This is a genomic window from Streptomyces sp. (assembly GCF_031181555.1).
Lineage (GTDB): Bacteria > Actinomycetota > Actinomycetes > Streptomycetales > Streptomycetaceae > Streptomyces > Streptomyces fimbriatus.
Genome location: NZ_JAPSKQ010000007.1, coordinates 1 through 55897, shown reverse-complemented (window position 1 = coordinate 55897; position 55897 = coordinate 1). Strand labels below are relative to the sequence as shown.

Annotated in this window: 57 protein-coding genes and 1 tRNA gene (1 of these 58 cut by a window edge); 31 read left to right on the top strand and 27 right to left on the bottom strand. The window is 72.3% G+C overall.

The features are described from left to right. Positions 1-225, bottom strand: partial view of an MFS transporter gene (locus tag RIM90_RS03040; protein WP_309058936.1) — the 5' end (the start) only. Its footprint begins 1881 nt before the window's first position; only the first 225 of its 2106 coding nucleotides appear in the window; the start codon lies at positions 223-225; its stop codon lies beyond the left edge, outside the window. Between the two features lie 160 nt (positions 226-385). Here RIM90_RS03040 and RIM90_RS03035 point away from each other — a divergent pair, with 160 nt between their 5' ends. Then, entirely contained in the window at positions 386-1573 is a 1188-nt protein-coding gene (locus RIM90_RS03035; RefSeq protein ID WP_309058935.1) for a peptidoglycan-binding protein, read from the top strand. A gap of 140 nt (positions 1574-1713) precedes the next feature. On the opposite strand, the gene RIM90_RS03030 is transcribed toward RIM90_RS03035, so the two are convergent. Beyond that, positions 1714-2382 carry an HAD-IA family hydrolase gene (locus RIM90_RS03030; RefSeq protein ID WP_309058934.1) on the bottom strand — a complete coding sequence of 223 codons (669 nt, stop codon included), beginning with the start codon at positions 2380-2382 and terminating at the stop codon, positions 1714-1716. Positions 2383-2627: 245 nt separating this feature from the next. After that, the gene (locus tag RIM90_RS03025) at positions 2628-3209 is read right to left on the bottom strand and encodes a TMEM165/GDT1 family protein (protein ID WP_309058933.1); all 582 of its coding nucleotides are present in this window, start codon (positions 3207-3209) and stop codon (positions 2628-2630) included. A gap of 399 nt (positions 3210-3608) precedes the next feature. Between RIM90_RS03025 and RIM90_RS03020 the strand changes: the two genes are divergently transcribed. The 4 genes from RIM90_RS03020 to RIM90_RS03005 all read left to right on the top strand — a co-directional run bounded on the left by RIM90_RS03020 (position 3609) and on the right by RIM90_RS03005 (position 7515). After that, entirely contained in the window at positions 3609-4253 is a 645-nt protein-coding gene (locus RIM90_RS03020) for an HNH endonuclease family protein (protein WP_309058932.1), read from the top strand. A gap of 67 nt (positions 4254-4320) precedes the next feature. After that, positions 4321-5967, top strand: a complete 1647-nt coding sequence (locus RIM90_RS03015; RefSeq protein WP_309058931.1) for an alkaline phosphatase D family protein — start codon at positions 4321-4323, stop codon at positions 5965-5967. 252 nt (positions 5968-6219) lie between these two features. Next, on the top strand, positions 6220-6672 hold the full coding sequence (locus tag RIM90_RS03010) for a DoxX family protein (protein ID WP_309058930.1): 453 nt from the start codon (positions 6220-6222) through the stop codon (positions 6670-6672). 240 nt (positions 6673-6912) lie between these two features. Next, positions 6913-7515 (top strand): VTT domain-containing protein, encoded by a 603-nt coding sequence (locus RIM90_RS03005; protein ID WP_309058929.1) that lies wholly within the window; start codon positions 6913-6915, stop codon positions 7513-7515. Between the two features lie 81 nt (positions 7516-7596). Here RIM90_RS03005 and RIM90_RS03000 read toward each other — a convergent pair whose 3' ends face one another. Then, positions 7597-7827, bottom strand: coding sequence for a DUF2277 domain-containing protein (locus RIM90_RS03000; protein WP_159532278.1), 231 nt, complete (start codon positions 7825-7827; stop codon positions 7597-7599). Between the two features lie 329 nt (positions 7828-8156). Here RIM90_RS03000 and RIM90_RS02995 point away from each other — a divergent pair, with 329 nt between their 5' ends. Next, on the top strand, positions 8157-8516 hold the full coding sequence (locus RIM90_RS02995; RefSeq protein WP_309058928.1) for a hypothetical protein: 360 nt from the start codon (positions 8157-8159) through the stop codon (positions 8514-8516). A gap of 126 nt (positions 8517-8642) precedes the next feature. On the opposite strand, the gene RIM90_RS02990 is transcribed toward RIM90_RS02995, so the two are convergent. Then, positions 8643-8714: transfer RNA gene (locus RIM90_RS02990), tRNA-Val, on the bottom strand. Between the two features lie 197 nt (positions 8715-8911). Here RIM90_RS02990 and RIM90_RS02985 point away from each other — a divergent pair. From RIM90_RS02985 to RIM90_RS02975, 3 genes are all read left to right on the top strand, one after another. Beyond that, a complete protein-coding gene (locus RIM90_RS02985) occupies positions 8912-9736 on the top strand; it encodes a DUF4097 family beta strand repeat-containing protein (protein WP_309058927.1) in 825 nt (274 codons plus the stop codon). A gap of 74 nt (positions 9737-9810) precedes the next feature. Beyond that, positions 9811-11247 (top strand): hypothetical protein, encoded by a 1437-nt coding sequence (locus RIM90_RS02980; protein ID WP_309058926.1) that lies wholly within the window; start codon positions 9811-9813, stop codon positions 11245-11247. Between the two features lie 27 nt (positions 11248-11274). After that, on the top strand, positions 11275-11496 hold the full coding sequence (locus RIM90_RS02975) for a zinc ribbon domain-containing protein (protein WP_309058925.1): 222 nt from the start codon (positions 11275-11277) through the stop codon (positions 11494-11496). A 24-nt stretch (positions 11497-11520) separates the two neighbouring features. Here the strand turns inward: RIM90_RS02975 and RIM90_RS02970 are convergent, their stop codons facing one another. Both RIM90_RS02970 and RIM90_RS02965 read right to left on the bottom strand, forming a co-directional pair. After that, a complete protein-coding gene (locus RIM90_RS02970) occupies positions 11521-12168 on the bottom strand; it encodes a response regulator transcription factor (RefSeq protein ID WP_309058924.1) in 648 nt (215 codons plus the stop codon). Beyond that, positions 12159-13301, bottom strand: coding sequence for a sensor histidine kinase (locus tag RIM90_RS02965; RefSeq protein WP_309058923.1), 1143 nt, complete (start codon positions 13299-13301; stop codon positions 12159-12161). Before RIM90_RS02965 ends, RIM90_RS02970 begins: the two co-directional genes overlap by 10 nt. 131 nt (positions 13302-13432) lie before the next feature. Here RIM90_RS02965 and RIM90_RS02960 point away from each other — a divergent pair, with 131 nt between their 5' ends. Continuing rightward, positions 13433-14227: a DedA family protein gene (locus RIM90_RS02960; RefSeq protein ID WP_309058922.1), complete on the top strand. Its 795-nt coding sequence runs from the start codon at positions 13433-13435 to the stop codon at positions 14225-14227. 64 nt (positions 14228-14291) lie between these two features. Here the strand turns inward: RIM90_RS02960 and RIM90_RS02955 are convergent, their stop codons facing one another. From RIM90_RS02955 to RIM90_RS02945, 3 genes are read right to left on the bottom strand one after another with little or no spacing between them, the layout of a single operon-like run. Then, positions 14292-15104 carry an HAD family hydrolase gene (locus RIM90_RS02955; RefSeq protein ID WP_309058921.1) on the bottom strand — a complete coding sequence of 271 codons (813 nt, stop codon included), beginning with the start codon at positions 15102-15104 and terminating at the stop codon, positions 14292-14294. Continuing rightward, positions 15104-17641 (bottom strand): phosphoribosyltransferase, encoded by a 2538-nt coding sequence (locus RIM90_RS02950; protein WP_309058920.1) that lies wholly within the window; start codon positions 17639-17641, stop codon positions 15104-15106. The genes RIM90_RS02955 and RIM90_RS02950 overlap by 1 nt, the downstream gene beginning before the upstream one ends. Positions 17642-17678: 37 nt before the next feature. Beyond that, positions 17679-18845 (bottom strand): HpcH/HpaI aldolase/citrate lyase family protein, encoded by a 1167-nt coding sequence (locus tag RIM90_RS02945; RefSeq protein WP_309058919.1) that lies wholly within the window; start codon positions 18843-18845, stop codon positions 17679-17681. A 177-nt stretch (positions 18846-19022) separates the two neighbouring features. Here RIM90_RS02945 and RIM90_RS02940 point away from each other — a divergent pair, with 177 nt between their 5' ends. Beyond that, complete coding sequence (locus RIM90_RS02940; RefSeq protein WP_309058918.1) at positions 19023-19973, top strand: TerD family protein; 951 nt, start codon at positions 19023-19025, stop codon at positions 19971-19973. A 63-nt stretch (positions 19974-20036) separates the two neighbouring features. On the opposite strand, the gene RIM90_RS02935 is transcribed toward RIM90_RS02940, so the two are convergent. From RIM90_RS02935 to RIM90_RS02910, 6 genes are all read right to left on the bottom strand, one after another. Next, on the bottom strand, positions 20037-20774 hold the full coding sequence (locus tag RIM90_RS02935) for a Tellurium resistance (protein ID WP_309058917.1): 738 nt from the start codon (positions 20772-20774) through the stop codon (positions 20037-20039). Positions 20775-20920: 146 nt separating this feature from the next. Continuing rightward, complete coding sequence (locus RIM90_RS02930) at positions 20921-22060, bottom strand: DUF475 domain-containing protein (protein WP_309058916.1); 1140 nt, start codon at positions 22058-22060, stop codon at positions 20921-20923. A gap of 50 nt (positions 22061-22110) precedes the next feature. After that, positions 22111-22686, bottom strand: coding sequence for a TerD family protein (locus RIM90_RS02925; protein ID WP_309058915.1), 576 nt, complete (start codon positions 22684-22686; stop codon positions 22111-22113). Positions 22687-22822: 136 nt separating this feature from the next. Continuing rightward, complete coding sequence (locus RIM90_RS02920) at positions 22823-23398, bottom strand: calcium homeostasis/redox stress adaptation protein (RefSeq protein WP_309058914.1); 576 nt, start codon at positions 23396-23398, stop codon at positions 22823-22825. 131 nt (positions 23399-23529) lie between these two features. Further along, positions 23530-23988: a peroxiredoxin gene (locus tag RIM90_RS02915; protein WP_309058960.1), complete on the bottom strand. Its 459-nt coding sequence runs from the start codon at positions 23986-23988 to the stop codon at positions 23530-23532. 112 nt (positions 23989-24100) lie between these two features. Further along, positions 24101-24538: a DUF3052 domain-containing protein gene (locus RIM90_RS02910; RefSeq protein ID WP_166461481.1), complete on the bottom strand. Its 438-nt coding sequence runs from the start codon at positions 24536-24538 to the stop codon at positions 24101-24103. Between the two features lie 461 nt (positions 24539-24999). Between RIM90_RS02910 and aceE the strand changes: the two genes are divergently transcribed. Then, positions 25000-27747 (top strand): pyruvate dehydrogenase (acetyl-transferring), homodimeric type, encoded by a 2748-nt coding sequence (gene aceE / locus RIM90_RS02905; RefSeq protein WP_309058913.1) that lies wholly within the window; start codon positions 25000-25002, stop codon positions 27745-27747. A gap of 76 nt (positions 27748-27823) precedes the next feature. After that, complete coding sequence (locus RIM90_RS02900) at positions 27824-28588, top strand: potassium channel family protein (RefSeq protein WP_309058912.1); 765 nt, start codon at positions 27824-27826, stop codon at positions 28586-28588. Positions 28589-28634: 46 nt separating this feature from the next. On the opposite strand, the gene RIM90_RS02895 is transcribed toward RIM90_RS02900, so the two are convergent. Both RIM90_RS02895 and RIM90_RS02890 read right to left on the bottom strand, forming a co-directional pair. After that, positions 28635-28937 (bottom strand): small hydrophobic protein, encoded by a 303-nt coding sequence (locus RIM90_RS02895; protein ID WP_309058911.1) that lies wholly within the window; start codon positions 28935-28937, stop codon positions 28635-28637. Positions 28938-29202: 265 nt separating this feature from the next. Further along, a complete protein-coding gene (locus RIM90_RS02890; protein ID WP_309058910.1) occupies positions 29203-30822 on the bottom strand; it encodes an MFS transporter in 1620 nt (539 codons plus the stop codon). Positions 30823-30933: 111 nt separating this feature from the next. On the opposite strand from RIM90_RS02890, the gene RIM90_RS02885 reads away from it, so the two are divergent. The 3 genes from RIM90_RS02885 (at position 30934) to RIM90_RS02875 (ending at position 33807) form a co-directional block, all read left to right on the top strand. Next, a complete protein-coding gene (locus RIM90_RS02885; RefSeq protein WP_309058909.1) occupies positions 30934-31623 on the top strand; it encodes a TetR family transcriptional regulator in 690 nt (229 codons plus the stop codon). Between the two features lie 54 nt (positions 31624-31677). Continuing rightward, positions 31678-32895 (top strand): alpha/beta hydrolase, encoded by a 1218-nt coding sequence (locus RIM90_RS02880; RefSeq protein ID WP_309058908.1) that lies wholly within the window; start codon positions 31678-31680, stop codon positions 32893-32895. Between the two features lie 66 nt (positions 32896-32961). Continuing rightward, the gene (locus RIM90_RS02875; RefSeq protein WP_309058907.1) at positions 32962-33807 is read left to right on the top strand and encodes a DUF4429 domain-containing protein; all 846 of its coding nucleotides are present in this window, start codon (positions 32962-32964) and stop codon (positions 33805-33807) included. Between the two features lie 12 nt (positions 33808-33819). Here RIM90_RS02875 and RIM90_RS02870 read toward each other — a convergent pair whose 3' ends face one another. Both RIM90_RS02870 and RIM90_RS02865 read right to left on the bottom strand, forming a co-directional pair. Continuing rightward, positions 33820-34836 (bottom strand): aldo/keto reductase, encoded by a 1017-nt coding sequence (locus tag RIM90_RS02870; RefSeq protein ID WP_309058906.1) that lies wholly within the window; start codon positions 34834-34836, stop codon positions 33820-33822. Beyond that, a complete protein-coding gene (locus RIM90_RS02865) occupies positions 34833-35300 on the bottom strand; it encodes a MerR family transcriptional regulator (protein WP_309058905.1) in 468 nt (155 codons plus the stop codon). The genes RIM90_RS02870 and RIM90_RS02865 overlap by 4 nt, the downstream gene beginning before the upstream one ends. A gap of 135 nt (positions 35301-35435) precedes the next feature. On the opposite strand from RIM90_RS02865, the gene RIM90_RS02860 reads away from it, so the two are divergent. Then, positions 35436-36251 (top strand): serine hydrolase domain-containing protein, encoded by an 816-nt coding sequence (locus RIM90_RS02860; RefSeq protein WP_309058904.1) that lies wholly within the window; start codon positions 35436-35438, stop codon positions 36249-36251. A gap of 198 nt (positions 36252-36449) precedes the next feature. On the opposite strand, the gene RIM90_RS02855 is transcribed toward RIM90_RS02860, so the two are convergent. Further along, entirely contained in the window at positions 36450-37121 is a 672-nt protein-coding gene (locus RIM90_RS02855) for a pirin family protein (RefSeq protein ID WP_309058959.1), read from the bottom strand. Positions 37122-37207: 86 nt separating this feature from the next. On the opposite strand from RIM90_RS02855, the gene fasR reads away from it, so the two are divergent. The 5 genes from fasR to fabF all read left to right on the top strand — a co-directional run bounded on the left by fasR (position 37208) and on the right by fabF (position 42177). After that, a complete protein-coding gene (fasR, locus tag RIM90_RS02850) occupies positions 37208-38413 on the top strand; it encodes a fatty acid biosynthesis transcriptional regulator FasR (protein ID WP_309058903.1) in 1206 nt (401 codons plus the stop codon). An 89-nt stretch (positions 38414-38502) separates the two neighbouring features. After that, complete coding sequence (locus tag RIM90_RS02845; protein WP_309058902.1) at positions 38503-39426, top strand: ACP S-malonyltransferase; 924 nt, start codon at positions 38503-38505, stop codon at positions 39424-39426. Between the two features lie 22 nt (positions 39427-39448). Next, on the top strand, positions 39449-40450 hold the full coding sequence (locus RIM90_RS02840; RefSeq protein WP_309058901.1) for a ketoacyl-ACP synthase III: 1002 nt from the start codon (positions 39449-39451) through the stop codon (positions 40448-40450). 102 nt (positions 40451-40552) lie between these two features. After that, positions 40553-40801, top strand: a complete 249-nt coding sequence (locus RIM90_RS02835; protein WP_004931691.1) for an acyl carrier protein — start codon at positions 40553-40555, stop codon at positions 40799-40801. Positions 40802-40905: 104 nt separating this feature from the next. Further along, complete coding sequence (gene fabF / locus RIM90_RS02830; protein ID WP_309058900.1) at positions 40906-42177, top strand: beta-ketoacyl-ACP synthase II; 1272 nt, start codon at positions 40906-40908, stop codon at positions 42175-42177. Positions 42178-42289: 112 nt separating this feature from the next. On the opposite strand, the gene RIM90_RS02825 is transcribed toward fabF, so the two are convergent. Beyond that, positions 42290-42784, bottom strand: coding sequence for a DUF3145 domain-containing protein (locus RIM90_RS02825; protein ID WP_184817429.1), 495 nt, complete (start codon positions 42782-42784; stop codon positions 42290-42292). Positions 42785-43043: 259 nt separating this feature from the next. Between RIM90_RS02825 and RIM90_RS02820 the strand changes: the two genes are divergently transcribed. From RIM90_RS02820 to RIM90_RS02810, 3 genes are all read left to right on the top strand, one after another. Further along, positions 43044-43943 (top strand): SGNH/GDSL hydrolase family protein, encoded by a 900-nt coding sequence (locus tag RIM90_RS02820; RefSeq protein ID WP_309058899.1) that lies wholly within the window; start codon positions 43044-43046, stop codon positions 43941-43943. Between the two features lie 34 nt (positions 43944-43977). After that, positions 43978-44949, top strand: a complete 972-nt coding sequence (locus RIM90_RS02815; RefSeq protein WP_309058898.1) for an aldose epimerase family protein — start codon at positions 43978-43980, stop codon at positions 44947-44949. A 317-nt stretch (positions 44950-45266) separates the two neighbouring features. Further along, a complete protein-coding gene (locus tag RIM90_RS02810; RefSeq protein WP_309058897.1) occupies positions 45267-46532 on the top strand; it encodes a pyroglutamyl peptidase in 1266 nt (421 codons plus the stop codon). Here the strand turns inward: RIM90_RS02810 and RIM90_RS02805 are convergent. Next, positions 46504-47118, bottom strand: coding sequence for a LysE family transporter (locus tag RIM90_RS02805; RefSeq protein ID WP_309058896.1), 615 nt, complete (start codon positions 47116-47118; stop codon positions 46504-46506). The two genes, RIM90_RS02810 and RIM90_RS02805, sit on opposite strands and share 29 nt — an antisense overlap. After that, on the bottom strand, positions 47115-47909 hold the full coding sequence (locus RIM90_RS02800) for an EI24 domain-containing protein (RefSeq protein WP_309058895.1): 795 nt from the start codon (positions 47907-47909) through the stop codon (positions 47115-47117). The genes RIM90_RS02805 and RIM90_RS02800 overlap by 4 nt, the downstream gene beginning before the upstream one ends. Before the next feature lie 65 nt (positions 47910-47974). On the opposite strand from RIM90_RS02800, the gene RIM90_RS02795 reads away from it, so the two are divergent. Continuing rightward, positions 47975-48580: a hypothetical protein gene (locus RIM90_RS02795; RefSeq protein ID WP_309058894.1), complete on the top strand. Its 606-nt coding sequence runs from the start codon at positions 47975-47977 to the stop codon at positions 48578-48580. Positions 48581-48658: 78 nt separating this feature from the next. Here RIM90_RS02795 and RIM90_RS02790 read toward each other — a convergent pair whose 3' ends face one another. Continuing rightward, positions 48659-49078, bottom strand: coding sequence for an organic hydroperoxide resistance protein (locus tag RIM90_RS02790; RefSeq protein ID WP_309058893.1), 420 nt, complete (start codon positions 49076-49078; stop codon positions 48659-48661). Positions 49079-49178: 100 nt separating this feature from the next. Then, on the bottom strand, positions 49179-50201 hold the full coding sequence (locus tag RIM90_RS02785; RefSeq protein ID WP_309058892.1) for an NADP-dependent oxidoreductase: 1023 nt from the start codon (positions 50199-50201) through the stop codon (positions 49179-49181). A gap of 103 nt (positions 50202-50304) precedes the next feature. Between RIM90_RS02785 and RIM90_RS02780 the strand changes: the two genes are divergently transcribed. Beyond that, a complete protein-coding gene (locus tag RIM90_RS02780) occupies positions 50305-50745 on the top strand; it encodes a MarR family transcriptional regulator (protein WP_309058891.1) in 441 nt (146 codons plus the stop codon). A 70-nt stretch (positions 50746-50815) separates the two neighbouring features. Here RIM90_RS02780 and RIM90_RS02775 read toward each other — a convergent pair whose 3' ends face one another. Further along, on the bottom strand, positions 50816-51616 hold the full coding sequence (locus RIM90_RS02775) for a hypothetical protein (protein ID WP_309058890.1): 801 nt from the start codon (positions 51614-51616) through the stop codon (positions 50816-50818). Positions 51617-51836: 220 nt separating this feature from the next. Between RIM90_RS02775 and RIM90_RS02770 the strand changes: the two genes are divergently transcribed. The 4 genes from RIM90_RS02770 to RIM90_RS02755 form a co-directional block, all read left to right on the top strand. Further along, entirely contained in the window at positions 51837-53000 is a 1164-nt protein-coding gene (locus tag RIM90_RS02770) for a mandelate racemase/muconate lactonizing enzyme family protein (protein ID WP_309058889.1), read from the top strand. Between the two features lie 37 nt (positions 53001-53037). Next, entirely contained in the window at positions 53038-54042 is a 1005-nt protein-coding gene (locus RIM90_RS02765) for an alcohol dehydrogenase catalytic domain-containing protein (protein ID WP_309058888.1), read from the top strand. Positions 54043-54215: 173 nt separating this feature from the next. Beyond that, positions 54216-55184: a hypothetical protein gene (locus RIM90_RS02760; RefSeq protein ID WP_309058887.1), complete on the top strand. Its 969-nt coding sequence runs from the start codon at positions 54216-54218 to the stop codon at positions 55182-55184. 139 nt (positions 55185-55323) lie between these two features. Then, positions 55324-55897, top strand: a 574-nt coding sequence (locus RIM90_RS02755; RefSeq protein ID WP_309058886.1) for a substrate-binding domain-containing protein, incomplete at its 3' end; no start/stop codon positions are given.

Here is a 55897-nt window from a genome sequence, read left to right as displayed (position 1 = left end):
GTGCTCCAGACCGCCCAGCTCGCTGACGATGGTGGGCAGCGCGGTGGCCACGATGGTCTGGTCGAGGGCGGCGAGCAGCAGACCGAGCAGCAGCGCGCCGATCGAGAAGAGGACGTTGCCGGACACCTGCTCCCGGGCGCCGGCGTCACGGGCCGGCGGTCCGGCGCCGGGCGAGGGCTGCGCGTTGCCCGCCTTCGGCGTCGTTCCGTGCGCGTCCCCGGCCATGAAGACCTCCCCAGGTTCTCGTTTTCACCCTCCATCGTGATCGGTATGACCCGTTATGGCCTGTTGAGTTCTGACGGAAGTCTGCATTCCGGGGGCGCACGGACCGAGCTGTGAAGAAGATCTGCATAATCTCTGGAGTTCGCGAGGGGAGGGACGACACGTGGAACAGCCGAACGGGAACCCGTGCCCGGAGTGCGGTGCGCCCAGACACAGGGACAACACGCCGTCCTGCACCTGCACCCTCCGCGCGTCCGACGCCCTCCGCGACGCCCGCACGGCTCAGGCGGCCGCGGCGGAGGACTTCGACCCGCTGCGCATACGGCCGTACGTCGAGCTGGACGGCAAAACGGCGGGGGGTGTGCCGGACGCGCCGGGCCGTGCGCCGGGCGGCGGACCGGAGGGCGCGCCGGACGGCGGGCGGGGAACCGGGAAGGCGCCGGGGGCGGGGGGTGCGCAGGGGGCGCAGGACGTCCCCCCGGAGTCCGGGACACCGCAGGCGGCCGACGCGACCGTGCCGTTGCGCGCCGTCGCCCCGGACGCCCCGGACACTCCCGGTGCGCCCGGCCCCCCTGACGCACCGGGCGCCGGGGCCCCCACGTCCGTCCTCCCCACGCCGCTCGCGCCGCCCGCCACCGAGCCGAGCGCCGCGGACCTGCACCTGTTCGAGACCGGGCCCCCGCACCCGTCCGGAGCCGCCCCGGCCGCGGACGACACCACCGGCCGGCCCGCCGCTCCGCCGCGCCGGCGGCGCCGTACCACCCTGCTCGCGATCACCGGGGCCGTCGTCGCCGTGGTGGGCGCGGCCGGGTGGGCGAGCGGGCTGTTCTCCTACGAGACGCCGTCCCGGGACGGCGCGCTGCCGGAGGACATCAGGGCGGGCGTGCCGGCCCCCTCGTCCGCCCCGCCGTCCGCGGCACCGGCGACGAGCGCGTCCGTCACCGCGCCGGCCTCCGCCTCCCCGTCGGCCTCGCCGTCCGCGAGCGCGAGCCCGTCGGCCTCTCCCTCGCCTTCGGCGTCCAGCGCCACGCCGAGCCCGTCGAAGCCGGCCGAACCGTCCGCGGCCCCGACGACCACCGCGCCCACCGGCTCTCCCGAGGAGCGGGACGAGGACGACCGCGACGCCACCGGACCCGTCCTGAGCCGCGGCGACCGGGGCCCGGAGGTCACCGAACTGCAGCTGCGCCTGCGCCAGTTGTACCTGTACAACGACGACATCAACGGCCAGTTCACCCACCGCGTGGAGGACGCCCTGCGCAACTACCAGTGGTCCCGCGGCCTCCAGGACGAGCTGAGCGTGTACGGCCCGAGGACCCGCGCCCAGCTGGAGTCGGAGACCCGGGAGCCGTAGGGCCTGCCCGGGGAGTCCCAGGGGCCCGGAGGCCCGGGGCCCGGTGCCGGCGGGTCCGGCGGGCCCCTGCGGGGTCACGCCCCGCGCGTCCGGGCTCCGTCACGCGGTTTCCCGTCACGGGGATCACACGGACACGGGGATCACGCGGATTCCGTCACGTGCAGTCGGATCGTGCCGTCGGCCCCGGCCTCCACGCGCACCTGGGTCAGGTCCCGTACGACCACGTCCGGCGCGTGGAAGCCGGCCCGCGGGCCGACGCCCACGACCCGCATCCCGGCGGCGCGGCCCGCGGCGATGCCGGCGCCGGAGTCCTCGAAGACCACGCAGTCGGCGGGGTCGACGCCCAGTTCCGCCGCGCCCTTCAGGAAGCCCTCGGGGTCCGGCTTGCTCGCGCCGACGGACTCCGCGGTCACCCGCACCGCGGGCAGGTCCAGCCCGGCGGCGGCCATCCGGGCGGTGGACAGGGCGACGTCGGCGGAGGTCACGAGCGCGTGCGGCAGCCCGTGCAGCGAGGCGAGGAACGCGCGGGCGCCCGGGATCTCGACGACGCCCTCGGTGTCCGCCGTCTCCTCGGCGAGCATGCGGGCGTTGTCCGCGTGGTTCTGCTTCATCGGCCGGTCCGGCAGCAGCAGCGCCATCGACGCGTACCCCTGGCGCCCGTGCACGACCTTCATGACCTCGTCCCCGTCGAGCCCGTGCCGCTCGGCCCAGCGGCGCCAGACGCGTTCGACCGAGGCGTCGGAGTTGACGAGGGTGCCGTCCATGTCCAGCAGGAGGGCGCGGGCGGTGAGTACGGCGGTGGCCGTCATCGGCAGCTCCAAGGCGCGGAGGAAGTGACTCGGGCGGGGATCCCGAGGGCTGTCGGGCGCGGGGCCCGAGAGGGCGCGGGGCCCGGAGGTACAAGGCGGCCCCGCCCGCCGGTCAGGGAAAACGGGCGGGAGCCACTTTGTTTCTCCACGGTACAAAACGAACCCGGCATCCCGCCACCGCCTCCGCCGACCGTTCACCGGGACTTCGGCTTCCCGCCGCCTCCGCCGGACCGCGCGGCGGACCGTCACCCGGTGACCGCCTCCCACAGGCTCCACACGCCGAGGCCCAGCATCAGCAGCGCCGCGATCTGCGTGATCAGCCGCAGCGGAACCCGCTTCATCAGCGCCTTTCCGCCGACGATGCCGAGCCCGGCCACCGCCCACAGCGCGAGCACCGCGCCCAGGCCGACGGAGAGCGGGTCGTCGTAGCGTGCGGCGAGGTTGGCCGTCATGATCTGGGTCAGATCGCCGAACTCGGCGACGAGGATGAGCATGAAGCCCGCCCCGGAGACCTTCCAGAAGCTCTGGTCCTCCGGCTTGCGGACCTCCTCCTCGCCCTCGTCCCTCTTGAACAGCAGCATCGCCGCGCCACCCAGGAAGAGCACACCGGTGAGCGCGTGCACGAGCTGCTGGGGCAGCAGCGTGAGCACGCTTCCGGCCGCCACCGCCAGCGCGACGTGCAGGGCGAAGGCGGCGGCGACGCCGGCGAAGACGTAGGAGGCCCGGTAACGGGTGCCGAGGACGAGGCCGGCGAGGGCGGTCTTGTCCGGCAGTTCGGCGAGGAAGACGACGCCGAAGACGACGGCCGTCACGGTCAGACTGATCAACGGTTCCTCAATCGGTCGGGGCTGCCCCACCGAGAGTGCTGTGCGATTCCGCGGGACACCTCGGCACGGCAGCGCACACGGCGCCCGTGCCGTACGGCACGGGCGTGCACTGCTTGCCGAAGGTCTCGCTGGCCGACCTCGCGCGAGGTCCGCCTCCGGGCGCCGGCTCAGGCGGGCTGAGCAGTGTGTCGACGGTCCGGCGAAGAGCTACTCCCCTTCTGCGCCGTCCATGGTACGCGAGGCCCCGCCGATCCCGGACGCGGAAGTTTCACAACTGAACCATAGACGTGTCATGAACGCGTCACTAACTTCTTACCGGACACACCCCTCCCCGCAACGCGGAGTGGTGAGCATGGCCCTGCTCGCGCTCCAACACCCCCATCGCACAAGGGAGTTCGCATGCCGAAGTTCTACGCGCGTCGACGGCTCAGCATAGTCGCGGCGCTCACCGGCCTCATAGCCTCCGCCGGCCTGTTCAACGGCCCGACCGCCTCCGCCGCCCTCCCCACCCCCGTCAGCGCCGCCACCGCCCGCAGCTACCTCGCCACCCTCCCCGTGCGCACCGAGAACCGCACCGGCTACAACCGGGACCTGTTCCCGCACTGGATCACCGTCAGCGGCACCTGCAACACCCGCGAGACCGTCCTCAAGCGCGACGGCTCCAACGTGCGGACCGACTCCTCCTGCGCCGCCACCAGCGGCAGCTGGTACTCCCCGTACGACGGCGCGACCTGGTCCGCCGCCTCCGACGTCGACATCGACCACCTCGTTCCGCTCGCCGAGGCCTGGGACTCCGGCGCCGGCTCCTGGACCACCTCGCGCCGGCAGGCCTTCGCCAACGACCTGACCCGCCCGCAGCTCCTCGCCGTCACGGACAACGTCAACCAGGCCAAGGGCGACCAGGACCCGGCCACCTGGATGCCCTCGCGCACGGCCTACCACTGCACCTACGTCCGCGCCTGGGTCCAGGTGAAGTACTACTACGGCCTGTCGGTCGACTCGGCCGAGAAGTCCGCCCTGCAGAGCCACCTCGCGAACTGCTGAGCGCCGGAATCCCCCCGCCGGCCTCCGTCGCTGCGTACCGTACGGGGCGACGGAGGAAGGGGTCACCATGACCGGACTGCGGCTCGGACCGCTGCTGAGGTACGTCGACGGTTCGTCCGCGACCGTCTGGGTCGAGACGAGCCGTCCGGGCACCGCCGAGGTGCGCTGCGCGGACGGGTCCGGCGGGACGGCCGGCACCTTCCGGGTCGCCGGGCACCACTACGCGCTCGTCCAGGTGACCGGCCTGACCCCGGGCACGGCCACGCCGTACGAGGTGTTCCTGGACGGCACCCGGGTGTGGCCGCCGGCCGAGGAGTCCTTCCCGTCCCTGCCGCCCTCCGTCATCCCCACCCCGGGCCCCGACGGCCGCGTGCGCATCGCCTTCGGCTCCTGCCGCTGGGCCTCACCGCCCACCGGGGAGCACGATCCCGTCGGCCCCGACGCCCTGGACACCCTGTCGGCGCGCATCGCCGCGGACCCGGACGGCGAACGGCCCGACGTCCTGCTCCTCCTGGGCGACCAGGTGTACGCCGACGAGACCTCCGACGCCACCCGCGCCTGGCTCGCCGCCCGCCGCGACCTGGACGACCCCCCGGGCAGCCAGGTGGCGGACTACGAGGAGTACACCCACCTCTACTACGAGTCCTGGCTCGACCCGCAGGTGCGCTGGCTGCTGTCCACCGTCCCCACCTGCATGGTCTTCGACGACCACGACGTGATCGACGACTGGAACACCTCCGCCTCCTGGGTGGAGGACATGCGCGCCACCTCGTGGTGGCGCGAGCGGGTCCTCAGCGGCCTGATGTCGTACTGGGTGTACCAGCACCTGGGCAACCTCTCCCCGGCGGAGCTGGCGGCGGACCCGCTGTACGCGGCCGTGCGGGAGAGCCCCGACGGCACGGAGGCGCTGCGCGCCTTCGCCGCCGGGGCCGAGGCGGACGCCGCCTCCGTGCGCTGGAGCTACCGGCGCGACTTCGGCCGGGTGCGGCTGCTGATGGTGGACAGCCGCGCGGCCCGCGTCCTGGCGGAGGGCGAGCGCTCCATGCTCGACCCGGGCGAGGCCGCCTGGCTGCGCGAACAGGTCTTCGACGAGCGCGGTTCCTACGACCACCTCCTGATCGGCACGTCCCTGCCCTGGCTGCTGCCGCACCTGGTGCACGACGTCGAGGGATGGAGCTCCGTGCTGTGCCGGGGCGACAAGGGCCCCCGCTGGGCGCGACTCGGGGAGAGGCTGCGGCGCGGGGCGGACCTGGAGCACTGGGCGGCGTTCCCGGAGTCCTTCGCCGATCTGGCGGAGCTGATCGCCGAGGCCGGTACGGGACCCGAGGCACCGGCGACGGTGTGCGTGCTCTCCGGTGACGTGCACCACGCCTATGTCGCCGAGCCGAGCTGGCCGGGGCGCGCCGGGCCCGACGCCCGCGTGGTGCAGCTGACCTGCTCCCCCGTCCACAACTCCATTCCCCTGTCGATAAGGCTCGGCTTCCGCTTCGGCTGGAGCGCCGCCGCCCGGCGGTTCGGCCGTGCCTTCGCGCGGCACGCCGGTCTCGCCCGGCCGCCGGTCACCTGGCGCAGGACGGGCGGGCCGTGGTTCGGCAACCAGCTCATGACGCTGACGACCCGGGGGCGTTCGGCGGTGCTGCGGCTGGAGCACACGCAGGAGGAGGAGGCCGGGGCGCGCCTCAGGACGGTGATGGAGACCCGGCTGAGCCGGTGAGCCCGCCGGGAAACCTGTGAGCCGCCTGTGCAAGGAGGTGTGTATTCGGTCACGTCGTTGAACATGACGGCGGGGTGGCGACCGTATTCACGTGCGGCGGCGGGCGCGCGAACGCCGCAGGCCGAGGCGAACCCATGGCCAAATGTTGAACTTGCAAGCAATAGTTAGGGACACCTAACGTGGGGGTCGACTCGGTTCCGTCCCCGGACCGGCCCCGCCCCGGGGTCGGCCTGACCGAAGGAGACCCCCCACATGACCGGACGCCTCAACAGCGCCCAGCCGTACGCCCTGGGCCTGTTCCGCATAGTCGTCGGCCTGCTGTTCGCCTGCCACGGCGCCGTCTCCCTGCTCGGCGCGCTCGGCGGCGTGGACGGCAACGGCGGCACCGTCGAGACGGGCGCCTGGCCCAACTGGTACGCGGCTCTGATCGAGCTCGTCTGCGGTGGTCTGGTCCTGCTCGGCCTCGGCACCCGTGCCGCCGCGTTCCTGTCGTCCGGCGCGATGGCGTACGCGTACTTCAAGGTCCACCAGCCCGAGGCCCTGTGGCCGATCGAGAACAACGGCGAGGGCGCGGCCCTGTACTGCTGGGCCATGTTCCTGCTGGTGTTCACCGGCTCCGGAGCGTTCGGCCTGGACCGGCTGTTCGCCAGGCGCTCGCCGGCGGAGGGCGAGCAGACGGCGGGCCAGGCCCCCGTGGCCGCCTGACCGGCGCCGGAGGGTGTCCTTCCCGGGCCCGGGAAGGACACCCTCCGCCACGTGCCGGAACGGTGGACTCCGGACACCTGCGGGACGACGGCGAACTCCCGGTGCCGCACGCATGAACCCCTCGTGACCCTTCCGTCACACATCACGCGTACGCTGTATGGCTGTCAACGGCCACTCCTGCCGCTCCCCCCGCGACATCGCGGCACGGTCTGGCCCACGGGGGAGCCACGGGGAGTTCGGGTGGAGAGTTTCGGGTCGCTGATCGGCAGCCCATGGATCTACGCGGTGGTGGCCCTCTCGGTACTGCTCGACGTGTTCCTGCCGGTCCTGCCCAGCGGGGTCCTGGTGATCACCGCGGCCACGGCGGCGGCCGCGGGCACGGCGGCCGACGTGCCCGACATCCTGGTGCTGACGCTCTGCGCCGCCACCGCCTCCGTCCTGGGCGACCTGGTCGCCTACCGCCTCGCCTGGCGCGGCGGCCCCCGCCTGGACCGGGCGATCGCCCGCTCCCGGCGGCTGACCCGCGCGCAGGAACGACTCGGCGCGGCGCTGGTCCGGGGCGGCGGCGCCCTCGTCGTCCTCGCCCGCTTCGCCCCGGCAGGCCGCTCGCTCGTCTCCCTCGGGGCCGGCGCCGCGCGCCACCGCGCCCGTGACTTCCTCCCCTGGTCGGCCCTGGCCGGCCTGTCCTGGGCCGCGTACAGCGTGGCCCTCGGCTACTTCGGCGCCCACTGGCTCGGCGCGACCTGGCTGGCGACGGCGGTGTCGGTGGGCGCGCTGTTCGGGGCGGGGGCGGGGGCGGCGTTCCTGGTGCGGAGGCGGCCCCGCCCCTCGGAGGCCTCGTAGGGATGGGGCCGTGGGCCCCGCAGGGCCGTGCGGCAGGCCCCTGTCCCCGCCTGCCCGCGGATCCGGCGCTCCACCGGTGCGCTACCCCGCCTGCCGGGCCGCGGCGCCCCGCACCTCCAGGCCGTCCAGCAGCTCGGCGGTGGCCTCGGCGATCGCGTCCACGGCCCGGTCGAAGACCTCGCGGTTGTGGGCGGCCGGTGCCCGGAAGCCGGACACCTTCCTCACGTACTGCAGGGCGGCGGCCCGGATGTCCTCCTCCGTGGCCTCCTCGGGCAGCGCGGGCGGACGCAGGGTCTTGATACTCCGGCACATGCCCCCAGTCTGACGCCCCGGGGCCGCGCCGGCCACGGAATCGTCGACTGCGACGGTCCCGACAGGCGGCCACCGTCCGGGGGCCGGCCGACGGGAGGAGTTCCCGGGGCGCACCGGCTCCCGTGATCGCCCGCGGGGTACGGGAGTTGACCCGCACCGTGCCGCAACGGCCCCGGCCTCGCCCGGCGTTGCGGTGGCCCGGGCCGCCCGGCCGGTCCGTGCGACCGGGTCCGGCCGTCGACCGGGGCGGCGGTTCCACGATCGGGTGAACTCCGGGGCGGGCCCCCGGCAACTCGCCCCCCGAAATCGAACAGGCGTATCATCGGGCCGTGGCTGCGACCTATGACTTTCCGAGTGACCTCCTCGCCGGTCAGGAGGAACTGCACCAGGTCCGGGCCGAGTTGTCGGCCCTGCTGAAGCGGCTCCCCTGGTCGGTCGAACCCCTCGACGGCTTCAGCGACGACAACGGCTGGCGCAAGGTCGAGCGTCCCGCCTCGCCCGGCTGGACCGATGACGAACAGGCCGAGGTGGAGAAGCTCCGGCGGCGGGAGCACGAGCTCGCGGTGTTCGTCAGCACCCACCGCTACTGGAACGAACTCACCGGCGCCGACCGGATGCACGCCCGCTCCCGGCTCAAGCACGTCGTGGGCGAGGGCGCTCCGCCGGAGCACACGGAGAAGTCCCCGTAGGACGCGCGGCGCGCAGGAGCCCGCGAAGGCGGGAGCACGGGAGAAGACGGGAAGACGAAAGGGCCTCCGGAACGTGTCCGGAGGCCCTGTGCGCCGATGCGGGCCGGCGTTCGCCGACGATCGCGGTGGGCGCGGACGGTTTCGAACCGCCGACATCCTGCTTGTAAGGCAGGCGCTCTACCCCTGAGCTACGCACCCGCGGCCCGGACTGCGCGCCCGGGTCGGGTGGACAGCCTACATGGCCCGGGGCAGGGTCCGGAAAACCTCCACCGGGGGTTATCCCCACCTCCGATCCGGTAGTGGCCCGGATCCCCCGCCGGGCCGCGGATCCGTACGGTCGAAGAGCGCTGGAGAACGCTGGAGAGCGCCACCGTCCGTCCCAGGGGGAGACCGTCATGACCCGTGCCACCGGCACCCACCGAACCACCGGTTCCGCGCACGCCGGCGGTCCCGGCCGCACCGCGCGGACGCGCGCCCTCGCCCTCGCCGGGGCGGCCGTGGCGCTCGTCGCCGGCCTGAGTGCCTGCGGGGCGTCGGCCGGGGACGACGACGATCCCGACCACCGGTCCTTCGACCTGCCCGGCAGCACCCTCACCATCGACTCCGACGACTCCGCCCTCGAGATCGTCGCCGCGGACGGGCACCCGTCGGGCGAGGTCCGGGTCACCCGGTGGTTCCAGGGCTCGGTCGCCTTCGGCAGGGACCCGGAGGTCACCTGGTCCATGGACGGCGACCGGCTGGTGCTGCGCATGGAGTGCACCGGCGTCGTCGCCGACTGCTCCGCCAAGCACCGCATCGAGGTGCCCCGCGGGGTCGCCGTCAAGGTCGAGGAGAAGGACGGCAGCGTGCGGGCACGGGGTTTCCGCGACGCGCTGAGCATCCGTACGACGGACGGCTCGGTCCGCGTCACGGACTCCACGGGCCCCCTTAAGCTGCGCACCGGTGACGGGTCCGTGCGCGCGGAGGTCGCCTCCCGCACGGTGCGCACCCACACCGGCGACGGCTCGGTCCGTCTCCGGTTCCAGGCCGTGCCCGACCTGGTGGAGTCCCGCAGCGGCGACGGTTCCCTGACCATCGACCTGCCCCGGGCCGCCTACCGCGTGGACACCGGAACCGGTGACGGCGCCGAGGACGTGTCCGTGCCCCGCGACGACTCCAGCTCCCACGTGGTGACCGCCCGCACCGGCGACGGCAAACTCACCGTCCGCACGGCGAACTGACCGGCCCGTGTGTTCGTCTCTTACCGGTGGGAGAATGACACCGGGCAGGGCGAACGACAGTACGGGAGAGGGATGTGACGGCGACACCAGCGCAGCCGTACTCGCCGTCGGTGCCGCGCGTGCCCCGCACGCGCCGTCTTCCGTCTCCCCTCCCACGGCCGCGCCCCCGCCGGGGGCGCGGAGCGCCCGGCCCGCTCCGGGACGCGCTCGCCCTCGCGGGGCTGCCGCTGGTCGCCGCGCTGGCGCTGCCCGCCGCCTTCGCCGGCGGCGGCACCCGGCGCTGGTTCGGCGGACGGGCCGAGAACCAGCGGGCCGAGGCCCAGGCCGCCAAGGACGCGGCGGCGGCCGCGTTCTACGAGCTCGACACCGCCCAGCGCGACCTGCGGATCTCCATCGAGACGATCACCGCCGTCGACGACTCCCCCGCCGCCCGCCGCGCCGTCGCCGATTTCGAGGCCCTCAGCCGGCGCATCGACGAGGCCAGCCACCGCTACATCAACGCCGTCGACGCCCACGACCTCGACCGCGACGACCTGGAGGCCTCGTCCGCCTCCCGCGCCCGCGCCGAGCTGACCACCGCCAAGGACGAGCTCGGGCGGGTCAAGCAGGAGCTGGACCGCTTCGCCGACGGGCTCGGCCCGCTCCTCGGCAAGGCCGAGACCCAGCTGGCCCGGCTGGCGCCCGCCGTCGAACGCGCCCGGCAGGCGCTGCTCGCCGCCTCGAACGCCCTCGACACCGCACGCGGGTCGGGACTGAGGGCCGACGACCTCGCCGCCCGGCTCGCCGCCCTCTCCCCGGAGCTGACCAAGCTGAACCAGGGCGCCGGGCAGCACGGCGTACCGCAGACCCTGGAGCGGGCCGAACGGGTCACCCGCGAGGCCGAGGCCGTCCGCGCCGAAGCCGAACGGCTGCCGGAACGGGCCGCCGAGATCGACCGCCGGCTGGTCTCCCTGCGCACCCGCGCCCAAGCCCTCACCACCCGCTCGGAGCAGGTCGAACCGGTGCTCAGCGAACTGCGCCGCCGCTTCACCGCCGCCTGCTGGCAGGACCTGCAACACGTCCCCGACCTGGCCACGGAGAACGTGCGCCAGGCCGAAGCCCGGCTCGCCGAGGCCAGGGCCGCCCGCGAGGAACAGCGGTGGGCGGACGCGACCGCCCTGCTGTCGACCGTGCGGGCGCTGCTGAACACGACCGACGAGGCCGTGTCCGCCGCCGGTGACCGTCTGCGGCGCCTGAACGCGGTGCAGAAGGACCCGGAGCAGGAGGTCGAACGCACCCGCTTCGCCATCCGCGACGCCCAGCGCCTGGCCATGGCCGGCCGCAACACCCCCGACCCGCGCCACGCCCGCCCCCTGGACGACGCCGTGGCCCGCCTGGAACGCGCCGTCGCGGGCCTGGAGGGCCGCCACCCCGACTACTGGCACTTCCTGACGGAGACGGAGGCGGTACGCGCGACGGTGAGCCGTGTGGTGGCGCTCATCCGGGAGGAACGGGGCGCAGCCGCCCACTGACCGTCACCGGCCGGTTAACCTGTGCCCATGCCTCGTTACGAGTACCGCTGCCGGACCTGCGGCGACACCTTCGAACTGAGCCGTCCCATGGCCGAGTCCTCCGCCCCCGCGACCTGCCCGGCGGGCCACGACGACACGGTGAAGCTCCTGTCCACGGTCGCGGTGGCCGGCACCGGCTCCGCCCCGGCCCCGGCTCCCCGCGCGAGCGGCGGTGGCGGCGGCTGCTGCGGCGGGGGCTGCTGCGGCTGACGCCCAAAGCCGCCGACCGGCAGGTCAGCTCCCCAGGTAGCGCAGCACCGCCAGCACTCTGCGGGAGTAGCCCTCACCTCCGCCTGCCAGCCCGAGCTTGTCGAAGATCGCGTTGGTGTGCTTCTCCACCGCGCTCTGCGAGATGTGCAGCCGCCGCGCGATGGCCGCGTTGGTGTGCCCCTGCGCCATCTCGGCCAGGACCGCGTGCTCCCGTGCGGTGAGGCGGGCGAGCGGGTCGGTGTGGGTCGTGCGGCCGAGCAGTTGCCGGACGACCTCCGGGTCGAAGGCGGCGCGTCCGCCGGCCACCCGCTCCAGGGCGTCCAGGAACTCGTCGACCTGGACGACACGGTCCTTGAGCAGATAGCCGACCCCTTCCGACTCGCCGGTCAGCAGCTCCGTCGCGTACCGCTTCTCCACGTACTGCGAGAGCACCAGCACCCCCACCTCCGGCCGGCGACGGCGGATCTCCAGGGCCGCGCGCAGCCCTTCGTCGGTGTGGGTGGGCGGCATCCGCACATCGGCGACCACCACGTCCGGCGGATCCTCGGCGACGGCCTTCAGCAGCAGTTCCGCGTTGCCGACGGCGGCGAGCACCTCGTGCCCCTCCTCCGCCAGCAGCCGCACCAGGCCCTCTCTCAGCAGGGTGGAGTCCTCGGCCAGGATCACGCGCATGGCAGCTCCGCGGTCACCAGGGTCGGTCCGCCCGGCGGACTGCGCACCTCCAGGCGTCCGTCGAGGGCCGCGACCCGCCGGGCCAGCCCGAACAGCCCGCTGCCCGACGCGTTCGCCCCGCCCCGGCCGTCGTCCTCCACGCTCACGTGCACCACTCCCTTCTCCGCTCCGACCGCGACGACTATCCGGGTCGGTGCCGCATGCTTCACCGCGTTGGTGACGGCCTCGCAGACGACGAAGTAGGCGACGGTCGCCACGGCCCGCCCGGGCTCCCCGGTGAGCCCGTACTCCACTCGTACCGGCACGGAGGCCCGCTCGGCGACCGTCTCCAGCGCCGCCCGCAGTCCCGCCTCGTCCAGGGAGGTGGGATAGATCCGCCACGCCACTTCGCGCAGGTCGTCCAGGGCCTGCCGGCTCTCCTCGTGGGCCTGGCGCAGCAGCCGGTCCGCGCGGTCGGGGTCCTCGCTGCGCAGGGCGCGGCCGAGCAGCATGCCGAGCGCGACCAGGCGTTGCTGCACCCCGTCGTGCAGGTCCCGCTCGATGCGGCGCCGTTCGTCGTTCACCGCGTCGACCACGGCCGCGCGGCTCGCGGACAGCTCGGCGATGCGCCGCTCCAGCGCGTGCTGGTGGCTGGGGCCGAGCAGCCGGAGGGCCAGCTTCCCCTCCAGTTCGGCCACGCCGACTATCCCCTGTACGGCGAGGAAGAGCAGGAAGAGTCCGCCGAGGGACGTGTAGACGATCACTGTGGTGTTCCGTACGTCGTCGACCAGCAGCCAGAGGTACGTCCAGGACGTGCCGTACCCGAGGCCGATCGCCACCGAGAGCATCACCACCGCGCCCAGGACACCCAGCGCCCAGCGGCAGGCGAGGTAGGCCAGGGCCTGGGTGTCCTCGTAGACGGGAGAGGTGTGCGCCCTCAGCCAGATCCGCAGCCGGGCGCGCTCCAGTTCCGTCAGTCCTCGCGCACCCGCGAGGACCGGTCGGAGCACGGCGCGACGACCGTGCGGCCAGGCCGCGACGGGCAGCAGGAGCAGACCGGCCAGGACTGCGCAGAGCAGCTCGACGACGGCGGTGGCGGCGCCCCACATCAGGCCCACCGCACACCGCACCACGCGCCGCACCGTGTCTCGCATGATCGCGAGGCTAGCCGGGCGCGGCACCGGCGCGCACTGCGGAAAACCGCAATTCCGGCTGCGGAAGCCCACAGCGCATCGTGCGGTTCTCCTCAGGGTCCCTTCAGCTCCGGTTTTCTAGCGTGGTCGGCATGACAGCCATCGCAGCGCACACGATCACGGCGGCCGCGGACGGGAGCGCCGGGCCGCAGTGGGTCAACGACCTCATGGACACCATGGGCGCCCCTGGGGCCGGCCTCGCCATCGCGCTGGAGAACCTCTTCCCACCCCTGCCCAGCGAGGTGATCCTGCCGCTGGCGGGGTTCGCCGCGAGCAGCGGGCGGATGAGTCTGCTCGCCGTGCTGCTGTGGACGACGGCGGGGTCGGTGATCGGCGCGCTCGCGCTGTACGGGGTGGGTGCGCTGCTCGGCCGGGACCGGACGGTGGCGATCGCGGGGCGGCTGCCGCTGGTGAAGGTCGCGGACATCGAGCGGACGGAGGCCTGGTTCCTGCGGCACGGGACCAAGGCGGTGTTCTTCGGCCGGATGATCCCGATCTTCCGCAGTCTCATATCGGTGCCGGCCGGTGTGGAGCGCATGCGGCTGCCGGTGTTCCTCGGTCTGACCACGCTGGGCAGCGCCATCTGGAACACCGCGTTCGTGCTGGCGGGCTATGTCCTGGGCGACAACTGGGAGCGGGTCACGACCGTCGTCTCGGCGTACTCGAAGGTGGTCCTCGGTGCGGCCGCGCTGGCGGTGCTGGTGTTCGTGGTCATGCGGCTGCGGCGGCCGGGGGCCGGGCGCCGGCGGCGCGACGGGCGGGGGAACACGGAGGGGACGCGTCCGGAGGAGGCACGGCCGTCGGACTTCTCCGAGGAGGACCACCCCACCCGCCGGCTCCGCGTCACGGACCCGTACGAGCTCACCGACCGGAGGCGGAGTCCCTGAGAGCGGATCGCCGACGGTGACGCCGCCCCGCCTCCCGGGCGGGGCGCACCGGGGTCTCCCTCGGTCAGTGGGCCGAGCGCACCGTCCGCAGGAACTCGCGCAGGATCCGCTCGCCGGCCAGGACGCCGCGTTCGGGCAGTGCCCTGATCGAGGGGGCCGTCCAGTCGGCGTCGGCCAGTTCGCCGTGGCCGGGGCGCCAGCCCTGGTCCGCGGCGAGGAGCAGATCGGCGTCCAGGAGGGAGTCGCCGGCGGCGAGGGTGAGGTCGGCGCCGGTGCGGCGGGCCACCTCGTGCATAGCCGCGCTCTTGGTGAGGGGCCCCGGCACAGCGTAGATCTTGCGGCCCTGCAGGGACACCGTCCAGCCGCGGTTCTCCGCCCACACCGCGAGCTCCTTCACCCACTCCTCGCGCAGCAGTTCCCGCTCGACGACGAGGTAGGCGAAGAGGTCCTCGGCGACGCGGTGCTTGCGCACCCAGACCGGGTCGGCGGTCCGCAGCAGATGCTCCTGCACCTCGGACAGCGGGGCGCACTCGTCGGCCAGGCGGGCGAGCACCCGCGCGTGCCAGTCCCGGTCGGACACGCCGTCGACCAGGAGGTGGCCGCCGTTGGCGCAGATCGCGTAGGTCGGCGCCGGGCCGGGGAGGTTGATGCGCTGGTACTGCTTGCGGGTGCGGGTCGTCGTGGGGACGAACACGGCCGTGTCACCGAGATCGGTGAGGAGTCCGGCCGCCGTCTCCGTCATGTAGGACAGGGGTCTGCTCTCGTGGACCTCCACGCACAGCAGCCGGGGCGCCCGAGCGTCCGGCATGGTCAGGGCCAGGGCGGCGGCGGAGTAGATGAGCGTGCGGTCGAGGTCACTGGCGACGAGGACGGGCATCAGAGCGTCACCGCCTTGCCGTCGGCGCCGGTCGCGCCCCGGGTGAACCGGGGGTGGATCAGTCCGACGCAGGTGTAGGGCAGGTCGGCGACCTCCTCGACGGGGACGCCCCGCTGCTCGGCGAGGAGGCGTACGTGGTCGAGGTCGCTGCCGGCTCCGGCCCGCGCCAGCACCTTCCAGGGCACGCGGCGCAGCAGCACCCGGGTGGTCTCGCCGACGCCGGGCTTGACGAGGTTCACGTCGTGGATGCCGTACTCCTCGCTGATGCGTTCGACCGCGGCCCAGCCCTCCCAGGTGGGGGTGCGGTCGGTGGCGAGCAGTTCCTTGGCCTGGGCGCAGGCCGCGTCCGCGACCTCCGGGAAGCGGTCGGAGACGGCGTCCAGGAAGGCCACGGAGACGTCCGCGTCGGCGAGTTCGCGGTAGAACTTGGCGCCGTGGAAGTCGTGCGGGCCGACCAGGTCGGCGCGGAGCACGGTGCGCGAGACCAGTCCGGAGACCGTCGAGTTGAGGCAGGCGGAGGGGATCAGGTAGTCCTCGCGGGTGCCGTAGGTGCGGACGCAGGAGCCGGGGTCGGCCAGGACCGCGATCTCCGGGTCGAAGCCGGTGATGCCCTCGGCCTTCTCGAACTCGGCGACCGCCTGGGCGAGTTCGCGGGTGATGGCGCCCTTGCCGGTCCAGCCGTCGACGAAGACGACGTCCCGGGGGTCGTGGTGGGCGGCCAGCCAGCGCAGCGCGTTGGTGTCGATGCCCCGGCCGCGGACGATGGAGACGGCGTAGTGGGGGAGGTCGAGGCCGTGCCGGTACCGGGCCCAGCGGCGCATCAGGATGCCGACGGGGGTGCCCGCGCGGGCCAGGGAGACGAGCACCGGGCGGGGGGACCGTTCGGTGAGCACCGTCTCGGTGACCACGCCCACCGCGTGGGCGAGGCGGGCCGCCGAGGCGTCCAGGGCCGCGCGGAACAGCTCCTGGTACTGCTCGCTCGGCTGGTACTCCACCGGCAGCGACTCCGCGTAGTGGGCGCCGCCGCTCTGGATGGCCTCCTCGCGCTCCTCGGTCGGCGCCTCCAGCGTCACGTCCGAGAGGTCCTGCAGCAGCCAGCCGACCTCCTCGGGCGGGTACGAGGAGAAGGCGGGGCCTCTGAGGGGCTCGGGCAGCATGGTGGCGGGCCTTTCGGGGGCGTCCGGTGCGACCGGTGCGTTCGAGGGGGCGGGTGCGTACGACGGTACGACCGCGAGGAGGACCTGAGGGGTGTGCGCGGCGAGCCGGGCGAGCAGGCCCCCGGGCGCGTGCAGTGCGGGGGTGTCGGCGGCCGAGTCGACGACGGCGACGACGGCGTCGAAGCCGGCACCGGCGACGTTGTAGGCGTAGCGCTCGCCGGGGCCGTCGGCGGGGTCGTCGTGGGCGGGGAAGACCAGCCGGGTGCGTATCGCGTAGCCGGGGTCGTCCACGGCGAGGACGGGCGAGCGGGTGGTGGTGGAGAAGCGCACCTCGGTGCCGGTCACCAGTTCCAGCTCACGGGCGAGACGGAGCGGCGCGTACATCAGCTCCTCGAAGCCGAGGACGAGCACCCGGCGGACACCGTCGGGCAGTGCCTCGGCGATCCGGGCGGCCATGGCGGGCAGGGCGCTCTCCAGGCGGGCGCGGTGGGCGGGCGTGAATCCGTGCCGTCCGCCGTCGGGCAGCCCGCGGGGCCACCCCAGCCCGACCCGCGTGATCCGCCCGGCCCCGGCGGCAGCGGCGGCGGACTCGGCCGCCCCCGCACCGGCACCGGACTCCGCCTCGTGCCGGGCCACCAGCTCCCGCCCCTTCTCCAGCACGCCCTCCGGCAGCCGGACCGTGCCCGAGGCGGTCGTCACCAGGTCGACGCGGGCGCCGATCCCACGGGCGAAGTCCTGCAGGCGGCCGGCGTCGGCGGGCGAGCGCACGTCGACCAGGGCGACCACGACGTAGCGGCGTCGCGGATAGCGGGCGTGCAGGTCACGGATGGTGTTCAGCACCGTGTTCCCGGTGGAGAACTCGTCGTCGACCAGGACCAGCGGGCCGTCCCCGGCCAGCAGCTCCGGGTCCTCCGGGAGCAGCAGGTGGGAGGTCGCGTGGGAGTGGGACTCCTCGAAGCCGCCGGCGGCGGCGACCCCGGGGACCGGGCGGCGGGTGGAGTGCAGGTAGGGGGCGAGGCCCAGGCCGTCGGCGACCGAGTGGCCGAGGCCGGTCGCGGTCTCCGCGTACCCGAGGACGACCGCCCGGCCCGCCTCGTCGCCCAGCAGTTCGCGCACCCGGCGACCGAGCGCGAAGCCGTGGCCGTACACGACGGACGGCGACTGGGGCACGTGCTTGCCGAGGACGTGGGACACCAGCAGGTGCGCCCGCTTCGGGTTGCGGCGCAGCGCCAGCCCCAGCAGCTCGGTGAGCCGGTCGTCCCCGACCAGCTCGACCCCGAGCCGCTGTGCGACCCAGCTCCCGGACCAGACGTCACCGCCGGTCCGTGCCGCTCCGTGGCGCACCGTTCGCCGCTCCCCCTCGTTCACTGCCTTCTCCATGGATTCCCTGCGGTCGGTCCGGTTCGTACGGTCGTGGTCACTCCGTCAGGCCCGCCGCGAGCAGTTCCACGAAGCCGATGTCCTCGTTCGCCACGCCGAAGACCTCGGCACGCAGCAGGATCCGCTCGGCCCAGGCGCGGTGCGGCTTCACCTCGTTCATCTTGTTGGTGTAGGCCGACCTCAGTACACCCCCACCGCCGCGTTCCGGCCGCAGGATGTCCTGGGCGTCGCTGAACTCCTCGTGGCTGACGACGGACAGCGCGTGCACCGGCAGCACGTGGGAGGGATGGATGCAGGTCTTGCCCAGCAGGCCGTTGGCCTGGTCGAGGGAGATCTCGCGCAGCAGACCGTCCATGGCGTGCTCGATCAGCGTCTCGCGCAGCGCCACGGCCTGCACCTCCAGGAAGGGGCTCTGCCGCAGCAGCGGCTTGAACATGCGCTCCTGGACCCGGAAGTACTCCCAGACCGGCCCGGTCACGGTGAATCCGGTGCCGTCGGCCCGGCCCAGCATGTTCACCACGTCGGCGATCACCGAGGCGACGACCTGGATGTCGTACGCCGTCATGTCGGGGCCCCTGCGCAGCCCGTAGGAGGAGCAGAAGTCGGTCACGCCGAGGCGCAGCGCGAGGACCCGGTCACGGAATTTGTCGACCGTGCGGTAGATGCCCTCCAGGGTCGCCACGCGCGACTCGCGGTAGAGCAGGTCGGGCGACTCCAGCACCGGCATGGCGAAGAGCCGGTGGCCGCTGCCGGCCTCGGCGGTGGTCAGCGCCTCCAGGAAGGGCAGGCCGCGTTCGGCGGTGAACTTCGGCAGGACGAATCCGGACAGCAGCCGGACGGCGGGGCCGAGGCGCCGGACCAGGTCGGGGATCTGCTCGGGGACGCGGACCCGTATGAACAGCAGCGGCAGATCCGCTCCGGGCCGTCCGGCCAGGTCCGTGAACTGGCGTACGAGGTTCTCCTCACCGGCGCCCACGTCCGCGTCGTCGATGGAGTCCTCCAGGCACAGCACCATCGAGACCACGCCGCGTCCGCCCTGCTTGACGACGTCGTCGGCGAGCCGGGGCCGGGTCGCGGGGCTGTAGAGGGTGGCGCCGAGGGCCGCGGAGAGCAGCCGGGCCGGGGAGTCCTGCGTGAACACGCCGGGCTCCCGGTAGAAAAGACGTTTCCGCACCTCAGGGGCGACGTGCCCGAAATGACGCATTGAACTCCCCTGTGGCTTCTGGGTGGCCTGTGGAAGGTAGGAGGAAGGTGGCCGGTAATAGTACGTAGAGATCGGTGTCGGAGGTTCCCGCGGACCGTGAACGTCAGGTAACCCTGCTGTGTCGCCCCCACACCCCCCGCATTGTCGTGACCAGGACGGAGAAGGCAGGATGACCGTATGACGCACGCGATGCTGAAGGGGTCGAACATCCCTCTGGAAGCCACCACGGTACGTGCCGTGCTGCGCTGGTCGCCCGGGCAGGGGGTGCCGGACGTCGACGCCTCCGCGCTGCTCCTCGGCCCCGACGATCGTGTGCGCTCCGACGAGGACTTCGTCTTCTACAACCAGCCCCGGCACCCCTCCGGGAAGGTGTGGCGGCTCGGCAAGAAACGCGTCGCCGAGGGCCTGACCGACACGATCCAGACAGATCTCGCCGGTGTCGAGTCCGGCGTGGGCCGGATCCTCCTGGTCGCGTCGGCGGACGGCGCCACGTTCGACCGCGTACGGGCGCTGCGCATTCTGCTGTACGACGCGCAGGCGGCCGACGGGGAGGCGCTGGCCCACTTCGACATCACGCCGGAGACGGGCCAGGAGACCGCGCTGATCTGCGGTGAGCTGTACCGGCGCGGGGACGGCTGGAAGTTCCGGGCGCTCGGCGAGGGCTATTCGAACGGGCTGAAGGGCCTGGCGACCGACTTCGGCATCTCGGTGGACGAGTCGGAGGCCGCGCAGGAGCCCGAGGCCGCCGACACCACCCAGCAGGCGCCCGCAACGGCGCAGACGCAGGTCCAGGCTCCGGACCGGACCCCTCCGGAGGCGCCGACCCAGCCGCACGCCCCGGTCGTGCCGCCGGCCCCCGAGGTGTCCCGGCCCCTGCCGCCCGAGCAGCCGGCGGGGGTGCCCGCACAGCCCGCGTACGGCTACCCGCCGCAGCAGCCCGCGGCGGCCCGGCCGGCCTACGGCTATCCGCACCCGGCCGGTCAGCCCGCCTACGGCTACCCGCAGGCGCCGGCCACGGCCGCCGCGGCGGGCGCGCCGTCCGGGTACGGCTTCCCGCCGCCGGCCGCCTCCGCCCCGGACCCCGACTTCCGGCTCCCGCCGCAGGGGCCGCAGTTCATCGGGCGGTAGCGGGTCCGTCCCGTCCGGCGTCCGTCCCGTCCGGCGTCCGGCCCGGCGGGCGGCCGCGGCCCCTCACCGCCCGGCCTTCGTCTTGTAGCCCCTGCCCCACTGCAGCCCCCACCCGTACAGCCGGTCCAGCTCCGCCTGGAACCCGTACACGAACTTCACCTCGCGGCGGACGACGATCTCGTTCTTGACGTTCTCGATCATCACCACCGCGCAGGAGCGGGCCTGCGGATGGCGTTCGTCGAGGCTGATCTCGATCCGCGGGCCGTTGCCGGGGTAGAGCGTGACCATGGCCTGGGTGCGGTCGAACGCGGGTGTCTGGTCGTAGATGTAGGCGAAGACCAGCAGGCGTTTGATGTTCTCGCGGTGGTCCAGGTTGACGTAGATCGTCTCCCCGGAGCCCGAGCCGAACCGGTCGTCGCCGCTGAGCTTGACGTACGGCGGCGCGTTGACGTCGCCGAGGAAGCCGCCGAGGGGCTGGACGACGCCCTTGGTGCCGTCCTGGAGCTCGTACAGGCAGCCGAGGTCGAGGTCCACGTTGACCATGCTCTGGCTGTGGCCGACGACCTCCGGCGGCTTGAGCGCCTTGAAGGGGTGGCGCAGCAGGCTCTCGCGCTGGGAGCCGCCCAGGTCGGAGGTGCGCATCCGCCAGCTCAGGTTGATCCGCAGATGGCCGGTGGCCGCACCCTGCTTGGTCAGGGACACCTGCGCGTGCCGCTTGGTCAGCTCGATGGCGTTGGTGGCCGCGTTGCCCGAGTCGAAGGCACTCTCGCGTCCGCGCCGCAGTCCGTCCAGGAAACCCATTCCCGCCCCAAGTCCAGTCGTCGAACCCCGCCACACCCCCGTTCCGGCCGTCCGGTACCCACCGGTCCCGGACGGCCGACGGGGCGGCCCCGAGGAGTGGTCCTCGGTGGCCGCCCCGTCGAGAGCGTTCCTCACCCGGAGGGCTGTCACACCCCGGAGGAGACCTCGGTCTTCGTGCCCGCGCTTCCCTCGGCCGCCGCCAGCCTCCTGTTGCGGCGGACGGAGGACCAGAAGGAGGCGCCGATCAGGATGACGCCGATGGAGCCGGTGATGAGCTCGTGGATCTCGTACCGGATGGTGACGAGCAGGATCATCGCCAGGGCGCCGATGGCGTAGTGCGCGCCGTGCTCGAGGTAGACGTACTCGTCCAGGGTGCCCTGGCGGACCAGGTAGACCGTGAGCGAACGGACGTACATGGCGCCGATGCCCAGACCCAGGGCCATCAGGACGATGTCGTTGGTGATGGCGAAGGCACCGATCACGCCGTCGAAGGAGAAGGACGCGTCCAGGACCTCGAGGTAGAGGAACATGAAGAACGCGGCCTTGCCGGCCAGGGCGACCGCCGAGCGGGGCTTGCCCTCGCGCGCGGCCTTCTCCTCCTCCTCGTGCTCGCGCTCCTCCTCCTCTTCGAGCTTGTCCTCGAAGAAGCCGGACAGGCCGCCCACGATCAGGTAGGTGATCAGACCGGCGACGCCGGAGAGCAGGACCGTGGACGACTTGTCGACGTGCGCCCCGCCGTGCTGGTGGGCGTGCGTCGCGAACGCCATGGCGGAGATCATCAGCACGATCAGCGCGATGCACACCGACAGCATGTCGACCTTGCCGAGCTTGGCCAGCGGGCGCTCCAGCCAGCCCAGCCACTTGATCTCCCGGTCCTCGAAGATGAAGTCGAGGAAGATCATCAGCAGGAACATGCCACCGAACGCGGCGATCGCCGGGTGGGCGTCGGTGACGAGTTCCTGGTAACGGTCCTTGTCGCTGAGCGCGAGGTCGACGGCCTCGATCGGACCGAGCTGGGCGCTGACGGCGACGATGACGACGGGGAAGACCAGCCGCATGCCGAAGACGGCGATCAGAATGCCGATGGTGAGGAAGATCTTCTGCCAGAAGGCATTCATCTTCTTCAGGATGCCGGCGTTGACCACCGCGTTGTCGAAGGACAGCGAGATCTCGAGGATGGAGAGAATCGCCACGATACCGAAGGCGGTCCACCCCCCGAAAAGGACCGCTGCGACCAGGCCGAGCGCGGTGACCGCGAACGACCAGCCGAAGGTTTTCAGAACCACTGGCTACCCCATGGTGTGTGTACGGGTCTCCCCCGCTGCCGTGATCGGCTTTACGAAACGTTGACTCCGAAGTCTAGAGCGATGCCTCGCAGCCCCGACGCGTACCCCTGTCCCACCGCACGGAACTTCCACTCACCCTGGTAACGGTAGAGCTCGCCGAAGATCATCGCGGTTTCGGTGGAGGCGTCCTCCGACAGGTCGTACCGGGCGAGTTCCTGGCCGTCCGCCTGGTTGACCACGCGGATGAAGGCGTTGCTGACCTGGCCGAAGGTCTGGCCGCGCTCGTCGGCCATGTGGATGGAGACCGGAAAGATGATCTTGTCGCACTGGGCCGGCACCTTGGAGAGGTCGACCAGCAGGGACTCGTCGTCGCCGTCGCCCTCGCCGGTGAGGTTGTCACCGGTGTGCTCCACCGAGCCGTCCGGACTCTTGAGCTGGTTGTAGAAGACGAACCATTCGTCGCCCATGACCCGGCCGCCGCTGCACATCAGTGCGCTGGCGTCGAGGTCGAAGGGGGCTCCGGTGGTGGAGCGCGCGTCCCAGCCGAGCCCGATCATCACCTGCGTGAGGTTCGGTGCGGCCTTGGACAGGGAGACGTTGCCTCCCTTGGCGAGCGTGACGCCCATGATGCTGGTCCCTCCCCGGGTGAAGTTTCTCAGGTGGTCCTGCGCGTCCGGCGCCGCACGTAAACCGTGCGGCGCCGGACGGTGCGGTCGTGCCGGACGACCGGGCTCGGGCGCGCCCGCCCGGGACGTGACCGTCTCAGACGTTCACGCCGAAGTCCTGCGCGATGCCGCGCAGGCCGGAGGCGTAGCCCTGGCCGATGGCGCGGAACTTCCACTCCGCGCCGTGCCGGTACAGCTCACCGAAGACCATGGCGGTCTCGGTGGACGCGTCCTCCGAGAGGTCGTAGCGCGCGATCTCGGCGCCGCCGTCCTGGTTGACGACGCGGATGAACGCGTTGCGCACCTGGCCGAAGGACTGCTGGCGGTTCTCGGCGTCGTAGATCGAGACCGGGAAGACGATCTTCTCGACGTCGGCCGGGACGGTCGCGAGGTTGACCTTGATCTGCTCGTCGTCGCCCTCGCCCTCACCGGTGAGGTTGTCACCGGTGTGCTCCACCGAGCCGTCCGGGCTCTTGAGGTTGTTGAAGAAGATGAAGTGCTGGTCGCTGGCGACCTTGCCCGAGTTGTTCAGCAGCAGCGCGCTGGCGTCCAGGTCGAAGTCGGTGCCGGTCGTGGTGCGGACGTCCCACCCCAGTCCGACGATGACCGCGGTCAGGCCCGGCGCCTCCTTGGTCAGCGATACGTTGCCGCCCTTGCTGAGGCTGACTCCCACGAGTCCTCCCTTGGTGTCCGGGGGCGGGGTGCCCCGTAGTGCGTTGGATGTCGGATCAACGAGTCGATCCTAGTGAGGGGTTCCCGGCCCTCGCAGGCCCTGGAGGCGAACGGTCACGGGGTGTCGAACGGTCACAGGGTGTCGAGCGCCTTCACGTACTCGCTCAGGTCACGGGCGTCCGGCAGACCGTTGACGACGGTCCAGCGCACGACCCCCTCCTTGTCGATGATGAAGGTCCCGCGCACGGCGCACCCCTTGTCCTCGTCGAAGACGCCGTACGCGCGCGAGACGTTGCCGTGCGGCCAGAAGTCGCTGAGCAGCGGGTACTCCAGGCCCTCCTGCTCGGCGAAGACGCGCAGGGTGTGAATGGAGTCGTTGGAGACGGCGAGCACCTGGGTGTCGCGGTCGGAGAACTGCGGCAGGTTGTCGCGGACCTCGCACAGCTCGCCGGTGCACACGCCGGTGAAGGCGAACGGGTAGAAGAGCACCACCACGTTCTTCCGTCCCCGGAAGTCGGACAACTTCACGGTGGCACCGTGGTTGTCCCTGAGTTCGAAGTCGGGGGCCTGGTCGCCGACCTGGATCGCCATCGTCGTGTTCATCCCTTCGGAGGGTGGTTCGCTCGGAACACCCTACGCAGGGAGCACGACAGGCCGACGGACGGGCTGACGCACGAGGTGGCCGGCCCGTCCGTGGCGTGATCTACCGCTTGGACTTCGCGGCCTTCGGTGTCGCCAGGCGGCTGCCGCTCCAGTCCTTGCCCACGCTGACGCTCTTGGACGCCGTCAGGCCTGCCGTGGTGGCGGCTTCCGAGATGTCACTCGGCTCCACATATCCCGAACGGCCGGTCTTCGGCGTGAGCAGCAGGATCGCGCCGCCCTCTTCGATATACGTGGTGGCATCCACCAGCGCATCCGTCAGGTCGCCGTCGTCGTCGCGGAACCACAGCACAACGGCGTCGGCCACGTCGTCGTACTCCTCGTCGACCAGGTCACTCTCGATGACGCCCTCAATGGCCTCGCGGAGCTCCTGGTCGACGTCGTCGTCGTAGCCGATCTCCTGGACCACCTGCCCGGGCTGGAACCCCAGCCTGGCGGCAGGGTTCGTCCGCTCCTCCGCGTGGTCCGCGGTCGCGCTCACGGGTTGCCTCCTGATCATGTCTTGGGAATAACTCAGCCACGCGCGTGCGCGAAGCATTGGCCGTAGTCCACACGGGCGGGACGGATCGCGCAAGTACCCGGCCGTCCAGACCGCCGAAACGGTGACGATCCCGACCGGGTCACCGCAACTCCAGGCACACCATCATGGTCCACAGTGACGCACACCACACCTTTGTGCCCTTTTTGGGCGTTTGGGAACCGTCTGCGGGGACGGGAGTCGAATGTACGTCTGCGGGTACGGGACCCGGAAACACACGAAGACATTCGCCCCCCGCACCATCCCCGCGCCACCGAGCCGGTCCCCCACCCGGACCGCATCCGGGTTACCTCTCGGTAGAGATGACGTTTGCGGTCCCGAGGTGGACCATGGGAGCGGCGCAAACCCGGCTGCATCAGCGACCCAGCAACCCTCTCACGGCCCTCTGACAGGTAAGGAACAGCGTGGCTTCCGCATCCGATCGCAACCCGATCATCATTGGCGGCCTTCCGAGTCAGGTTCCTGACTTCGACCCCGAGGAAACCCAGGAGTGGCTCGACTCCCTCGACGCCGCCGTCGACGAGCGCGGCAGGGAGCGGGCCCGTTATCTGATGCTGCGGCTGATCGAGCGGGCCCGCGAGAGGCGCGTGGCCGTGCCCGAGATGCGCAGCACGGACTACGTCAACACGATCCCCACGCGCGCGGAACCGTTCTTCCCGGGCAACGAGGAGATCGAGCGCAAGATCCTCAACGCGACCCGCTGGAACGCCGCGGTGATGGTCTCGCGCGCGCAGCGGCCCGGCATCGGGGTCGGCGGTCACATCGCCACCTTCGCGTCCTCCGCGTCGCTGTACGACGTGGGCTTCAACCACTTCTTCCGCGGCAAGGAGGAGGGCGACGGCGGCGACCAGGTCTTCTTCCAGGGGCACGCCTCCCCGGGCATCTACGCCCGCGCGTTCCTGCTGGACCGGCTGGGCGAGCAGCACCTGGACGGCTTCCGGCAGGAGAAGTCGAAGGCGCCGTACGCCCTGTCGTCGTACCCGCACCCGCGGTCGATGCCGGACTTCTGGGAGTTCCCGACGGTGTCGATGGGCCTCGGCCCGATCGGCGCGATCTACCAGGCGCGGATGAACCGCTACATGCACGCGCGCGGCATCGCGGACACCTCCAGGTCGCACGTGTGGGCGTTCCTCGGCGACGGCGAGATGGACGAGCCGGAGTCGCTGGGCCAGCTGTCCCTCGCCGCCCGCGAGGGCCTGGACAACCTCACCTTCGTCGTCAACTGCAACCTGCAGCGCCTCGACGGCCCGGTGCGCGGCAACGGCAAGATCATCCAGGAGCTGGAGTCGATCTTCCGGGGCGCCGGCTGGAACGTCATCAAGCTGATCTGGGACCGCTCCTGGGACCCGCTGCTCGCGCAGGACCGGGACGGCGTGCTGGTCAACAAGATGAACACCACGCCGGACGGCCAGTTCCAGACGTACGCCACCGAGACCGGCGCCTACATCCGCGACCACTTCTTCGGCGACGACCACCGGCTGCGCGCGATGGTCGAGAACATGTCCGACCACCAGATCCTCATGCTGGGCCGTGGCGGTCACGACCACCGCAAGATCTACGCGGCGTACAAGGCGGCGGTGGAGCACAAGGGCCAGCCGACGGTCATCCTCGCCAAGACCGTCAAGGGCTGGACGCTGGGCCCGAACTTCGAGGGCCGCAACGCCACGCACCAGATGAAGAAGCTGACGGTCGACGACCTCAAGCGCTTCCGTGACCGGCTGCACCTGCCGATCTCCGACAAGGACCTGGAGTCCGGCCCGCCGCCGTACTACCACCCGGGCCGGGACTCGGAGGAGATCCAGTACATGCACGACCGCCGCAGGTCGCTCGGCGGTTACGTGCCGACGCGCGTGGTGCGGTCGAAGCCGCTCGCCCTGCCGGACGACAAGACGTACGCGACCGTGAAGAAGGGCTCGGGCCAGCAGTCCATCGCGACGACCATGGCCTTCGTCCGGCTCCTCAAGGACCTCATGCGGGACAAGGAGATCGGCAAACGGTTCGTGCTGATCGCGCCGGACGAGTACCGCACGTTCGGCATGGACTCGTTCTTCCCGAGCGCGAAGATCTACAACCCGCTGGGCCAGCAGTACGAGGCCGTGGACCGGGATCTGCTGCTCGCCTACAAGGAGGCGCCGAACGGGCAGATGCTGCACGACGGCATCTCCGAGGCCGGCTGCACGGCCTCGCTCATCGCCGCCGGCTCGGCGTACGCCACGCACGGCGAACCCCTCATCCCGGTGTACGTCTTCTACTCGATGTTCGGTTTCCAGCGCACCGGCGACCAGTTCTGGCAGATGGCCGACCAGCTGGCGCGCGGTTTCGTGCTGGGTGCGACCGCGGGCCGTACGACGCTGACCGGCGAGGGCCTGCAGCACGCGGACGGCCACTCACAGCTGCTGGCGTCCACCAACCCGGCCTGCGTCGCGTACGACCCGGCCTTCGGGTACGAGATCGCGCACATCGTCAAGGACGGCCTGCGCCGGATGTACGGAAGCTCCGAGGAGCACCCGCACGGCGAGGACGTCTTCTACTACCTGACCGTCTACAACGAGCCCATCCAGCACCCGGCCGAGCCCACGGGCGTGGACGCCGAGGGCATCGTCAAGGGCCTCTACCGCTTCAGCGAGGGCACGGAGGGCTCCCTCCCGGCGCAGATCCTGGCCTCCGGTGTCGCGCTGCCGTGGGCGATCGAGGCGCAGCGGATCCTCGCCGCGGAGTGGGACGTGAGGGCCGACGTGTGGTCGGCGACCTCCTGGAACGAGCTGCGACGCGAGGCGGTGGCCTGCGAGGAGCACAACCTGCTGCACCCGGAGGAGGAGCAGCGCGTGCCGTACGTGACGCGGAAGCTCGCCGGGGCGCAGGGACCGGTGGTGGCGGTGTCGGACTGGATGCGGTCGGTGCCGGACCAGATCGCGCGCTGGGTGCCGGGGACGTACCAGTCGCTCGGCGCCGACGGCTTCGGCTTCGCGGACACGCGCGGGGCGGCCCGGCGGTTCTTCCACATCGACGCGCAGTCGATCGTGGTGGCGGTGCTGACGGAGCTGGCCCGGGAGGGCAAGGTCGACCGGTCCGTGCTGAAGCAGGCCATCGACCGCTACCAGCTGCTCGACGTCTCCGCGGCCGACCCGGGCGTGGCGGGCGGCGACGCGTAGGGCGTCACGGGTCACGGAGCGACGACGGACGGCGGCCCCCGCGGGCCGCCGTCCGTCGTTCCCTACGATGCCCCCCATGCCCGAACCCACTGCACTGGACCGCTGGGAGCGGCGTACCCAGGGCCCCCTGATGGCGCTGGCCGTCCTCTTCGCGGTCGCCTACGCCCTCCCGATCGTGGACCCGGACGCTCCGCGGGCCCTGCGGACCGCCTGCCACGCCGTGAACTGGGGGGTGTGGGGCGCGTTCACCGTCGACTACGCCGCCCGGCTGTGGCTGAGCGAGGACCGGATGCGTTTCGTGCGCGGCAACCCGTTGGCGCTGCTCGCGGTCGTCCTGCCGCTGGTGCAGCCGCTGCGGCTGCTCCGGCTGGTGTCGCTGCTGCTGCTCGCCGGGCAGCGGGCGCGTCTGGCGTCGCAGATCCGGGTCACGACGTATGTCGCGGGCTGCTGCCTGGGGCTGCTGGTCTTCGGCGCGCTGGCCGTGCTGGAGGTGGAGCGGGGCGAGCCCGGGGCGTCCATCCACACGCTGGGGGACGCGGTGTGGTGGGCGTTCACGACGATGACCACCGTGGGGTACGGCGACATGGCACCGACCACCGGGCTGGGGCGGATGCTGGCGATCGGGCTGATGCTCTCCGGGATCGCGCTGCTCGGTGTCGTCACCGCGAACATCGCGGCCTGGTTCATCGCGCGGTTCGAGATGGACGACGCGGAGGAGCGCCGGCAGACGGCGGCCATCGAGGCGCTGACGGAGGAGGTCCGGGCCCTGCGGGGAGAGGTCGCGACGCTGCGGGAGTCGGCGGCGGGCCGGGGTACCGGAGCACCGCGCGGACCGGCATGAGCGAGGGCCCCCGGCGCCCCACCGGAGACCCTCGCTCGCACCCGGGTCAGAACATGCCGTACCCGGGGGTCGCTCCGGCCAGCCAGATGACGGCCAGGAGCGTGTCGATGGCGCCCAGGACGACGGCGACCACGGCCGGTACCGGGCGGGAACCCGCCCAGCTGCGGCCCATGGCGAGCCAGCCGCAGACGATCGCCGCGGGGCCGAGGACGATCCCCAGCACGAAGAATCCGGCGACCGCGCAGATGACTCCGACGATCCCGAGCGTCGCGCGATCCGGCCCGGTCCGTAGCCCCGTCCGGCCACGTGAGCGGGGGTGCCTGCGCGTTCCGTGTCCGAAGCTCGCCATCGTCAACTCCCTGAACCCCTTGGTCGACTGGGGTGGTTCCGGGGTTCGTCGTCATGGCGGGTACCCCCGCTTCGGCCGTGAATTCACGTGGTACGGACGGCAGTAGGCGCGCCGCCCCCCTCCGGCAGCGCGCCGCAACCGCCGTCCTCCCTGCCCTGCGGAGGACGTGACCCACTGTGACCCGCGGTGCCCTCCCCGGGGGAGGGATCACCGCGCGGGTTCGCCCTGATAGGCGAATTCGGCCCCGTGTGCGTCGGACGTCGCGTCAGATGTGGCCGACGCCCGCGCCGGCCTCCGCGTTCTCACCGCGCTTGGTGAGGAACGCGACCAGCACCGCCACGGCGGCGACTCCGGCGGCGACCAGGGACGCCAGGCTCATGCCGGAGAGGAAGGTGTCGTGCGCGACGTCGGTGATCTTCGCGGCGACCGCCTCGGGCGTGCCCTCGGCCACCGGCGCCGCACCGACCTGGACGGCCTCGGCGGCCTGGTCGGCCTGTTCCGGGGTGAGCGGCGGAAGCCCGGCGTCCGCCCAGTTGCCCTCGAGGTCGCTGTCGACCTTCGAGGCCATCACGGCGCCCAGCACGGCCGTACCGAGGCTGCCGCCGATCTGCATGGCGGCCTGCTGGAGACCGCCGGCGACACCGGAGAGCTCCATCGGCGCGTTGCCGACGATGACCTCGGTGGCGCCGACCATGACGGGGGCGAGGCCGAGGCCCAGCAGGGCGAACCAGAGCGACATCACGGCGCTGCCGGTCCCCTTGTCCAGCGTCGACATGCCGTACATGGCGAGCGCGGTGAGGGCCATGCCGCCGGCCAGCGGGATGCGCGGGCCGACCTTGGTGATCACCGCACCGGCGAGCGGCGAGCCGACGATCATCATGCCGGTGAGCGGCAGCAGGTGCAGACCGGCGTCGACCGGGCCCAGGCCGTGCACGTTCTGCAGGTAGAAGGTGACGAAGAACAGGCCGCCCATGAAGGCGATGGCCATCAGGATCATCAGCACGACACCCGCGGACAGCGGGACGGAGCGGAACAGGGCCAGCGGGATCAGCGGCTCCTTGACCTTCGTCTCCCAGAAGGAGAAGAGCCCGAAGCCGACGATCGAGGCGAAGACGAACGCCCAGGTCTTGCCGTCGCCCCAGCCCCACTCGGGGGCCTTGATCAGGGCCCAGACGAGACAGAACATCGCGCCGGACAGCAGGGCGATGCCGGGGATGTCGAAGGAGCGCGGGGCGTTCTCCGCGCGGTGGTCCAGCAGGATCCACACGCCGAGGGCGACGGCGAGGACGCCGACCGGCACGTTGATGAAGAACACCGACTGCCAGTTGACGTGCTCGACGAGCACACCGCCGAGGATCGGACCGCCCGCGGTGGAGGCACCGATGACCATGCCCCAGATGCCGATGGCCATGTTGAGCTTCTCGGCCGGGAAGGTGGCCCGCAGCAGACCGAGCGCGGCCGGCATCAGCAGCGCGCCGAACAGGCCCTGGAACACGCGGAAGACGACGACCATCGCGATGCTGTCGGACAGGCCGATGGCACCCGAGGCGGCGGCGAAGCCCACGACGCCTATGAGGAAGGTCTGCCGGTGGCCGAAGCGGTCACCGAGCTTGCCCGCGGTGATCAGGGAGACCGCGAGGGCGAGGAAGTAGGCGTTGGTGATCCACTGGAGCTCCGACAGGGTGGCGCCCAGATCGTCACCGATGGCCGGGTTCGCGATGGCCACGATGGTGCCGTCGAGGGCCACCATCATGACCCCCACGGCGACGGTGATCAGGGTGAACCAGGAGTGCCCGCGCAGCCCTCTGCCCGGTGTCGCGCCCGACGGGGCAGCCGGTGCCTCGTCCCCCGGCCCCGTCGTGTCGATGGTGGTCTGACTAGTCATGTGTTCGAGGCTAGTGACAGCCGCTGACACTTGACAAACCAATTCACCAGTCAGTAACTGACAGGACACTCGCGTATAGCCTGAGCTGGAGAAACAGTGCGAGGAGGACCAATGAGGAGGGCCGGGACCGTCACGGGTGCGGTGCCGCGACCGGGTCTGCGGGAGCGCAAGAAGCAGCGCACCCGGGACGCGCTGGTCCGGGCCGCACTGGAGCTGTTCGCCACGCGCGGGTACGAGGGCACGACCGTCGACGACATCGCCGCGGCCGCCGACGTCTCGCAGCGCACCTTCTTCCGCTACTTCGCCAGCAAGGAGGAGGTGACGTTCTTCGTCCCGCGGCTCGCCGAGTCGCACGTCGTCGAGGCCGTGCGCGGGCGTCCGCCGGGCGAGGCGCCGCTGGAGACGCTGCGCCGGGCCGTCCTGGACAGCTGGGACGACATCCACGCGACCATCGAGCAGCTCGTGCCCCTCGACCTGCACCTGCGGGTCTACCGGGTGATCGAGTCGACACCGGCGCTGCTCGCCGCCCATCTGCGGCGCGCGACGGAGCTGGAGGAGGAGCTGGCGCGCATCATCGCCGAGCGCGAGGGGCTGGACCTGGACGCCGATCCCCGGCCGCGGGTCCTGGTGGCCGCCTTCGGCGGGGTGATCCGGGTGACGGAACGGCTGTGGTCGGCCGGGGACGACATCAGCGTCGCCGCCATGCACGACCTGATGGCGGCCTACCTGGACCGGCTGGGGCCGGCGCTCGCGGAGAACTGGCGTACGGACCGAGCCCCGGATCGGCGCACTGAAACGTGAGACCGGTCACTTGGCGCACGCGAGACCCTCCCGTTCTCCTAGTGTGTCCTTTCAGTGACTTCCTTCGACACCTCTCCGCAACTGAACGTCTGGCGCGCGCTGCTCGTGTTCGCCGTCGTCTTCGTGATGCTGGCGACCACCGGCTGGACGGCACTGCGCAGCCAGCGGGAGGTGCCCCCTCTCCAGGCGTCGCTCAGCGCCTGGGGGAAGGGCCGCATAGCCGGTCACCGGCTGCCGGACCCGCAGTCGGCGCCCTCGCGGCTGGCCCGGTTCTTCGCCTCCCTCACCGAGGGGCAGCGGGCGGCCCTCGCCCGCCGTTATCCGCTCGCGGTCGGCAACATGAACGGCGCACCGGTCGCCCTGCGCTACCGCGCCAACCGCATCGCGCTGGCCCAGGCCCGCGAGGTCGAGCTGAAACGCGTGCGCGACAGCCGCCTCACGCCCGCGGGGCAGCAGCAGGCGGCCCGCCGGACGGACCGCTTCGAGGCGCTGATGCGCCCCGGCCGCCGCATCCTCGCCTTCGACCCGTCGGGCCCGGGCCGGGTCGCCGAGGTCTTCGGTGACCTGCGCACGGCCGACCGGGTCTCGGTCGTCGTCCCCGGCTCCGACACGGACCTGCTCACCTTCCAGCGTGCGGACCGCAGGTACGCGGCGCCCGTCGGCATGGCCAGGTCCCTGTACGCGGCCGAGCGCGAGGCCGCCCCCACGACCCGTACCGCCGTGATCGCCTGGGCCGACTACACCGCCCCCAGCGGGCTGGGCATGGACGCGGCCACGGCGATGCGCGCCGAGGACGGCGCGGTGCGGCTGAACGCGATGCTGCGCGGGCTGCCCGGGAAGACCCCGGTCTCGCTGTTCTGCCACAGCTACGGCTCCGTGGTGTGCGGGCTCGCCGCGCCCGCGCTGCCGGGCCGGGTGGCCGACATAGCGGTGGCCGGCAGTCCCGGGATGCGGGTCGAGAAGGCCTCCCAGCTGGACACCTCCGCGCGGGTGTGGGCGATGCGGGACGCCGACGACTGGATCCAGGACGTGCCGTACCTGGAACTCGGCGGCCTGGGACACGGAGCCGATCCGGTGGCCGCGGGGTTCGGGGCGCGGGTGCTGTCGGCGCGGGAGGCGCAGGGGCACAGCGGGTACTTCGAACCGGGCACGGACAGCCTGCGGAACTTCGCCGGGATCGGTGTCGGCGCGTACCGCGCGGTGTCCTGCGCCCACGAGGACGACGTCTGCCGGGCGGGTTTGTCCGGCACGGCGGCCACCGGACGCGCGTAGAGGCGGAGAAACTGCGGTATGCGCGGGGAGAGGACGAAGAAGCTCGTGCCGCATACGATGAGCCGCATGGGTGACGTACTGGCCGGATTTCATGCCGCCTGGGAGTTCGAGTCCGACTCCGTGCTCATCCGTTACGAACGGGGGATTCGAACACCCAAGCTGTTCCAGGCACTCGGGGAACGACGCATACCCCTCGAGGCGATCGAGGGGGTGACCCTGGCCCCCGGCAAGCGCGGCACCGTGGTCCTGCGCGTCGCACCACGGCCCGGTGCCGATCCGCTCATGGAGGCGGCCGCCGGGCAGCTGAAGGAGAGCTCCGACCCGTACCGGCTGGTGCTGCCCGCCGAGCGCGAGACGCTCGCCGAGTACTACGCCGACGAACTGCGCGGCCTGCTCACCGAGTCCGGACCGGCCGAACGTCATCTGGTGGCGGCACCCGAAACGCCGCGCCAGTTCAAGGCGTACGACGGGAAGGCGTCCTTCGACGGGACGTCGGTGTCCTTCCGCTGGTTCTGGACGGGCGCCTCGTCGGCCAAGTGGAAGGCCGGCGACCAGCGCTTCCCCATCGGCGAGCTGAGCGGCGTGGAGTGGCGGTCGCCCGAGGTGTTCGAGGGACACCTGCGGCTGCTGCGCCGGGACGCGGGGGCGCCTCCCGCGCAGGCCGACCAGGACCCGGCGGCCGTGGTGTTCGGGCTCGGCTACGGACCGGTGCACGAGTCACTGCCGTTCGCCGCCGCCGTGCTGGCGGCGGTGCGCACCTGCGAGCCGGTGCCCGCGGTGGCCGCGGCACCGCGCCGCGACCCCGCGGACATCGCCGACCGCATCCGCCACCTGGGGGAACTTCATCAGGCGGGGCTGGTGACGGACGAGGAGTTCTCCGTGAAGAAGGCGGAGTTGCTGGCGGAGCTGTAGCGTCCGCCGGGTTCACTCCCTGCCCGCGGAGGTGAACGCCATGTCCGCGTAGCGGTCGCCGGCCACCTTGCCCGCGATCGGGTCCAGCCGGGCCAGTTCCTCGTCCGTGAGGACGATCCGCGTCGCCGCCGTGTTCTCCTCCACCCGGGCCGGCTTGCGCGTGCCGGGGATCGGGACGACCGGGAGGCCGTGGACGGCGGCCTGCTGGTGGACCCAGGCCAGGGCGATCTGGCCCGGGGTGGCGTCGTGGGCCTCGGCGATCGCACGGACCGGCTCGAGCAGGGCCGCGTTGGCCGCCGCGTTCTCCCCGGTGAACCGGGGCATCCGACGGCGGAAGTCGTCGGCCGTGAGGTCCTGGTCGGCGTCGGCGAAGGAGCCGGTCAGAAAGCCCCGCCCGAGCGGCGAGTACGGCACGAGCGTCACGCCCAGCTCGCGGGCGGCCGGTACCACCTTCGCCTCGATGTCCCGGCTGAACAGCGACCACTCCGACTGCACGGCGGCGATCGGGTGCACGGCGTGCGCGGCGCGGAGCTCACCGGCCGTGACCTCGCTCAGGCCCAGCTGCTTGACCTTGCCCTCGCGGACCAGCTCGGCCATGACGCCGACGGTCTCCTCGATCGGCACGTTCACATCGCGCCGGTGCATGTAGTAGAGGTCGATCACGTCGACGTCCAGGCGCTTCAGGCTCGCCTCGACGGCCCGGCGGACGTACGGCGCGTCGTTGCGGATGATCCGCCGGGTCGGGTCGTCCGGCGGGATCGACAGGGCGAACTTGGTCGCGATGACCACCTCGTCCCGGTGCGCCGCGAAGAAGGGGGACAGGAACCGCTCGTTCTCCCCCGCCCCGTACGCGTCCGCCGTGTCGTAGAGCGTGACGCCGAGTTCCAGCGCCCGCTCCAGGGTGGCCCGGGAGGCCTCCGCGTCGGCGGGGCCGTAGGCGAAGCTCATCCCCATGCAGCCGAGGCCCTGCACGCCCACCTCGGGGCCGCCGTCGCCCAGTGCCGCCGTCGCGATCCTGTCGTTCGTCATCGCGTCCTCTCCGACGCCAGGGCGCGCCCGGCGTCCGCGTAGAAGCTGATCTTCCGGTCGAGTACGGCGAGGGTGCCCTGGAGCTCGGCGATCCGGGCCAGCACGTCCTCGCGGGTCTCCTTGAGCAGTTCGAAACGCTCGGTGTACGTGTGGTCCCCGGCGCGGACCAGTTCCGCGTACCGCACCATGTCCGCGACCGGCATCCCGGTCAGGCGGAGCTTGCCGACGAGGGCGAGCCAGTCGAGGTCGCGGTTGCTGTAGCGGCGCTGGCCGGTGTGGGACCGGTCGATGTGCGGCATCAGCCCGATGCGCTCGTACCAGCGCAGGGTGTGCGCCGTCAGCCCGGTGAGGGCGGCGACCTCGCTGATCGTGTACGTGTCCTCGCCGTCCGGCCGCCGGTTCCCCTGCGGCGGCCCGGCGCAGGTGTCGGTGGTCCTGGTGTCCGTGGTCTCCGTCACCGTCATGGGCCCCACGCTAGAACGCTGGAGTGCACTCCAGGCAAGCACGCGCGGCGGGATCGGCGGAATGCCCCGCCGGGCCGCGGGCCCGGGTCCGGCCCCTCTGCCCGCACCGTCCCGCGAACGCTTAGGCTCGACGGCATGTCGCTGAAGAGCCTCGCGTTGATCGAGAACTGGCCGGTTCCCACCGCCGCGGCGGGTGTCGTGCGTGCGGACGGCACCGCCTTGGGCACCCACGGGCCGGCCGGCCACCGCTTCCCGCTGGCCTCGGTCACCAAGCCGCTCGCCGCCTACGCGGTGCTCGTGGCGTACGAGGAGGGCGCGATCGAGCTGGACGAGCCGGCGGGCCCCGAGGGCTCCACCGTCCGGCACCTGCTCGCGCACACCTCGGGGCTGGCCTTCGACGAGCACCGGGTGACCTCGGCGCCCGGGGAGCGGCGGCTGTACTCGAACGCCGGGTTCGAGCAGCTGGGGGACCACGTCGCGAAGGCGACGGAGATCCCGTTCGCGGAGTACCTGCGGCAGGCGGTGCTTCAGCCGCTCGGCATGACGTCGACGTCGCTGGAGGGCTCCCCCGCCAAGGACGGCGTGTCCACGGTGGAGGACCTGCTGCGCTTCGCCGCCGAGGTCCAGGCCCCGCGCCTCCTCGACCCCCGCACGGTCGCCGAGGCGATGACGGTCCAGTACCCGGGCACCAAGGGCGTCCTGCCGGGCTACGGCCACCAGAACCCCAACGACTGGGGCCTCGGCTTCGAGATCCGCGACTCCAAGTCCCCGCACTGGACGGGCGGTTCGTCCTCGCCGCGCACCTTCGGCCACTTCGGGCAGTCGGGCACGTTCCTGTGGGTCGACCCGGACGCGCGGGCCGCGTGCGTGGCGCTCACCGACCGCGCCTTCGGCCCCTGGGCGATCGAGGCGTGGCCGCCGTTCACCGACGCGGTGCTCGCCGAGCTCTAGGCCCTGTCGTCGAACTCGCGTGGTCCGCCCGGAGGGCGGGCCATGCGGCGTCAGGCGCGCTCTCCGGGGATCCCCCTGCTCGAAGGGCCTGGGAGTGCCGGGCCCTGAGCCTCGTACCGGACGTACCCGGGTCGGGGCCCGGTGCGGCGAGAGCGCGTGCACGGCGTCGCGAGGCGGACGGGAGTCCGACGACAGGGCCTAGTTCCCGTCCGGCGGCGGGCGCATCTCCCACAGCAGCAGCTCGGCCGTCGCGCTCACGGCGGCCGCCTCGACGTCCTCGGCGTCCGTGATCCGCGCCGCGTCGCCCGGCCCCAGCCGTTCCCCGTCCAGCAGGACCTCGCCGCGCACCACGTGGGCGTACACGTGCGCGGCGTCGGGGACGGCGGTCCGCTCGCCCGCCGCGAGACGGCGCACGTGGAGCAGCGCGCCCGCCTCCGGGAGGGCGTACGGGGTCGAGTCGGCCACCCCGCGGACGACCTCGTAGCGGGGGTCGCCCCCGGGCTCGTGCGGGGCCAGCCACATCTGGAGGAAGACCAGGGGGGCCGGGCCGTCGTTGCGCTCCACGTGCCGCACCCCGGACGCCGCGCTCAGGCGCTGCACGTCGCCGGGGCGGACCACCGTCTCCCGCCCCGTGGAGTCCCGGTGGGTCAGCTCGCCCTCCACCACCCAGGTCACGATCTCGGTGTGGCTGTGCGGGTGCTCGTCGAAGCCCGCGCCGGGGGCCAGGTGCTCCTCGTTGCAGGCGATGACCGCGCCGAAGCGGAGGTTGCCGGGGTCGTAGTGGGGGCCGAAGGAGAAGGCGTGCCACGTCTCGATCCCGGCCGCCGGATCACCGCCCCGGTAGCGCTCGTGCGCGCGTCGTACGTCCATCACGCCGTCCACCGTAGGCCCTGCCCGCGGGCCGGGTACCGACCCGGCGGCACACCCTCCCGTCCGGATAAGGCAGTCTTGTCCCCGTGCCCGAACCCGAAACCAGCACCATCGAAGCCGCAGTACGTCCCGCCCATCCGCACTCCGCGACGCTGAAGCGGCTGGAGAAGTCGTCCGGCAGCCTCGCCGCGCAGGCCATCGCACGGATGGACGAGACGCTGCCCTGGTACCGGGCCATGCCCCCGGAGAACCGTTCCTGGATCGGTCTGGTGGCCCAGGCGGGCATCGCCGCCTTCACCGAGTGGTTCCGGCACCCCGACGCCCCGCAGGCCATCTCCACCGACGTCTTCGGCACCGCGCCGCGCGAGCTGACCCGGGCGATCACGCTGCGGCAGACCGTGGAGATGGTGCGCACCACCATCGAGGTCATGGAGACGGCCATCGACGAGGTGGCGGCGCCGGGCGACGAGTCCGTGCTGCGCGAGGCCCTCCTCGTCTACGCCCGGGAGATCGCCTTCGCCACCGCCCAGGTGTACGCGCAGGCGGCCGAGGCACGGGGTGCCTGGGACGCGCGCCTGGAGTCGCTGGTCGTGAACGCCGTGCTCAGCGGTGAGGCCGACGAGGGGGCCGTGTCCCGGGCCGCCGCCCTCGGGTGGAACTCGCCCGAGCACGTGTGCGTGGTGCTGGGCACCGCGCCCGACGGTGATTCCGAGCTGACCGTGGAGGCGATCCGGCGCGCCGCCCGGCACGCCAAGCTCCAGGTGCTGACCGGGGTGCTCGGGGACCGGCTCGTGGTGATCGCGGGCGGCAGCGACAATCCGCTGGCCGTCGCCAAGTCGCTGATCGGGCCGTACGCGCCGGGACCGGTGGTGGCGGGCCCGGTGGTGCCGGACCTGCTGGCCGCGACCCGGTCCGCGCAGGCCGCCGCGGCCGGGCTCAAGGCGTGTTCCGCCTGGCAGGACGCGCCGCGCCCGGTGCTGGCGGACGATCTGCTCCCGGAGCGGGCGATAGCCGGAGACCCCTCGGCCCGCGAGCAGTTGGTGGAGGAGATCTACAGACCGCTGGAGGAGGCCGGGGCCGCGCTGCTGGAGACGCTCAGCGTCTATCTCGAACAGGCGAGCAGTCTCGAGGGCGCGGCGCGGATGCTGTTCGTGCATCCCAACACCGTTCGCTACCGGCTCCGACGTGTGACTGACGTCACCGGATGGTCGCCCTCCGATGTACGCTCGGCGTTCACGCTGCGGATCGCGCTGATCCTGGGGCGTCTGGTCGATGGCGATCTTCAGCCCTAGCGTTTTGTCGGGGCCCCACAAAAGGCCCTCGTGTTCTTCGTCCCTGTCCTCACGGGCGGCCGTGCCCGTCCCCAAGAGAGAGTGTGAGAGTGCTCGTACTCGTCGCTCCCGGCCAGGGCGCCCAGACGCCCGGCTTCCTGACTGAATGGCTCGAACTCCCCGGTGCCGCGGACCGCGTCGCCGCCTGGTCCGACGCCATCGGACTCGACCTCGCCCACTACGGCACGCGGGCCGACGCGGACGCGATCCGCGACACGGCCGTCGCCCAGCCGCTGCTGGTCGCGGCCGGGCTGCTGTCCGCTGCGGCACTGGGTGACATGGCGGACATCGCGCCCGGCGCGGTCGCCGGTCACAGCGTCGGCGAGATCACCGCCGCCGCCTTCGCGGGCGTCCTGGACGACACCGCCGCGCTGGGGCTCGTCCGCACGCGGGGTCTGGCCATGGCCGACGCCGCCGCCGTCACCGAGACCGGCATGGCGGCGCTGCTCGGCGGCGACCCCGAGGTGACCCTGGAGCACCTGGAGAAGCTGGGCCTGACCCCGGCGAACATCAACGGCGCGGGCCAGATCGTGGCGGCCGGCACCAAGGAACAGCTCGCCGCGCTCGAGGCGGACAAGCCCGAGGGCGTGCGCAAGGTCGTCGCGCTCAAGGTCGCCGGCGCCTTCCACACCTCCCACATGGCTCCCGCGGTCGACACGCTGGCGAAGGCCGCCGCGGACCTGACGCCGGGCGACCCGAAGGTCACCTACGTGTCGAACAAGGACGGCCGGACCGTCGCGACCGGTGCCGAGGTGCTTCAGCGCCTGGTCGGCCAGGTCGCGAACCCGGTCCGCTGGGACCTGTGCATGGAGACCTTCGAGGAACTCGGCGCGACCGCCCTGCTGGAGGTCTGCCCCGGCGGCACCCTGACCGGACTCGCCAAGCGCGCCCTGCCCGGCGTCAGGACGCTGGCCCTGAAGACCCCCGCCGACCTCGACGCGGCCCGCGAGCTCATCGCCGAACACGCCGCCTGATCGCCTTAAGGAGCCCACCCGCATGGCGAAGATCAAGCCCAGCAAGGGCGCCCCGTACGCGCGCATCCTCGGCGTGGGCGGCTACCGGCCCACCCGGGTCGTGCCGAACGAGGTGATCCTCGAGACGATCGACTCCTCCGACGAGTGGATCCGTTCGCGCTCCGGCATCGAGACCCGGCACTGGGCGTCGCCCGAGGAGACCGTCGCGGCGATGTCGCTCGAGGCCTCCGGCAAGGCGATCGCGGACGCCGGGGTCGACGCCGCGCAGATCGGCGCCGTCGTCGTGTCGACCGTGTCGCACTTCAGCCAGACCCCGGCCATCGCCACCGAGATCGCCGACAGGCTGGGCACGGACAAGGCCGCCGCCTTCGACATCTCGGCCGGCTGCGCGGGCTTCGGCTACGGCCTCACCCTCGCCAAGGGCATGGTCGTCGAGGGTTCGGCGGAGTACGTCCTCGTCATCGGCGTGGAGCGGCTGAGCGACCTGACCGACCTGGAGGACCGGGCGACCGCCTTCCTGTTCGGCGACGGCGCCGGCGCGGTGGTCGTCGGCCCGTCCCGGGAGCCCGCGATCGGCCCGACCGTGTGGGGCTCGGAGGGCGACAAGTCCGAGACCATCAAGCAGACCGTGCCGTGGACGGACTACCGCGACGGGACGGTCGAGAAGTTCCCCGCGATCACGCAGGAGGGCCAGGCGGTGTTCCGCTGGGCCGTGTTCGAGATGGCGAAGGTCGCGCAGCAGGCGCTGGACGCGGCCGGGATCACCCCGGACGACCTGGACGTCTTCATCCCGCACCAGGCCAATGTGCGGATCATCGACTCGATGGTGAAGACCCTCAGACTGCCGGAGCACGTCACGGTCGCCCGTGACATCCGCACCACCGGCAACACCTCGGCCGCCTCGATTCCGCTCGCGATGGAGCGGCTCCTGGCGACCGGCGAGGCGAAGAGCGGCGACACCGCGCTCGTCATCGGCTTCGGGGCGGGTCTCGTCTACGCCGCCACGGTCGTTACCCTCCCCTAGGCACTCCGTGCCGGATCATCCGGTCCGGCACGGGTACCGCAACACCTGCCGCTGACGCGGCGGGCGCCACACCCTCTGAAATCACAACGAAGGAGCGCCACCATGGCCGCCACTCAGGAAGAGATCGTCGCCGGTCTCGCGGAGATCGTGAACGAGATCGCCGGCATCCCGGTTGAGGACGTCCAGCTGGACAAGTCCTTCACCGACGACCTGGACGTCGACTCGCTGTCCATGGTCGAGGTCGTCGTCGCCGCCGAAGAGCGCTTCGACGTCAAGATCCCGGACGACGACGTCAAGAACCTCAAGACCGTCGGCGACGCGACCGACTACATCCTCAAGCACCAGGCCTGAGCCCTGCTCGGGCCGGAGCCCGGCCCCGCCACCCGGCGGTGGCGCCGTTGTCCCCGCCTCGAGCGGGGGTTGTCCTCCTCGAATCCGCTGGAGAAAGAATTCCCGTGAGCCCGACCAATCGCACCGTGGTCGTCACCGGTATCGGCGCAACCACACCGCTGGGTGGCGACGCAGCCTCTACCTGGGAGGGACTGGTCGCCGGACGCTCCGGCGTCAAGCCCCTGGAGCAGGAATGGGCCGCCGAGCAGGCGGTCCGCATCGCGGCCCCGGTGGCCGTGGAACCCACCGAGGTCATTCCCCGGCCGCAGGCCCGCCGGCTGGACCGCTCGGCGCAGTTCGCGCTGGTCGCGGCCAAGGAGGCGTGGGCCGACGCCGGTTTCGAGGGCAAGGCCGGTGAGGACCCGAACGTCGACCCGGACCGGCTCGGCGCGGTCATCGCCTCCGGCATCGGCGGCGTGACGACCCTGCTGGACCAGTACGACGTGCTGAAGGAGAAGGGCGTCCGCCGCGTCTCCCCGCACACCGTCCCCATGCTGATGCCGAACGGCCCCTCGGCGAACGTGGGCCTGGCCGTGGGCGCCCGCGCGGGCGTGCACACCCCGGTCTCGGCCTGCGCCTCGGGCGCGGAGGCCATCGGCTACGCCATCGAGATGATCCGCACCGGCCGTGCCGACGTCGTCGTCGCGGGCGGCACGGAGGCGGCGATCCACCCGCTGCCGATCGCCGCGTTCGGCAACATGATGGCGATGTCCAAGAACAACGACGACCCCGAGGGCGCCTCGCGTCCCTACGACGCCGCCCGTGACGGCTTCGTCCTCGGCGAGGGCGCGGGCGTGATCGTCCTGGAGTCCGCCGAGCACGCCGCGGCGCGCGGCGCCCGCGTCTACGCGGAGGCGGTCGGCCAGGGCGTCTCCGCCGACTCCCACGACATCGTGCAGCCGGAGCCGGAGGGCCGCGGCATCTCGCACGCCCTGCAGAACCTGCTGGACCGCACCGACCTGGACCCGGCCGAGATCGTGCACGTCAACGCGCACGCCACCTCGACGCCGGCCGGTGACATCGCCGAACTGAAGGCGCTGCGCAAGGTCTTCGGCGACGACACCGACCACATGGCGGTCTCCGCCACCAAGTCGATGACCGGTCACCTGCTCGGCGGCGCCGGCGGCGTGGAGTCGGTGGCGACGGTGCTCGCGCTGTACCACCGGGTGGCCCCGCCGACCATCAACATCGAGAACCTCGACCCCGAGGCCGAGGCGCACGCGGACGTGGTCCGCGGCGAGGCGCGCAAGCTTCCCGCCGAGGGCCGCATCGCCGCGCTGAACGACTCGTTCGGGTTCGGCGGCCACAACGTGGTGCTGGCGTTCCGGACGGTCTGACCGCCGCCGGTACGCAACACGTCGTCGCCTGTGCGCGCGAGGGCCCCCACCGTGACGGTGGGGGCCCTCGCGCGTGCCGGTGGGCCTTACGCGTACCGCCCCGGGAGCCCGGTCAGACCACCTGGTGCAGCCAGCGCACCGGGGCGCCCTCGCCGGCGTAGCGGAAGGGCTCCAGTTCGTCGTCCCAGGGCTTGCCCAGGAGCTTGGCGATCTCCGCCTCCAGGTCGGTCTCGCCGCTTCGGGAGCGGACCAGGGCGGCGCGCAGCCGGTCCTCGGGGATCAGGATGTCGCCGTGCATGCCGGTGACGGCGTGGAAGATGCCGAGGTCGGGGGTGCAGCTGTAGCGCTCGCCCTCGGCGGTGGGGCAGGGCTCCGCGGTGACCTCGAAGCGCAGCATCTGCCAGCCGCGCAGCGCGGAGGCGAGTTTGGAGGCGGTGCCGGCCTGGCCCTGCCAGGAGAACTCCGAGCGCCAGGTGCCGGGGGCGGCGGGCTGGCGGATCCAGTCCAGGCTGACGCGCGTGCCGAGCACCCCGGCGACGGCCCACTCGACGTGCGGGCACAGCGCGCGCGGCGCGGAGTGCACGTACAGAACTCCACGAGTCGTCACCGGAACCTCCGGGCAGAGCGGGACATCTTGGAACGGGTGGAACGGCCGCGGCCCGGCGGGCCGCGTTGATGGCGAGGCTACCGTGCGACGGCGCAAGGAGTGTGACGTACCGTCGGTCCTGCTGCCGGGAAACATCCACCATTCACCCGGCAGGACGCCTGTACGGGTGCGGGACGTTGCCACCCGCCGGGCGGGAACCCTCGTGCGTTGTTATGGGTTGGGGGACGGCGACACCACGACACGCGGGGAGGCGACGGAATTGGACCGGACGACGCACAGGCGGCGGCGCCGCTCACGGACCGTCCTCGCCGTGGTGACGGCCGCCGCCCTGGGCGCGGCCGGCTGCGACGCCGTCGGCGGTGAGTCCGGTCCGGGCGCGAAGGAGGGCGGGCCGTCCCCGAGGCCCACACCCGTGTGGGACACCAGTCCCTCCTCCGTCGCCGCCGTCGGTGACTCCATCACCACCGGCTTCGACGCCTGCACGGTGCTGGCGGACTGCCCCGAGGTGTCGTGGGCGACGGGCAGCAGCGACAAGGTCGACAGTCTCGCGGTCCGGCTGCTGGGGAAGGCCGGTGCGGCCGAGCGGAGCTGGAACTACGCGGTGACCGGGGCCCGGATGGCGGATCTGCCGGGCCAGATGGCGCGGGCGGTGCGGCGCGCCCCGCAGCTGGTGGCGGTGATGGCCGGGGCGAACGACGCCTGCCGGGACACGGCGTCGGCGATGACGCCGGTGGCCGACTTCCGTGCCGACTTCCAGGAGGCGATGAACACCCTGCGCGAGGCGCTGCCCCGGACCCAGGTGTACGTGGCGAGCGTGCCGAACCTGAAGCGGCTGTGGTCGCAGGGGCGGACCAACGCCCTGGGCAAGCAGATCTGGAAGCTGGGCATCTGCCCGTCGATGCTGGGCGACGCGGACGCGCTGGACGCGGCGGCGACGCAGCGGCGCGAGACGGTGCACAAACGGGTGGAGGACTACAACAAGGTGCTGGAGGAGGTCTGCGCCGCGGACCGCCGGTGCCGCTACGACGGCGGCGCGGTGCACGCGTACCGCTTCGGCACCGAGCAGTTGAGCCGCTGGGACTGGTTCCACCCCAGTGTCGACGGGCAGGCCAGACTGGCGGAGATCGCCTACCGGACGGTCACGGCGAAGCGGCCGTGACCTGACGAGGAGGCCGTGACTTATCGTTTCGCGCATGAACGAACTCTTCGGCACCCTCCCCGACGGCACCCCGGTGCACCGCTGGACGCTTCAGCGGGCAGGCGTACGGGTGCGGGTCCTGTCGTACGGCGGGATCGTGCAGAGCGTGGAGGTGCCGGACCGGGAGGGGACGGCCGGGGACGTGGTGCTGGGGTTCCCCGGCCTGGACGGCTATCTCGCCCGTCCCGAGCCCTTCCTGGGCGCCCTGATCGGCCGGTACGCCAACCGGATCGCGGGCGCCCGCTTCTCGCTGGACGGGATCACCTACGCGCTCGCCCCGAACAACGGGCCGAACTCGCTGCACGGCGGGGAGCGGGGCTTCGACAAGCGGGTGTGGGACGTGACGGCGGTCGAGCACGGTCTGCGCCTCACCCGGGTCAGCCCGCACGGCGAGGAGGGCTTCCCGGGCCGCCTGGAGGTCTCGGTGACGTACACGCTGGACGAGCGGGGCGCGCTGGGCATCGCCTACGAGGCGGTGACGGACGCGCCGACCCCGGTGAACCTGACGAACCACTCGTACTGGAACCTGGCCGGCTCCGGCAGCGCGGCCGGGCACGAACTGCGGCTGGCGGCCTCCCGGTTCACGCCGGTCGACGCGGACCTGATTCCGACGGGAGAGCTCGCCGACGTGACCGGCACCCGCTTCGACTTCCGCGAGGCACGCGCGACCGGCACCGGGTACGACCACAACCTCGTGCTCGACAAGGGCGTGACGCCGGCGCCCGTGGAGGTCGCCGAGCTGTACGACCCGGGGTCGGGCCGGGTGCTGACGGTGGCGACCACCGAGCCCGGGATGCAGCTGTACACCGCGGACCACATCGGCGAGCCCTTCGCCCCCGGTGACGGCATCGCGCTGGAGACCCAGCACTTCCCCGACTCCCCGAACCGTCCGGAGTTCCCGGGCACCGTCCTGCGGCCGGGCGAGGTGTTCCGCTCGGAGACGGTGTACGGCTTCTCGGTGCGGTAGGCCGCCCGTACGACGGGGCGACGGGGCGGTCGGCGTCCCCGAGCCCCGGCCCGGGGTCAGGGTCCCGGACCGGGGCTGCTCATACGGGTACCGCCCGGATCAGACGTTAACCGTCGCGCCGATCCCGCGGTCCGCGATCGAGTGCCCGGGCCGGATCCCGTACGAACCCTTCACAAATGGCAGGCCGGCGCGCCGCGCGAGGCGGGGGCGCGGATTCCCGCCCGGTTCCCCGCCCCGTGGCGTGGCTCTTCCGGTCACGCGATACTGCGGCCTTCGGCATCCCGCGTGCCCCACGACGAACGGAAGGCCCAGCCCCCTTGAATCCCCTACGCGTTCGCGTCGCCGTCCTCGGCCTCGCCCTGCTGACCGCCGGCCTCACCGCCCCCACGACCGCGACCGCCGCCGAGTCCGCGGCCCCCTCCCCCACCGTCGAGGAACGGCGCCTGGACAGAGCGGCCCCGCAGGAGATACTGCGCCGTTCCGGGTTCGGCACCGTGGCACCGGAGTTCGCCCGCGCCCTCGACCGCGCGCGCTCCTACGCGCAGGCCCGCCGTACCGTCGCGCGCGAGGGGACGGCGCTGTGGCGCAGGGCCGTCGACCGGGCGCAGGGGCGCGGCCCGGCGGGCGGTGACCTCAGCCGGGACGACGACCGGCCGCTGTACTGGGCGCGGCTCGGCATGTCCCGCGAACTGCGCTCCTGGGAGCCGGGGTTCGGCCTGACCGGGGAGCAGCGGGCGCGGCTGCTCGGCGAACTGGAGCGGACCTCGCGGGGACAGAGCGCGATCCGCTATCCGCGCGGCGAGGGCGTCGGGCGGATCCTGGTGACCGGGTTCGATCCGTTCACCCTGGACCGGGACGTGCGCATCTCCAACCCGTCCGGCGCGGTCGCGCTCGCCCTGGACGGCACGGTGATCGAGACCGCGGACGGCCCGGCGCGCGTCGAGACGGCCGTGTTCCCGGTGCGCTGGCAGGACTTCACGGAGGGCACGGTGGAGCGGGCGCTGCGGCCGCACCTGCCCGAGGTGGACCTGTTCGCCACGGTGAGCCAGGGCCGGGTGGGCCGGTTCGACATCGAGCGGACCAACGGGGCCTGGCGGGGCGGGTTCGGGGACAACGAGAACATCGGCCGGACGGAGACCGTCCCGGTCGCCGACCCGGCCTCGCAGCCGCAGTGGACGACGACCACCCTGCCGTACGACGCCGTCGTGGCCGCGGACACCGGGCGGTTCCCGGTGTACGACAACACGTCCGTGACCGAGATCCCGGCCGGGGGCACCGAACCCGTCGTGCGGCCGGACGGGCCCACGCCCGGCTCGACGGCCCGCGCGGGCGGCGGCGGCGACTACCTCTCCAACGAGATCGCCTACCGGGCCACCCTGCTGCGCGACCGTCTCGGCCTGCGCGACACGCTGCCGGGCGGCCATGTCCACACCCCGGTCCTGCAGTTCGGCCCCGGGAACACCGACCCGGCGACGGGGGCGGTCACGGATCCGGCGTTCGTGCGGAACCGGCTGGACATCATCGACCAGGTGCGGTCGATCGTGACCGTGGCGCTCAGTGCGACGGAGCGAACGCGAGACTGACGCCGAGGCCGGCCAGGACGGACCCGATGACCTTGTTGAGGACCTTCTGGCCGCGCAGCATCAGGGTGCGCATCCGGTCGTGGGAGAAGAACAACGCGACGACGCCGAACCACAGCAGGTGGGCCAGCGACATGAACAGGCCGTAGCCCACCTGCTGGACGACCGGGGTGCCGGGGCTGACGACCTGGGCGAAGGTGGAGACGACGAAGAGGGTCGTCTTCGGGTTGAGGACGTTGGTCAGGAAGCCGGTGCGCAGGGCCGCGAACGGGGTGAGCCCCGTCTTGTTCCCCAGGTCGACGGTGACCTCGGTGCGGGTACGGAAGGTGCGGATCCCGACGTACACGAGATAGGCCGCGCCGACCAGCTTGACGACCGTGAACAGGAAGGTGGAGGAGGCGATCAGCAGGCCCACGCCGAGCATCGTGTAGGCGACGTGCACCAGCACGCCGGCGGCGACGCCGACCGCGCCGAGCAGCCCGGTGCGGCGGCCGTAGAGGTAGCTGCCCCGCACCACCATCGCGAAGTCGGCGCCCGGGGCGATCACGGCCAGGACGGTGACGACGGCGACGGCGAGCACCTCGGTCATGACGTGACGCCCTCCTCCTCGGACTCCTCGGCACCGTCCCCGGCGGTCTCCTCACCGAGCAGCTCGCGCGCCATGAGGGTGGCACCGGCGACCGCGCCCGGCATCAGGAACACCGCGACGAACGGGACGAGGAAGGCCAGCGCCAGGGGCGTGCCGAAGCCCCAGACGAGGGTCTTGCGGGACCGCAGCAGGCGGAGCCGCTCGCGCAGCCGGACCCCGCGGCGCTGGAGCGCGACGGCGGTGAGTTCCTCGGTGAGGAAGAACCCGGTGACGAAGAAGCCGATCACCGGTACGGCGGTCTGCCCGAGGACCGGGACGAAACCGAGCGCGAAGAGCAGCACGGCCCAGACGAGGGCCCGCACGACGATCCGGAGGCTGTCCCGGCCGGAGATCCACAGCTCCCGCCACAGCGGCAGGTCCGACTCGGGCGCGGTGCCGTCGGGGGACACGTCCCGGTCGACCTTCTCGGAGAGGCTCTCGTAGAAGGGATCCCCGACGAGCAGCGTCACCGCGGTGAAGGTGAGCACGGACAGCAGCAGTCCGAGCGCGAACAGGACGACGGTGAGGAACCCGCGGAACAGTCCGGGCCAGGGGCTGGACCAGTCGTCGGCGAACGGCGTCGCCCAGGCGACGAAGTCCTCCCCCCACAGCGCCAGCGCGACGAGCGCCGCCGCGTACAGCACGAGGGTGATCAGCCCCGGCAGCAGCCCGAACCCGAACTGCTTGCCGTGCCGGGCCACCCACCGCTGGCCCTTCAGGAGATACCGGAAACCCGCCCCAAGATCGCGCATGGGGAAGACTGTATCGGGGCACCGCCAGGTAGCCTCACCCCCGCATCGATCAACGGGGGAAGCACATGACCGCTGTCCGGTTCCGTCTCACGCGTACGGCTTCCGTTCGCGGACGGCTGTTCAAACGGGCCACGCACACCTGGACCGGGACGCTGCCCGGCCTCGGGCCGGTCGAGCTGGTGTGCCCCGTGGCGGAGGATCGCGGCCGGGACAAGCTGACCGCCCGGGTGACGGGCCAGGCGGTCCCGCCGGTGTCCTTCCGCGGCATCGGCTTTCGCAACCTCCCGCGCATGGCCAGGGCGACCCTCACCGCCGACGGACGGACGGCGCGGCTGCGCCGCCGCCACCTGGCGGTGACGCAGCAAGGCCGCGCCCTGCACATCGAGGTCGCCGGACGCTCCTACCGGTACCGGGTGCTGGGCGGCAGGCTCAGGCACGAGCTGCGGCGCGAGGGAGCCGTCGTGACGACGACCCGGTCGCAGTGGCGGTGGCCGCAGACCGTTTCCGGTGTCTCGCAGGGGGAGGCGGACGCCCTGGACCTCGGTCTCGCGATCCTGCTGGAGGGCGTCTACACGCGGAACCTGTCCTTCGGCGGCGCGCTCTGCTCCTGGCCCGGGCGCTTCCTGAGCCGACTGGACCTGAGTGACCTCCTGGACCTCTGGGGCGGCTGAGGACGTCCGGGCGCACCCACGGACGGGGGCCGCACCCCACGTCCAAGGGTGCGGCCCCCACCGTACGCAACGACCGTGTCAGGCCAGCGTCACGGTGATGTTGCCGCGGGTCGCCTTCGAGTACGGGCACACCTGGTGGGCCTTCTCGACGAGCGAGCGCGCGGTGTCGGCGTCCACGTTCGGGATGTCCGCCGCGATCTCGACGATGATGCCGAAGCCGTCCTCGTTCTTGCCGAGGCCGACCTTGGCGGTGACCGTCGAGCCGGAGACGTCGGCGCCCTCCTGGCGGGCGACCACGCCGAGGGCGCCCTGGAAGCAGGCGCTGTAACCGGCGGCGAACAGCTGCTCCGGGTTGGTGCCGGTGCCGCTGCCGCCCATCTCCTTGGGCGGGTTGACGACCAGGTCGAGCGTGCCGTCGTCGGTGGCCACGCGTCCGTCGCGGCCGTTCTCGGCGGTGGCGACGGCGGTGTACAGGACGTCTGACTGCTGAATGGGCATGCGGTGCGTTCCTCCTCGGTCCGCCGTGACTCGCGCCCACGATCACGACGATTTCGGAAAGAAGCTACCGCATGCCGGAAATTCAGTGAAGCCGTCCGCGTCAGAGCTTGACGATCATCTTCCCGGTGTTGTCGCCGCGCAGGACCCCGAGGAACGCCTCGAGGGTGTTCTCGACGCCCTCGACGACGGTCTCCCGGTACTTGAGTTCGCCGGACCGCACCCAGGGCCCGACCTCCTGGACGAACTGCGGCTGGAGGTCGTAGTGGTCACCGACCAGGAAGCCCTCGATGCGCCCGCGGGTCTGGATCAGGCGGGCGAGGTTCTTCGGGCCGGGCGCGGGCTCGGTGTTGTTGTAGACGGAGATCATCCCGCAGACGGCGATCCGGCCGCCCCGGTTGAGCGACCCGATGGCCGCCTCCAGGTGGTCGCCGCCCACGTTGTCGAAGTAGACGTCGATCCCGTCCGGGGCGGCGGCGCGCAACTGCTCGCCCACGGGGCCGTTCTTGTAGTTGAAGGCGGCGTCGAAGCCGTACTCCTCGACGAGGAGCTTGACCTTCTCGTCGGACCCGGCGGACCCGATCACCCGCGAGGCCCCCTTGAGCTTCGCGATCTGCCCGACCTGGCTGCCGACGGCCCCCGCGGCACCGGACACGAAGACGCAGTCGCCCTCCTTGAAGGCGGCGGTGCGCAGCAGCCCCGCGTAGGCGGTGAGCCCGGTCATCCCCAGCACGCCGAGGTACGCCGACAGCGGCGCGGCCCCGGGGTCCACCTTGACGGCGTTCTCGGCGGCCACGACGGCGTACTCGCGCCAGCCGAAGAAGTGCAGGACGTGGTCGCCGACGGCGATCCCCTCGGCGTTGGAGGCGACGACCTCGCCGACGGCACCGCCCTGCATGACCTTGCCGAGCTCGAAGGGGGCGACGTAGGACTTGGCGGCACTCATCCGGCCGCGCATGTACGGGTCGACGGAGAGGTACTTGTTCCGCACCAGCACCTGGCCCTCACCGGGCGCGGAGACCTCGGCCTCGACGAGGGCGAAGTCCTCGGGCTTCGGCCAGCCGACGGGACGGCTCAGCAGATGCCACTCGCGGCCGGCGGTGGGGAGCGTGGGGGCGTCGGACATGACCTGGCACCTTTCCTCGGGTTTCCTCGGAATACTTCACTACCTGAAACAACCATGCGCCTGAATATTTCAGAATGTCAAGCAAGTGGGTACCCTGGAGGGCATGGCCACCTCCCGCACCGCCCGCCGCCCCGACGCCCTGACCCTGGAAGTCGTCGAGCTGATCGGCGCGGTCGTGGCCCGCTACCACGAGGAGTACGAGGAGGCCGCCGCCGGTCACACGCTGACGGGCGCGCAGGCCAGGCTGCTGAGCCTGCTGTCGCTGGAGCCGCTGCCCATGCGGAAGCTGGCCCAGCGACTGAAGTGCGAGCCGTCGAACGTCACCGGCATCGTCGACCGCCTGGAGTCCCGGGGCCTGGTGGAACGCCGCCCGGACCCGGTGGACCGCCGGGTGAAGCTGGCCGCGGCGACGGCCGAGGGGCGGCGGGTGGCCCGGAGCCTGCAGGAGTCCCTGCGCTTCGCGCGCGAACCGCTGGCGGGGCTGTCGGAGGAGGAGCGGGTGGCCCTGCGGGACGCCCTGCGGAGGATGCTGCGGGAGGACTGAGCGGGCACCGGGCCGGACCGGGCCGGCCGCCCCCGCCTCAGCGGATCACCTCAGCGGATCATCCCGGGGATCAGGTGCACCACCACAGGAACCGGTCGCAGGTCTCGGTGGGTTCCGGTTCCGGCTCGGGCTCGGGCCGCTTCGTGGTCGGGTCCGGCTCCGGGGTCTCCGGTGCGGACGGGGGCGCCGGCGGCGGAGCCCCCGTCGGCCGGGCCGACGGCGCGTCCGCGGGCGCGGACGACGCGTCCGCCCCGGCCCCGTCCTCGGCCTCCTCGTCCTCGGCCTCCTCCGACTCCTCGTCCTCGGGGGACTCCGAAGCCGACGGGGAACCGGAGGCCGTGGGGGACGCGGGCCTCGCCGGGGCTCCCGCCCCCGGGTCACCGCTCGGCGACTCCGCCGGTTCCAGCTCCGCCGCGCCGCCGTCGGGCGACTCCTCGCCCGCCGCGGCGGGCTCCGGCGGCGGTCCCGGCGCGTCCGTGCCGAGTTCGGCCAGGCTCAGTCCGCCGGCGGCCAGCACGAAGCCCGCCGCGACCAGCAGCGTCCGGCGCCGTCGCCGCCGGTGCGCCGCGGCCTTGCGGTCACGCCGGCTGCCTCCGCCCGCCCGGTTCCCGTCCGGCCCGCGGCCGCGCCGCCGGGCCGTCCGGCCCCGGGGCTCGGGCTCCGGCTCCTGGCCGTCGCCGCCATCGCCGCCGCCCTCGTACGCGTCGCCGCCGGCGGCGCCCGCCGGCGCCGGCTCCCCCCCGTACTCCGAAGGCCCCGCGGGCTCGGCGGGTTCCGCGGCGTGGGCACGGAGCGTCTCGACGGGGGTGCCGCACCCGGGGCACGCGAGGGCGCCGTTGAGGTGCCGTCGGCACGGGTGACAGTAATCCATGACGCGGGAAGACTAGGTTCCGCTCGGGTCGGGTTCCTAGGCCTGGCCGTGAAGGTTTGGTAGGGACCAAGCCCCATAGGTTTCGAACCTGCCGAAACCGTTGTCCGCGCGACCCATTGACACTCCCGCCATGCCCTCCTTACTGTCACGCCAGCATTTCGAACGTGTGCCGAAATATCGAACACGTCGAACTGAACCGATAATACGAGGGGCAACTGCCGTGCGCATCACCGGAATCAGCACACACGTGGTCGGGACGCCGTGGCGCAACCTGACGTACGTCCAGGTGCACACCGACGAGGGGATCACCGGAGTCGGTGAGACCCGGATGCTGGGCCACACCGACGCACTCCTGGGCTACCTGAAGGAAGCCGAGGTCAACCACATTCTCGGCTCCGACCCGTTCGCTGTCGAGGACCTCGTCCGCCGCATGAAGTACGGCGACTACGGCCGCGCCGGCGAGATCGTGATGTCCGGTATCGCCGTCGTCGAGATGGCCTGCTGGGACATCAAGGGCAAGGCCCTCGGCGTCCCCGTCTGGCAGCTGCTCGGCGGCAAGGTCACCGACAAGGTCAAGGCGTACGCCAACGGCTGGTACACCACCGAGCGCACCCCGGAGGCGTACCACAAGGCCGCGCAGGCCGTGATGGAGCGCGGCTACCGGGCGCTGAAGATCGACCCCTTCGGCACCGGCCACTTCGAACTCGACCACCAGCAGACCCTGTACGCCGTCTCCCTGATCGAGGCGGTCCGCGACGCCATCGGCCCCGACGCCGAGCTGATGCTGGAGATGCACGGCCGCTTCTCCCCCGCCACCGCCGTCCGCCTGGCCAAGGAGCTCGCGCCCTTCAAGCCGGCCTGGCTGGAGGAGCCGGTCCCGCCGGAGAACCTCAAGGCGCTGGAGAAGGTCGCCGCGAAGGTCGACATGCCGGTGGCCACCGGTGAACGCATCCACGACCGCATCGAGTTCCGCGAGCTGTTCGAGAACCAGGCGGTCGACATCCTCCAGCCGGACGTCGGCCACATCGGCGGCATCTGGGAGACCCGCAAGCTGGCGGCGACCGCCGAGACCCACTACATGCTGGTCGCGCCGCACAACGTCGGCGGCTCCGTCCTGACCGCCGCCTCCCTCCAGGTCGGCTTCACCTCGCCGAACTTCAAGATCCTGGAGCACTTCAACGACTTCGCGGACGCGGAGATCAAGAAGGTCGTCAAGGGCGCGCCCCAGGTGAACCCGGAGGACGGCTGCTTCCACCTGTCCGACGCCCCCGGCCTCGGCGTGGAGCTGGACGTCGACGCGGCGGCCGAGTTCCCGCAGCAGCAGGCCCGGTTCGACCTGTGGGCCGAGGGCTGGGAACAGCGCAGGCCGAAGGGCACGAAGTGACCGCGCCGGACCGCCCCCGCCGCCCCGGGGAGGCGCGATGAGCACCGCCGTCGTCATCGAGGGGCCCGGTGAGCACCGCCTCGTCCCGCACGAGCCGCGCGAACCCGGCCCCGGCGAGGCCCTGATCCGGGTCCACGCCGCCGGCATCTGCGGCAGCGACCGCGAGGTGTACCAGGGCAACCGGCCCGAGGGGTACGTCCGGTACCCGCTCACGCCGGGCCACGAGTGGTCCGGGACCGTGCAGGGGGTGGGCGCGGGAGTGCCCGCCTCGCTCGTCGGCCGCAAGGTGGTCGGGGAGGGCTTCCGCAACTGCCAGGTCTGCGACCGCTGCCACGCCGGCGAGACGACGCTGTGCTCGGCGGGCTACGAGGAGACCGGGTTCACCCAGCCGGGAGCCATGGCCGGCACGCTGACCCTCCCGGCCCGGCTGCTGCACGTGCTGCCGGACGACGCCGACCTCGGCGCCGCCGCGCTGCTGGAGCCGGCGGCCTGCATCGCCGCCGCCGCGCTCAAGGCGAACGCCCTGCCCGGCGAGCGGGTGGCCGTGGTCGGCACCGGCACCCTCGGCATGTTCGCCGTGCAGTTCCTGAAGGCGAACTCCCCGGCCGAGCTGCTGGTCGTCGGCACCCGGGACGACCGGGAGGCGCTGTCGCGGCAGTACGGCGCGACCGACTTCCGCACCAAGGACCGGGAGCTCCCGGACGACTTCGACGTCGTGGTCGAGACCGCCGGGTCCGCCGACGCGGCCCGCACGGCGGCCTCGCTGCTCCGGCGCGGCGGGCGGCTGGTCCTGACCGGCATCCCGGCCCCGGGGGCCCACGGGCTCGACCCGACGGACCTGGTCGTACGGCAGCTGGAGGTGCACACCGTCTTCGGGGCGCCGCCGGACGCCTGGGCGCACACGGTGCGGGTGTTCGCCGCCGGGCTCCTCGACCCGCTGCCGCTGGTGACGCACGAGCTGCCGCTCGCCGAGTTCCCGCACGCCATCGAGCTGGTGGGATCCGGCGACCCGAAGGTGGGCAAGGTCCTGCTGCGCCCCTAGGGCGCGCCCGGTCGTACGCCGGTACGGGGGCGACCTGACGGTCCCCGTACCGGCGTACATCCAGTCCTCGTCCGAGCCCTCACCCCGCCCGCCCCGCCCCGGCCACCGCACCGCCCGGCCCGCACCCAGATCCGCGAACTTCGTCCGACATACCGAACATCAAAGGACACCTTGTGACCGACGCTTCCGCCAAGGCAGCCCGCAGGCCCGGTGAGCAGGCGCTCACCGCCCTCGGCCTGGGCGCGCCCGCCCTCGACCCCGCCGACGCCTCGCCGCACTCCTTCCCCGGCGGCGGCCGCTGGCGCACCGAGATCCCCTCCTGCGAGGGACCGGAAGCGCTGGCGGTGGTACTGAAGGAGGCCTCGCGCCTCGACGTGCCGATCCACCGGATCAGCCAGGGCAGCGGCGTGTGGATGCTGACCGATGCCGAGATCACCGAGATGGTCGAGGCCACCGCCGAACGGGACATCGAGCTGTGCCTGTTCACCGGCCCGCGCGGCACCTGGGACATCGGCGGTTCGACCCGCACCGACTCCCGCGGCGCCGGACTGCGCGCCCGGGGCCACGACGCGGTCGCCGGGTGCGTCGAAGACGCCGTGCGGGCCACGGAGCTGGGCGTCAAGTGCCTGCTCGTCGCCGACGAGGGCGTGCTGTGGACGCTGCACCGGGCGCGGGCGGCCGGCATCCTCCCGGCCGACACCACGCTGAAGGTCTCGGCGCTCATCGGACCGGTCAACCCGGCCTCGTACGCGGTGTACGAGCGGCTCGGCGCCGACTCGATCAACGTGCCGAGCGACCTGACGCCCGCCCACCTCACCGAGATACGGCGGGTTTCGGCCACCCCGATGGACATGTACATCGAGGCGCCCGACGACCTCGGCGGCTATGTGCGGATGTACGAGGTGGCCGAGCTCATCCGGCGCGGCGCACCGCTGTACCTGAAGTTCGGCCTGTCCAAGGCACCCGGGATCTACCCGTACGGCCACCATCTGCGGGAGCTGACCCTGGCGACCGCCAAGGAGCGGGTGCGGCGCGGCCGGCTCGCGCTCGACCTGCTGGCGCGCCACGGCGCGGACGGCGACATGGCGCCGCTCGGTTCGCGGCTTCCGGGCGATCTGAGCCGGTTCGAAATCTCGTCATAACGTTCCGGAAACTCGGCTTCACAGAAGCAGACACAGCCGCGCACAATCCCACACACCCCTTCTCGGTCCCTCCTGGCCCCACTCCCGGAAGCGACTTCGCACCCCTCGACCGACCCCGCACACATCAAGGATGATGACCATGCGTAACCGCAGAGCCGCACTCGCCGCCATCGCCGGAGCCGCCTCCCTCGCCCTCACCCTGACCGCCTGCGGCCAGAACAGCGAGGGCGGCAGCGAGGAGGACAAGGGGGGTTCCGAGGGGGCCACCATCGGCATCGCGATGCCGACCAAGTCCTCCGAGCGCTGGATCGCCGACGGCAACAACGTCAAGAAGGACCTGGAGGCCAGGGGTTACGAGACCAAGCTGGTCTACGGCGAGGACGACCCGGACCAGCAGGTCTCGCAGATCGAGAACCTGATCACGCAGGGCGTGGAGGCCCTGATCGTCGCGGCCATCGACAACAAGTCGATGAACAACGTCCTGCAGCAGGCCAAGGAAGCCGACATCCCGGTCATCTCCTACGACCGCCTCATCCTCGGCACCGAGAACGTCGACTACTACGCCTCCTTCGACAACGAGAAGGTCGGCGAGCTCCAGGGCACCTACATCGTCGAGAAGCTCGGCCTGAAGGACGGCAGCGAGAAGGGCCCGTTCAACATCGAGCTGTTCGCCGGCTCCAACGACGACAACAACACCCGCTACTTCTTCCAGG

Excerpts from the sequence above, each read along its gene's own strand:
- RIM90_RS03030 (WP_309058934.1), bottom strand. The coding sequence starts at position 2,382 with ATGACGGCCACCGCCGTACTCACCGCCCGCGCCCTCCTGCTGGACATG.
- RIM90_RS03020 (WP_309058932.1), top strand. The coding sequence starts at position 3,609 with ATGCCGAAGTTCTACGCGCGTCGACGGCTCAGCATAGTCGCGGCGCTC.
- RIM90_RS03015 (WP_309058931.1), top strand. The coding sequence starts at position 4,321 with ATGACCGGACTGCGGCTCGGACCGCTGCTGAGGTACGTCGACGGTTCG.
- RIM90_RS03010 (WP_309058930.1), top strand. The coding sequence starts at position 6,220 with ATGACCGGACGCCTCAACAGCGCCCAGCCGTACGCCCTGGGCCTGTTC.
- RIM90_RS03000 (WP_159532278.1), bottom strand. The coding sequence starts at position 7,827 with ATGTGCCGGAGTATCAAGACCCTGCGTCCGCCCGCGCTGCCCGAGGAG.
- RIM90_RS02985 (WP_309058927.1), top strand. The coding sequence starts at position 8,912 with ATGACCCGTGCCACCGGCACCCACCGAACCACCGGTTCCGCGCACGCC.
- RIM90_RS02975 (WP_309058925.1), top strand. The coding sequence starts at position 11,275 with ATGCCTCGTTACGAGTACCGCTGCCGGACCTGCGGCGACACCTTCGAA.
- RIM90_RS02970 (WP_309058924.1), bottom strand. The coding sequence starts at position 12,168 with ATGCGCGTGATCCTGGCCGAGGACTCCACCCTGCTGAGAGAGGGCCTG.
- RIM90_RS02965 (WP_309058923.1), bottom strand. The coding sequence starts at position 13,301 with ATGCGAGACACGGTGCGGCGCGTGGTGCGGTGTGCGGTGGGCCTGATG.
- RIM90_RS02960 (WP_309058922.1), top strand. The coding sequence starts at position 13,433 with ATGACAGCCATCGCAGCGCACACGATCACGGCGGCCGCGGACGGGAGC.
- RIM90_RS02955 (WP_309058921.1), bottom strand. The coding sequence starts at position 15,104 with ATGCCCGTCCTCGTCGCCAGTGACCTCGACCGCACGCTCATCTACTCC.
- RIM90_RS02950 (WP_309058920.1), bottom strand. The coding sequence starts at position 17,641 with ATGGAGAAGGCAGTGAACGAGGGGGAGCGGCGAACGGTGCGCCACGGA.
- RIM90_RS02945 (WP_309058919.1), bottom strand. The coding sequence starts at position 18,845 with ATGCGTCATTTCGGGCACGTCGCCCCTGAGGTGCGGAAACGTCTTTTC.
- RIM90_RS02940 (WP_309058918.1), top strand. The coding sequence starts at position 19,023 with ATGACGCACGCGATGCTGAAGGGGTCGAACATCCCTCTGGAAGCCACC.
- RIM90_RS02935 (WP_309058917.1), bottom strand. The coding sequence starts at position 20,774 with ATGGGTTTCCTGGACGGACTGCGGCGCGGACGCGAGAGTGCCTTCGAC.
- RIM90_RS02925 (WP_309058915.1), bottom strand. The coding sequence starts at position 22,686 with ATGGGCGTCACGCTCGCCAAGGGAGGCAACGTCTCCCTGTCCAAGGCC.
- RIM90_RS02915 (WP_309058960.1), bottom strand. The coding sequence starts at position 23,988 with ATGGCGATCCAGGTCGGCGACCAGGCCCCCGACTTCGAACTCAGGGAC.
- RIM90_RS02900 (WP_309058912.1), top strand. The coding sequence starts at position 27,824 with ATGCCCGAACCCACTGCACTGGACCGCTGGGAGCGGCGTACCCAGGGC.
- RIM90_RS02895 (WP_309058911.1), bottom strand. The coding sequence starts at position 28,937 with ATGGCGAGCTTCGGACACGGAACGCGCAGGCACCCCCGCTCACGTGGC.
- RIM90_RS02890 (WP_309058910.1), bottom strand. The coding sequence starts at position 30,822 with ATGACTAGTCAGACCACCATCGACACGACGGGGCCGGGGGACGAGGCA.
- RIM90_RS02885 (WP_309058909.1), top strand. The coding sequence starts at position 30,934 with ATGAGGAGGGCCGGGACCGTCACGGGTGCGGTGCCGCGACCGGGTCTG.
- RIM90_RS02875 (WP_309058907.1), top strand. The coding sequence starts at position 32,962 with ATGGGTGACGTACTGGCCGGATTTCATGCCGCCTGGGAGTTCGAGTCC.
- RIM90_RS02870 (WP_309058906.1), bottom strand. The coding sequence starts at position 34,836 with ATGACGAACGACAGGATCGCGACGGCGGCACTGGGCGACGGCGGCCCC.
- RIM90_RS02865 (WP_309058905.1), bottom strand. The coding sequence starts at position 35,300 with ATGACGGTGACGGAGACCACGGACACCAGGACCACCGACACCTGCGCC.
- RIM90_RS02860 (WP_309058904.1), top strand. The coding sequence starts at position 35,436 with ATGTCGCTGAAGAGCCTCGCGTTGATCGAGAACTGGCCGGTTCCCACC.
- RIM90_RS02855 (WP_309058959.1), bottom strand. The coding sequence starts at position 37,121 with ATGGACGTACGACGCGCGCACGAGCGCTACCGGGGCGGTGATCCGGCG.
- RIM90_RS02840 (WP_309058901.1), top strand. The coding sequence starts at position 39,449 with ATGGCGAAGATCAAGCCCAGCAAGGGCGCCCCGTACGCGCGCATCCTC.
- RIM90_RS02835 (WP_004931691.1), top strand. The coding sequence starts at position 40,553 with ATGGCCGCCACTCAGGAAGAGATCGTCGCCGGTCTCGCGGAGATCGTG.
- RIM90_RS02815 (WP_309058898.1), top strand. The coding sequence starts at position 43,978 with ATGAACGAACTCTTCGGCACCCTCCCCGACGGCACCCCGGTGCACCGC.
- RIM90_RS02805 (WP_309058896.1), bottom strand. The coding sequence starts at position 47,118 with ATGACCGAGGTGCTCGCCGTCGCCGTCGTCACCGTCCTGGCCGTGATC.
- RIM90_RS02800 (WP_309058895.1), bottom strand. The coding sequence starts at position 47,909 with ATGCGCGATCTTGGGGCGGGTTTCCGGTATCTCCTGAAGGGCCAGCGG.
- RIM90_RS02795 (WP_309058894.1), top strand. The coding sequence starts at position 47,975 with ATGACCGCTGTCCGGTTCCGTCTCACGCGTACGGCTTCCGTTCGCGGA.
- RIM90_RS02790 (WP_309058893.1), bottom strand. The coding sequence starts at position 49,078 with ATGCCCATTCAGCAGTCAGACGTCCTGTACACCGCCGTCGCCACCGCC.
- RIM90_RS02785 (WP_309058892.1), bottom strand. The coding sequence starts at position 50,201 with ATGTCCGACGCCCCCACGCTCCCCACCGCCGGCCGCGAGTGGCATCTG.
- RIM90_RS02780 (WP_309058891.1), top strand. The coding sequence starts at position 50,305 with ATGGCCACCTCCCGCACCGCCCGCCGCCCCGACGCCCTGACCCTGGAA.
- RIM90_RS02775 (WP_309058890.1), bottom strand. The coding sequence starts at position 51,616 with ATGGATTACTGTCACCCGTGCCGACGGCACCTCAACGGCGCCCTCGCG.
- RIM90_RS02765 (WP_309058888.1), top strand. The coding sequence starts at position 53,038 with ATGAGCACCGCCGTCGTCATCGAGGGGCCCGGTGAGCACCGCCTCGTC.